General features: G+C 70.6%; 43 protein-coding genes. 13 read left to right on the top strand and 30 right to left on the bottom strand.

The annotated features are described in order from the left end of the window. Window positions 1-62: 62 nt before the first annotated feature. The 11 genes from ACFV46_RS32430 to ACFV46_RS32380 form a co-directional block, all read right to left on the bottom strand. Complete coding sequence (locus ACFV46_RS32430) at window positions 63-2,915, bottom strand: DEAD/DEAH box helicase (protein ID WP_376728563.1); 2,853 nt, start codon at window positions 2,913-2,915, stop codon at window positions 63-65. A gap of 115 nt (window positions 2,916-3,030) precedes the next feature. Continuing rightward, window positions 3,031-3,984: a twin-arginine translocase subunit TatC gene (gene tatC, locus ACFV46_RS32425; protein ID WP_376728561.1), complete on the bottom strand. Its 954-nt coding sequence runs from the start codon at window positions 3,982-3,984 to the stop codon at window positions 3,031-3,033. Window positions 3,985-4,031: 47 nt separating this feature from the next. Next, the gene (tatA, locus tag ACFV46_RS32420) at window positions 4,032-4,322 is read right to left on the bottom strand and encodes a Sec-independent protein translocase subunit TatA (RefSeq protein ID WP_361930627.1); all 291 of its coding nucleotides are present in this window, start codon (window positions 4,320-4,322) and stop codon (window positions 4,032-4,034) included. Window positions 4,323-4,579: 257 nt separating this feature from the next. Continuing rightward, window positions 4,580-4,774, bottom strand: a complete 195-nt coding sequence (locus tag ACFV46_RS32415) for a hypothetical protein (RefSeq protein WP_361930624.1) — start codon at window positions 4,772-4,774, stop codon at window positions 4,580-4,582. Window positions 4,775-4,955: 181 nt separating this feature from the next. Next, window positions 4,956-5,246 (bottom strand): hypothetical protein, encoded by a 291-nt coding sequence (locus tag ACFV46_RS32410; protein WP_151783167.1) that lies wholly within the window; start codon window positions 5,244-5,246, stop codon window positions 4,956-4,958. Between the two features lie 68 nt (window positions 5,247-5,314). Further along, complete coding sequence (locus ACFV46_RS32405; protein ID WP_376728560.1) at window positions 5,315-6,331, bottom strand: helix-turn-helix transcriptional regulator; 1,017 nt, start codon at window positions 6,329-6,331, stop codon at window positions 5,315-5,317. 19 nt (window positions 6,332-6,350) lie between these two features. Next, window positions 6,351-7,304 carry a WYL domain-containing protein gene (locus ACFV46_RS32400; RefSeq protein ID WP_361931648.1) on the bottom strand — a complete coding sequence of 318 codons (954 nt, stop codon included), beginning with the start codon at window positions 7,302-7,304 and terminating at the stop codon, window positions 6,351-6,353. A 156-nt stretch (window positions 7,305-7,460) separates the two neighbouring features. After that, window positions 7,461-7,832 carry an FKBP-type peptidyl-prolyl cis-trans isomerase gene (locus tag ACFV46_RS32395; RefSeq protein WP_094055282.1) on the bottom strand — a complete coding sequence of 124 codons (372 nt, stop codon included), beginning with the start codon at window positions 7,830-7,832 and terminating at the stop codon, window positions 7,461-7,463. Between the two features lie 64 nt (window positions 7,833-7,896). Beyond that, window positions 7,897-8,898: an FKBP-type peptidyl-prolyl cis-trans isomerase gene (locus tag ACFV46_RS32390; protein ID WP_361931650.1), complete on the bottom strand. Its 1,002-nt coding sequence runs from the start codon at window positions 8,896-8,898 to the stop codon at window positions 7,897-7,899. A gap of 132 nt (window positions 8,899-9,030) precedes the next feature. Next, window positions 9,031-10,392, bottom strand: coding sequence for a Pup--protein ligase (gene pafA / locus ACFV46_RS32385; RefSeq protein ID WP_055622880.1), 1,362 nt, complete (start codon window positions 10,390-10,392; stop codon window positions 9,031-9,033). Between the two features lie 9 nt (window positions 10,393-10,401). Continuing rightward, complete coding sequence (locus tag ACFV46_RS32380) at window positions 10,402-11,661, bottom strand: MFS transporter (RefSeq protein WP_376728559.1); 1,260 nt, start codon at window positions 11,659-11,661, stop codon at window positions 10,402-10,404. A 100-nt stretch (window positions 11,662-11,761) separates the two neighbouring features. Here ACFV46_RS32380 and ACFV46_RS32375 point away from each other — a divergent pair, with 100 nt between their 5' ends. Beyond that, window positions 11,762-12,778 carry a LacI family DNA-binding transcriptional regulator gene (locus ACFV46_RS32375; RefSeq protein ID WP_361931655.1) on the top strand — a complete coding sequence of 339 codons (1,017 nt, stop codon included), beginning with the start codon at window positions 11,762-11,764 and terminating at the stop codon, window positions 12,776-12,778. Window positions 12,779-12,848: 70 nt separating this feature from the next. Here the strand turns inward: ACFV46_RS32375 and prcA are convergent, their stop codons facing one another. The 6 genes from prcA to arc form a co-directional block, all read right to left on the bottom strand. Next, the gene (prcA, locus tag ACFV46_RS32370) at window positions 12,849-13,613 is read right to left on the bottom strand and encodes a proteasome subunit alpha (RefSeq protein ID WP_361931658.1); all 765 of its coding nucleotides are present in this window, start codon (window positions 13,611-13,613) and stop codon (window positions 12,849-12,851) included. Between the two features lie 60 nt (window positions 13,614-13,673). Next, window positions 13,674-14,519: a proteasome subunit beta gene (gene prcB, locus ACFV46_RS32365; RefSeq protein ID WP_385500825.1), complete on the bottom strand. Its 846-nt coding sequence runs from the start codon at window positions 14,517-14,519 to the stop codon at window positions 13,674-13,676. Continuing rightward, the gene (locus ACFV46_RS32360) at window positions 14,471-15,070 is read right to left on the bottom strand and encodes an endonuclease VII domain-containing protein (protein ID WP_361931661.1); all 600 of its coding nucleotides are present in this window, start codon (window positions 15,068-15,070) and stop codon (window positions 14,471-14,473) included. Before ACFV46_RS32360 ends, prcB begins: the two co-directional genes overlap by 49 nt. A gap of 35 nt (window positions 15,071-15,105) precedes the next feature. Beyond that, window positions 15,106-15,324 carry a ubiquitin-like protein Pup gene (locus ACFV46_RS32355; protein WP_361931663.1) on the bottom strand — a complete coding sequence of 73 codons (219 nt, stop codon included), beginning with the start codon at window positions 15,322-15,324 and terminating at the stop codon, window positions 15,106-15,108. 199 nt (window positions 15,325-15,523) lie between these two features. Then, window positions 15,524-17,035, bottom strand: a complete 1,512-nt coding sequence (dop, locus tag ACFV46_RS32350) for a depupylase/deamidase Dop (RefSeq protein ID WP_361931666.1) — start codon at window positions 17,033-17,035, stop codon at window positions 15,524-15,526. 242 nt (window positions 17,036-17,277) lie between these two features. Next, window positions 17,278-19,044: a proteasome ATPase gene (arc, locus tag ACFV46_RS32345; RefSeq protein ID WP_151783176.1), complete on the bottom strand. Its 1,767-nt coding sequence runs from the start codon at window positions 19,042-19,044 to the stop codon at window positions 17,278-17,280. 245 nt (window positions 19,045-19,289) lie between these two features. On the opposite strand from arc, the gene ACFV46_RS32340 reads away from it, so the two are divergent. Continuing rightward, the gene (locus ACFV46_RS32340) at window positions 19,290-19,595 is read left to right on the top strand and encodes a ferredoxin (protein WP_151783177.1); all 306 of its coding nucleotides are present in this window, start codon (window positions 19,290-19,292) and stop codon (window positions 19,593-19,595) included. Window positions 19,596-19,652: 57 nt separating this feature from the next. Here the strand turns inward: ACFV46_RS32340 and ACFV46_RS32335 are convergent, their stop codons facing one another. The 3 genes from ACFV46_RS32335 to ACFV46_RS32325 form a co-directional block, all read right to left on the bottom strand. Continuing rightward, window positions 19,653-20,231: a hypothetical protein gene (locus ACFV46_RS32335; protein ID WP_376728558.1), complete on the bottom strand. Its 579-nt coding sequence runs from the start codon at window positions 20,229-20,231 to the stop codon at window positions 19,653-19,655. A gap of 227 nt (window positions 20,232-20,458) precedes the next feature. Next, on the bottom strand, window positions 20,459-21,361 hold the full coding sequence (locus ACFV46_RS32330) for a tRNA (adenine-N1)-methyltransferase (protein WP_055622871.1): 903 nt from the start codon (window positions 21,359-21,361) through the stop codon (window positions 20,459-20,461). A 50-nt stretch (window positions 21,362-21,411) separates the two neighbouring features. Next, a complete protein-coding gene (locus ACFV46_RS32325; RefSeq protein WP_385500824.1) occupies window positions 21,412-22,860 on the bottom strand; it encodes a site-2 protease family protein in 1,449 nt (482 codons plus the stop codon). Window positions 22,861-23,033: 173 nt separating this feature from the next. On the opposite strand from ACFV46_RS32325, the gene ACFV46_RS32320 reads away from it, so the two are divergent. After that, window positions 23,034-24,053: a RecB family exonuclease gene (locus tag ACFV46_RS32320; protein ID WP_385500823.1), complete on the top strand. Its 1,020-nt coding sequence runs from the start codon at window positions 23,034-23,036 to the stop codon at window positions 24,051-24,053. Window positions 24,054-24,067: 14 nt separating this feature from the next. Beyond that, the gene (locus ACFV46_RS32315; RefSeq protein ID WP_151783181.1) at window positions 24,068-24,739 is read left to right on the top strand and encodes a response regulator transcription factor; all 672 of its coding nucleotides are present in this window, start codon (window positions 24,068-24,070) and stop codon (window positions 24,737-24,739) included. Between the two features lie 90 nt (window positions 24,740-24,829). Here the strand turns inward: ACFV46_RS32315 and ACFV46_RS32310 are convergent, their stop codons facing one another. The 4 genes from ACFV46_RS32310 to metH all read right to left on the bottom strand — a co-directional run bounded on the left by ACFV46_RS32310 (window position 24,830) and on the right by metH (window position 32,930). After that, window positions 24,830-26,413 (bottom strand): ABC transporter substrate-binding protein, encoded by a 1,584-nt coding sequence (locus ACFV46_RS32310; RefSeq protein ID WP_361931676.1) that lies wholly within the window; start codon window positions 26,411-26,413, stop codon window positions 24,830-24,832. A 94-nt stretch (window positions 26,414-26,507) separates the two neighbouring features. Continuing rightward, complete coding sequence (locus tag ACFV46_RS32305) at window positions 26,508-28,112, bottom strand: ABC transporter substrate-binding protein (RefSeq protein WP_361931679.1); 1,605 nt, start codon at window positions 28,110-28,112, stop codon at window positions 26,508-26,510. A gap of 458 nt (window positions 28,113-28,570) precedes the next feature. Then, window positions 28,571-29,266: an HAD family hydrolase gene (locus ACFV46_RS32300; RefSeq protein ID WP_376728555.1), complete on the bottom strand. Its 696-nt coding sequence runs from the start codon at window positions 29,264-29,266 to the stop codon at window positions 28,571-28,573. Between the two features lie 142 nt (window positions 29,267-29,408). Then, on the bottom strand, window positions 29,409-32,930 hold the full coding sequence (gene metH / locus ACFV46_RS32295) for a methionine synthase (protein ID WP_385500822.1): 3,522 nt from the start codon (window positions 32,928-32,930) through the stop codon (window positions 29,409-29,411). 296 nt (window positions 32,931-33,226) lie between these two features. On the opposite strand from metH, the gene ACFV46_RS32290 reads away from it, so the two are divergent. From ACFV46_RS32290 to ACFV46_RS32265, 6 genes are all read left to right on the top strand, one after another. Next, a complete protein-coding gene (locus tag ACFV46_RS32290; RefSeq protein WP_361931686.1) occupies window positions 33,227-33,991 on the top strand; it encodes an IclR family transcriptional regulator in 765 nt (254 codons plus the stop codon). 406 nt (window positions 33,992-34,397) lie between these two features. Next, the gene (locus ACFV46_RS32285; protein ID WP_361931689.1) at window positions 34,398-35,192 is read left to right on the top strand and encodes an MIP/aquaporin family protein; all 795 of its coding nucleotides are present in this window, start codon (window positions 34,398-34,400) and stop codon (window positions 35,190-35,192) included. A 95-nt stretch (window positions 35,193-35,287) separates the two neighbouring features. Then, window positions 35,288-36,829 (top strand): glycerol kinase GlpK, encoded by a 1,542-nt coding sequence (gene glpK, locus ACFV46_RS32280; protein ID WP_361931692.1) that lies wholly within the window; start codon window positions 35,288-35,290, stop codon window positions 36,827-36,829. A 48-nt stretch (window positions 36,830-36,877) separates the two neighbouring features. After that, window positions 36,878-38,494 (top strand): FAD-dependent oxidoreductase, encoded by a 1,617-nt coding sequence (locus ACFV46_RS32275; protein ID WP_376728554.1) that lies wholly within the window; start codon window positions 36,878-36,880, stop codon window positions 38,492-38,494. Window positions 38,495-38,754: 260 nt separating this feature from the next. Then, entirely contained in the window at window positions 38,755-39,426 is a 672-nt protein-coding gene (locus tag ACFV46_RS32270) for a FadR/GntR family transcriptional regulator (RefSeq protein WP_385500821.1), read from the top strand. 206 nt (window positions 39,427-39,632) lie between these two features. Continuing rightward, the gene (locus tag ACFV46_RS32265) at window positions 39,633-40,631 is read left to right on the top strand and encodes a PAC2 family protein (RefSeq protein WP_283289921.1); all 999 of its coding nucleotides are present in this window, start codon (window positions 39,633-39,635) and stop codon (window positions 40,629-40,631) included. A gap of 66 nt (window positions 40,632-40,697) precedes the next feature. Here ACFV46_RS32265 and mshC read toward each other — a convergent pair whose 3' ends face one another. From mshC to ACFV46_RS32245, 4 genes are all read right to left on the bottom strand, one after another. Continuing rightward, window positions 40,698-41,927, bottom strand: a complete 1,230-nt coding sequence (gene mshC / locus ACFV46_RS32260) for a cysteine--1-D-myo-inosityl 2-amino-2-deoxy-alpha-D-glucopyranoside ligase (protein ID WP_385500820.1) — start codon at window positions 41,925-41,927, stop codon at window positions 40,698-40,700. 112 nt (window positions 41,928-42,039) lie between these two features. Next, window positions 42,040-42,858, bottom strand: coding sequence for an SCO1664 family protein (locus ACFV46_RS32255; protein WP_385500819.1), 819 nt, complete (start codon window positions 42,856-42,858; stop codon window positions 42,040-42,042). Next, a complete protein-coding gene (locus ACFV46_RS32250; RefSeq protein ID WP_361931705.1) occupies window positions 42,822-43,412 on the bottom strand; it encodes a DUF3090 domain-containing protein in 591 nt (196 codons plus the stop codon). Before ACFV46_RS32250 ends, ACFV46_RS32255 begins: the two co-directional genes overlap by 37 nt. Window positions 43,413-43,511: 99 nt before the next feature. After that, window positions 43,512-44,210 carry a histidine phosphatase family protein gene (locus tag ACFV46_RS32245; protein WP_376728551.1) on the bottom strand — a complete coding sequence of 233 codons (699 nt, stop codon included), beginning with the start codon at window positions 44,208-44,210 and terminating at the stop codon, window positions 43,512-43,514. Between the two features lie 62 nt (window positions 44,211-44,272). On the opposite strand from ACFV46_RS32245, the gene ACFV46_RS32240 reads away from it, so the two are divergent. Beyond that, a complete protein-coding gene (locus ACFV46_RS32240; protein ID WP_385500818.1) occupies window positions 44,273-45,274 on the top strand; it encodes a magnesium and cobalt transport protein CorA in 1,002 nt (333 codons plus the stop codon). 19 nt (window positions 45,275-45,293) lie between these two features. On the opposite strand, the gene ACFV46_RS32235 is transcribed toward ACFV46_RS32240, so the two are convergent. Together ACFV46_RS32235 and ACFV46_RS32230 are read right to left on the bottom strand one after the other, a co-directional pair. Beyond that, the gene (locus ACFV46_RS32235; RefSeq protein WP_385500816.1) at window positions 45,294-46,082 is read right to left on the bottom strand and encodes a ferritin-like domain-containing protein; all 789 of its coding nucleotides are present in this window, start codon (window positions 46,080-46,082) and stop codon (window positions 45,294-45,296) included. Window positions 46,083-46,326: 244 nt separating this feature from the next. Continuing rightward, the gene (locus ACFV46_RS32230; protein WP_361931717.1) at window positions 46,327-47,382 is read right to left on the bottom strand and encodes an LLM class F420-dependent oxidoreductase; all 1,056 of its coding nucleotides are present in this window, start codon (window positions 47,380-47,382) and stop codon (window positions 46,327-46,329) included. A gap of 175 nt (window positions 47,383-47,557) precedes the next feature. On the opposite strand from ACFV46_RS32230, the gene ACFV46_RS32225 reads away from it, so the two are divergent. Both ACFV46_RS32225 and ACFV46_RS32220 read left to right on the top strand, forming a co-directional pair. Then, window positions 47,558-48,541 carry an aldo/keto reductase gene (locus ACFV46_RS32225; RefSeq protein WP_151783197.1) on the top strand — a complete coding sequence of 328 codons (984 nt, stop codon included), beginning with the start codon at window positions 47,558-47,560 and terminating at the stop codon, window positions 48,539-48,541. Next, window positions 48,538-50,667, top strand: a complete 2,130-nt coding sequence (locus tag ACFV46_RS32220; protein ID WP_385500815.1) for a helix-hairpin-helix domain-containing protein — start codon at window positions 48,538-48,540, stop codon at window positions 50,665-50,667. Before ACFV46_RS32225 ends, ACFV46_RS32220 begins: the two co-directional genes overlap by 4 nt. Window positions 50,668-50,752 lie beyond the last annotated feature (85 nt).

Raw genomic sequence — 50,752 nt, 5'->3', positions numbered from 1 at the left:
GTCCGGAGGTCGCTCCCCGGACCGGCGCGGGCCCCAGGCCCGTCCGCTCAGCTCAGCTCGGCTCAGCTCACCGACGAGTAGGCGACGACGCCGCGCAGCAGCCCGTCCACGGCCTTGCGCGCGTTCTTCGCCACGGTCGAGCCCTCCACGGGGGAGGCGGCCGCGATCTGCCCGAGCACGTCGATCACCTGCTTGCACCAGCGCACGAAGTCCCCGGCCGGCATCTCCGCCTCGCGCAGGACCTCGTCCAGGCCCTTGCCGTTGGCCCACATGTAGGCGGCCCAGGCGAAGCCGAGGTCGGGTTCGCGCTGGCCGACGCCCTCGGTCTGGGTGATCCGGAAATCCTCCTCCAGGGCGTCCAGGCGCCCCCAGATCCGGACCATCTCGCCGAGCGCGGCCTTCGCCTTGCCGGACGGCAGCTTGGGGGCCATCGCGTCGTCCCCGACGCGGGACTCGTACACCAGCGCCGAGACGCACGCGGCCAGTTCGGCCGGGTCCAGGCCCTCCCACACCCGCTCACGCAGGCATTCGCTGGCCAGCAGGTCGAGTTCGCCGTAGAGCCGGGCGAGCCGCTTGCCGTGCTCGGTGACCTCGTCGCCGCGCAGGTAGTCCATCTCGGTGAGCAGGGCGACGATCCGGTCGAAGGTGCGCGCGATGGTGTTCGTGCGGCCCTCGATCCGGCGCTCCAGCTGCGAGGTGTCGCGCAGCAGGCGGTGGTAGCGCTCGGCCCAGCGGGCGTGGTCCTCGCGGTCCTGGCAGCCGTGGCAGGGGTGCGCGCGGATCGCCTTGCGCAGCCGGGCGATCTCCCGGTCGTCGGCGGCCTGCGAACGCTGCTTGCGGTGGCGCTCCGGCGCGATGTGCCCCGCCTTGGTGCGCAGCGCGGACGCGAGGTCCCGGCGCGACTGCGGGGAGCGCGGGTTGAAGGACTTCGGGATGCGCATCCGCTCCAGGGCCTCCACGGGCACCGGGAAGTCGATGGACGCCAGCCGCTTGACCTGCCGTTCCGCGGTGAGGACCAGGGGGCGTGGGCCGTCGTGGTGGTCGAAGCCGCGGTGGCCGTTGGACCGGCCGGCCGGCAGACCGGGGTCCAGCACGAGGGCGAGGCCCGCGTACTTGCCCGTCGGGACGTGGATGACGTCGCCCGGCTTGAGCCGCTCCAGCGCGACCGCGGACTCCGCGCGGCGCTGCGCCGCGCCCTGCCGCGCCAACTCCGTCTCACGGTCCTTGAGTTCGCGGCGCAGCCGCGCGTACTCCTCGAAGTCGCCGAGGTGGCAGGTCATGGACTCCTTGTAGCCGGAGAGCCCTTCCTCGTTGCGCTGCACCTGACGGGAGATGCCGACGACCGACTTGTCGGCCTGGAACTGGGCGAACGATGTCTCCAGCAGCTCGCGCGAGCGGTGCCGGCCGAACTGATCGACCAGGTTGACCGCCATGTTGTACGACGGCTTGAAGCTGGAGCGCAGCGGATAGGTCCGGGTGCCGGCGAGTCCCGCGAGGTGCTCGGGGCTCATGCCGCGCTGCCACAGCACCACGGCGTGCCCCTCGACATCGATGCCGCGGCGGCCCGCACGGCCGGTGAGCTGGGTGTACTCGCCGGGGGTGATGTCGGCGTGCTGCTCGCCGTTCCACTTGACGAGCTTCTCCAGGACCACGGAGCGGGCCGGCATGTTGATGCCGAGGGCGAGGGTCTCGGTGGCGAAGACGGCCTTGACGAGGCCGCGGACGAACAGCTCCTCGACGACCTCCTTGAACGTCGGGAGCATCCCGGCGTGGTGGGCGGCTATACCGCGCTCCAGGCCCTCCAGCCACTCGTAGTACCCGAGGACGTGCAGGTCCTCGGTGGGGATGGCGGCGGTGCGCTCCTCGACCAGGGCGCGCACCCGCTCCCGGGCCTCGTCGTCGTTGAGCCGGAGCCCCGCGTACAGGCACTGCTGGACGGCGGCCTCGCAGCCGGCGCGGCTGAAGATGAACGTGATGGCGGGCAGCAGGCCCTCGGCGTCGAGCCGCTCGATGACTTCGGGGCGGCCCGGGGTCCATACGCGGGAGCGCTGGCGCCGCTCCCGCTCGCGGTCGGCCTCCCGCATGGCGCGGCCGCGTCTGCGGTCCTGGTAGGAGGGCCGGGTGGCCTCCATGCGCGCCAGCCGGGTCAGGTCCGGGTTGACCGCCTTGCGGTGGCCCTCGCCCTCCTCGAACAGGTCGTACATCCGGCGTCCGGCGAGGACGTGCTGGAACAGCGGCACGGGCCGGTGCTCGGAGACGATCACCTCGGTGTCGCCGCGGACGGTGTCGAGCCAGTCGCCGAACTCCTCGGCGTTGGAGACGGTCGCCGACAGTGACACCAGGGTGACGGACTCGGGGAGGTGGATGATCACTTCCTCCCAGACGGCGCCCCGGAAGCGGTCGGAGAGGTAGTGCACCTCGTCCATGACGACGTGGCCGAGGCCGAGGAGGGTCTGCGATCCGGCGTACAGCATGTTCCGCAGGACCTCGGTCGTCATCACGACGATCGGGGCGTCGGAGTTGATGCTGTTGTCGCCGGTGAGCAGACCGACCTTGTCGTCCCCGTAGCGGCGGCACAGGTCGGCGTACTTCTGGTTGGACAGCGCCTTGATCGGCGTGGTGTAGAAGCACTTCTTGCCCTGCAGCAGGGCGAGGTGGACGGCGAACTCGCCGACGATCGTCTTGCCCGAGCCGGTGGGCGCGGCCACCAGGACGCCCTTGCCCGCCTCGAGCGCCTGGCACGCCTCGATCTGGAAGGGGTCGAGGCCGAAGTCGTACATCTCGCGGAAGGAGGCGAGCGCGGTGGCCTGCTCGACAGCGCGCCTGCGTGCTGCCGCGTACCGCTCGGCCGGTGAGAGGTCCTCTGTCATCGTGCTTTCGAGCGTACCGGGCGCCACTGACAACGGGACGATCATTATCCGGATCAGCGTCCGGCGCCCCGGCGTCCGCCGGCCGGCGACCGGGGAACGCGAGCGGCCGGGTACGCCCCCCTGGGCGCCCCGGCCGTGTGCGCGTGTGTGGCGCCGACGATCAGGTCACGTCGTCGTAGCCGTTGATCCTGTCCCTCTCCGCGGTGGCCTGCTCCGGCAGGGCGCGGCTCGCCGTCACCGGCACGGCCTCGTCGATGTCTTCGGGAGTGAGATCCAGGTCCGACGCCTCGTCGTCGCCGGGTCCCTCCGCCTCACGGCGAGCGCGGCGCTTGTCGTTGAGGAGGGCGACGGCCGTCGCGGCGAAGTACAGGATCCAGATCGGGCCCGCGAGCGCCAGCATGGAGATCGGGTCCGTGCTGGGCGTGGCGATCGCCGCGAAGAGGGTGATGCCCAGAACCATGCCGCGCCACCAGCCGGCCATCTTCTTGCCGGACAGCACGCCGCCGAAGTTCAGCATCACCAGCAGCAGCGGCAGCTCGAACGAGAGGCCGAAGACGACGATCATCCGCATGATCAGCTGCAGCAGGTCGTCGAGGGGGAGCTGATTGTCGCTGCCGATGATCGAGAACTCGAGCATCACCGACGCCATCTTGGGCAGCGACCAGTACGCGAAGTAGGCGCCCATGAGGAACAGCGGGAAGCCCGCCCCCACGAAGGCGAGACTGTACTTCTTCTCGTGTCGGTGCAGGCCGGGCGCGATGAATCCCCAGAGCTGGTAGAGCCACACGGGAGCGGCCAGCACCACACCCGACGACAAAGAGACCGTCAGGGCCAGGGTGAACGGACTCAGCAGGCCGTTCTGCACGATGCGTGCGCACTGGGTCTCATTGGGGTTCTTGGCCAGCTCGGCGAAGCTGTAGTCGCACCCCACCGCCTGGAGGATGGGATCCGTGAAGAACTGGATGGTGTCCTTGTAGAAGAAGGCCGCCACCACCGTCGTGACAAGGATCGCCAACAGACTCTTGACGAGCCGGTTGCGGAGCTCGCGAAGGTGCTCCGCGAGCGGCATCCGCCCCTCGGGGTCCTTCTCCTGTTTGCGGGCAGACTTCAGCAACCCACGTTCCCATCTCGTGCGGCGGGCCGGAGGTCACCGGCCCTGCGTCAGCGCTGCGTGGTGTCCGTCGACTCGTTGACCGGGCGCGAGCTCTTCACGTCGCCGGGGGAAGCCTGGATGACGCGCTGGGCGGGGGGCTGCTGGTCGCCGGTGGTGTTGTTCGGCGGGTCGGCGGGGGCGGCGGACTTGTCGTCGTCCTTCATCGCCTTGGCCTCGCTCTTGAGGATCCGGGCCGACTTGCCGAGGGAGCGGGCCATGTCCGGGAGCTTCTTCGCACCGAACAGCAGGATGATGACGACGAGGATCAGAATGATCTCGGTGGGGCCGAGCCTACCCATAGCTGTATACCTTCTTCACCGAGGCGACATGGTCCGAATACCCGGCCGGTCGGACATGCATCCGACCACCGTGCTGCCAGCGATCGTAACGCTCGGGGGTGAACGCAGGACAATCCCTGTGCATACTCCCAGTCGCGTGCCCGCGCCTCGCTCCCGGGCCGCAAGTGAGCAGCGTACCCGCCACCCACGACACGCCGACAGGGCGAAGCGGTGCAAAACGCACACGGCCCGGCACTCACACCGATTCCTTGAACGCCCTACAGGGAGTCCGCGGCACGGGCCACACCGACCGAGGCCTTTTCCAGGTCCTCCGCCGCCCTGTTGATCCGGCGGGCCGACTCCGTCACCTGAAGACCGAGGCGCCGCGCCTCCACGAACACCCGCACGGCGAGCACACCGAGAACGGCGAGACCCACGAAACCCACAGCTACCGCGAACATCGGCCAGAACATGAGCCGAGCCTAGACCGTCCTAGGGGGTGTCTTGTCGATCAGGGTGGATCAGCTCCCGGTGTCTGGTGCCGTGCATCGCAAGGCGGAGGAGGGAGTCGATGCGGAGCATCGGGGACCGACGACAACGCGGCGAGGCGCGGTACCAGGCGCCGGGAGCCCGGCCTGATCGACAAGACGCCCCCTAGGGAGTGTGCAGCCGCAGGGTGCTGACGCCGCCGCCGGTGAGCAGTTCCACGATCCGCTCCCCCGCGGGCTTGCGGACCCCGGCCCCGCAGGCGGGGCACGTGAACGAGTAGAACGTCGTGCGGCTGCTGGCGCCGATGACCAGTCTGAGGGCCTGCGCGGCGAGTTCGAACCGGCCCCGGCAGTCCGGGCAGCCCGCCCGGAACATCACCGGGGTCACACTTCTCATCCCGGCGAAAGCGGATGCCACCGTCACTGCCCGCACCCCGGACGTCGCCGACTCGCTCAAAGCCCTGCTCCCGCCTGTCGCCTGCTGCCGTGCCGCCGGCCCGGCCGACCGCCGGGCCACCTTCGCCCCTACTGTCCGTCGTGCACCGCGTGGGCCGCGCCGGCGCCCCGTATCTCCATCCCGTCGTACGCCGTCAGCGCCTCACGGGCCGCCTGCCGGGCGCTGTCCGCCAGCTCGGGCGGCGAGACGATCCGGCCGTCCCCGCCGAGCCGCAGCGCCAGCCGTCGCAGGGACGCCGGATCGGGCGTACGCAAGGTGATACGCAGCCCGCCGTCGGGAAGCTCATCGGCGCTGTCGTGCGGGTAGTACTCGGCGACCCAGCGTCCGCCCGGGCCGACCTCCACCACGACCTCCGGGTCCTCCGCCGCGGGCTGCACCAGCCCCTCGGACAGGTCCCGCAGCTCCACCTCCGGCGGCGCGGACGGCTCGTCGAGGATCCTGATCTCGGCGACCCGGTCCAGCCGGAAGGTGCGCCGCGCCTCGGAGCGCCGGCACCACGCCTCCACATAGGTGTGGCCGACGCTGACCAGCCGGATCGGGTCGATCTCCCGCTCGGTCACCTCGTCCCGGGCCGGCGAGTAGTAGCGGATCCACAGCCGGCGCCGCTCGGAGATCGCCCGGTCGACGTCGGCGAAGACCCCGCCCTCGGACTCGAACGTCACCGACAGCCGGGCACTGGAGACGGCCGCCTCCCCGGCCGCCGTCTCCACCTTCGCGGTGGCCCGCAGCAGCGCCTGCCGGTCGCTCTCGCGCAGCCCCGGCAGCGTGGCCACCGCACGGGCGGCCACCAGCAGCGCGGTCGCCTCGTCGGCGGCGATCCGCAGCGGCTCGGCGACGTCGTCCGGGTTGTGCCACCAGATGCGCTCGCCGTCGGTGTCGATGTCGAGCAGATCACCGCCGCGGAAACTCGTGCCGCACATCGGCAGCACGTCGAGGTCGGAGACCAGCTCGTCCTCGGAGATGCCGAAGGCACGGGCGACGTCCTCGACGCGCGCGCCGGGCCGCTCCCTCAGATACGTCACCAGGGAGAGCATCCGCCGTGTCTGGTCGATGGCGCTCGTGGGCCTGACCGGTTTGCCTGCCACTGTCTTGCTCCGCTCCCCCTCAGCCCTTGGCCACGGCACGCAGCCGGTCCACCACGTCGGCCCGCAGCTCGGCGGGCTCGAGCACCACCACGTCCGGTCCGAACTCCACCAGCCAGGCGTCCAGCCCATGGCCGTACGGAATCTCCAACTCGTCCCAGCCGTCCCCGAGTTCCCGGACCGAGGTGGCCTTCGCCCGAAGGGGGTACCCGGCGCCCGCGCGCAGCCGGATCAGCGCGGACCGGTCGGCGATCTCCCCCGCCCAGCTCGCCACGGTCTCCCGCACGGTCACGACGTCGGGCACGTCGGCGGTGAAACGGCCGCCGCGGCTGCGCACCCTGCCGGTGATCCGGGACAGCCGGAACACCCGCTCGGCGCCCCGGTCGCGGTCCCAGCCCGCCAGGTACCAGTGGCCGCGCCAGCACTCCAGCGCCCACGGCTCCACATGCCGGGGCTCGGGATGGGCCGCGGTGGCCTTGCGGTAGTCGAACATGACCGGCCGCCGGTCCCGGCAGGCCAGCATCAGCGGCTCGAACGCCGCCTCGTGCACCGGGATCCGGGGCTCCAGGGCGCTGTGCGGCTCGTACGGGTCGACGTCCTCCGGCAGACCGGCCGCGCGCAGCTTCTGCAGGGCACCACTGGCCGCTCCCGCCAGCCGGGCCTGCTGCCACACCTTCGCGGCCAGCCCCAGCGCCGCCGCCTCCTCGGCGTCCAGGGTGATCGGCGGCAGCCGGTTGCTGTCGCGGCGGGCCAGGTAGCCGACCTCGCCGTCCAGGTTCTCCACGGTCTCGATGACCAGGCCGAGCTCGCGCAGATCGTCCTTGTCGCGCTCGAACATCCGGTTGAAGGAGTCGTCGGAGCCCGCTTCCAGGTAGGCCTCGAGGGACTCACGCAGCTCGCGCTTGCTCAGTGGCCGCCGCGTCCCGAGCAGACACAGCGCCAGATTCATGAGCCGCTCGGCCTTGGCAATGGCCATCGACGCCCTTCGCCTTCCCTATGGTGCTTACGACCGATGACCGTACCGCCCCGCGGGGGCGCGGCAAAAGCCGAGGGCCCATGCCCGGACAGGCATGGACCCCAGGTAGTCGGCTTCGGTCGCCCACCGATCACAGGCGGCGACCGGACGCGACGGTCAGACGCCGAGCAGGTCGACCACGAAGATCAGCGTCTCACCGGGCTTGATCGCCGGCGTCGGGCTCTGGTTGCCGTAGGCCAGGTGCGCCGGGATCGTCAGCTGACGGCGGCCACCGACCTTCATGCCCTGCACGCCCTGGTCCCAGCCCTTGATGACCCGGCCGCCACCCAGCGGGAAGCGGAACGGCGTGCCGCGGTTCCAGCTGGCGTCGAACTCCTCGCCCGTGCTGAAGGCCACACCCACATAGTGGACGGTGACGGTCTGACCCGCCTCCGCGACCGGACCGTCGCCCTCCCAGATGTCCTTGATCTCGAGGTCCGCCGGGGGCTCGCCGCCCGGGAAGTCGATCTCGGGCTTGTCGATGCTCACGTCTTACGCTCCATGCTTTTCGTGGAAAGACAACGCGGTCAGTCTTTCATCACCCGGGGTGCCGTCACATCTTGGCGAGGATGTCCACGCTGAACACCAGCGTGGCGTTCTTCTCGATGCCGCTGCCCTGCGGCGGCTGGTCGCCGTACCCCAGCTCCGGCGGGATGACGATCAGCACCCGGCTGCCGACCTTCTTGCCGGTCAGCCCCTGCGACCAGCCCTTGACGACCTGCGCCAGCGGGAACGACACCAGCTGCTTCGCGTCGTACGACGCGTCGAACTTCTTGCCGTTCGACCACTGCACGCCCACGTACTGCACGAGGACCGTGTTCTCCGCGGCGACCTCGTCGCCGTCACCCTCCAGGATGTAGTTCGACACGAGCTTCTTCGGCGGGTCCGTCTTCGGAACCGTGAGGGAGGGCTCCTTGCCGTCCGTGTTCGTACCGACCTTCGGCAGGTTCGCGTCGTCCTGGGGGACCTTCTTGCCCTTCGCGGAGCTCGACGCGTTGAACGAGTCCTCGATGTCGACCACGAACACCAGGGTGTCGGTGCCCTTGATCCCCGCCTGCTCGTTGCCGTCCTTGCCGTAGCCCCAGGTCGGCGGGACGGCCATCTCGACCCGGCTGCCGACCTTCTTACCCGTCAGCGCGTACCGCCAGCCGTCGATGATGCGGCCCTGCGACAACTGGATCAGCAGCGGCGTCTTCCGGTCGTAGGAGTTGTCGAAGACCTTGCCCGTCGCCCAGATCTGCCCCAGGTAGTTCGCCTGGAGGTAGTCGTTCTCCGCGACCGTCTTGCCGTTGCCCGCGATGACCGTGCGCACCGCCAGATCCTTCGACGGCTCCCCCTCGCCCTTGGCGACCGTCGGCTTCTCACCGAACTTCGTCCCCGCGGTGATCGCCGGCAGCGGACCGTCCACGATCTTCGGCGACGGCGCGGCCGACTGCTCCGGCGCCGACGGCGACACACTGTCACTCGCCTCGCCCCCCGAGTCCTTGTCGTCACCGCAAGCGGCGAGCGTGACCATTCCTGCGGGTACGGCGATGAGAAGTGAGCGTCGGCGCACGGTGGGGGCCTCGTAATCAGTCGATCTTGTGGACAGGCGTGCGCGCAACTCTACGGCGTGAGACGGGCGCCGTACGGGAAACGTACGGCGCCCGTGTTGCGTTCCGGCGGGTACGGCCGGAACGCACCGGCCTCACATACCGGCGATCAGCTTCTCCACCCGGTCGTCCACCGAACGGAACGGGTCCTTGCACAACACGGTGCGCTGCGCCTGGTCGTTCAGCTTCAGATGCACCCAGTCGACCGTGAAGTCCCGGCGCTGCTCCTGCGCCCGGCGGATGAAGTCACCGCGCAGCCGGGCCCGAGTGGTCTGCGGCGGCACCGACTTGCCCTCGAAGATCTTCAAGTCGTTGCAGATCCGGGTCGCCTGCCCCTTCTTCTCCAGCAGGTAGTACAACCCGCGGCGCCGGTGGATGTCGTGGTACGCGAGGTCTATCTGCGCGACCCGCGGATGCGACATCGTCATGTTGTGCTTGGCCCGGTACCGCTCGATGAGCTTGTACTTCATCACCCAGTCGATCTCGGTGCCGATCCGGTCGAGATCCTCCGTCTCGATCGCGTCCAGCGTCCGGCCCCACAACTCCAGGACCTGCTCGACCGTGCCCGTGCGGATACCACGGCGCTCGCAGAAGTCCACGGCCTTCTCGTAGTACTCGCGCTGCACCTCCAGCGCGGACGCCTCCCGGCCGCTGGCCAGACGCACCTTGCGCCGGCCCGTGATGTCATGGCTGACCTCGCGGATCGCCCGGATCGGGTTCTCCAGGGTCAGATCCCGCATCACCGTGCCCGCCTCGATCATGCGCAGCACCAGGTCGGTCGCGCCGACCTTCAGCAGCATCGTCGTCTCCGACATGTTCGAGTCGCCCACGATCACATGCAGACGCCGGTAGCGCTCCGCGTCCGCGTGCGGCTCGTCCCGCGTGTTGATGATCGGCCGGGAACGCGTCGTCGCCGACGAGACGCCCTCCCAGATGTGCTCCGCCCGCTGGCTCACGCAGTACACCGCACCACGCGGCGTCTGCAGCACCTTCCCGGCGCCGCACAACAGCTGCCGGGTCACCAGGAACGGGATGAGGATGTCCGCGAGCCGGGAGAACTCGCCATGGCGTGCCACCAGATAGTTCTCATGGCAGCCGTACGAGTTTCCGGCCGAGTCCGTGTTGTTCTTGAAGAGGTAGACGTCGCCTGCGATTCCCTCCTCATGCAGGCGTCGTTCCGCGTCTACCAGGAGTCCTTCGAGAATGCGCTCGCCGGCCTTGTCGTGGGTGACCAGCTCGGTCACGTTGTCACATTCGGGTGTCGCGTATTCCGGATGTGAGCCCACGTCGAGATAGAGGCGGGCGCCGTTTCGCAGAAAGACATTGCTGCTGCGGCCCCATGACACGACACGGCGGAAGAGGTACCGCGCCACCTCGTCGGGAGACAGGCGGCGCTGTCCCCTGAACGTACACGTGACGCCGTACTCGTTCTCCAGCCCGAAAATGCGGCGGTCCATGACTGAACATTACGCCCGATCCCCTGAGCTGAAACGGGGTTCGACAGCACGGTTCGGATCATTTTCCGATGAAGCCGCAACGACCGCACCCCGTCCGGGAGCTGCGAGGACCCGCCCCGTGGCCACCAGAACCAGCAACGACACGGCCCCCGCCGCACCCGGCACCGCGAACCCCCACAGGGCCCCACCCGCCTGAACCACCGGCCCCGCCACACCCGTACCCACCGACGCGCCCACCGTGAACGTCGTCACCAGCCACGAGAACGCCTCCGTCACCGTGCCCCGCGGAGCATGCCGGTCCACCAGCACGAACGCACACGCGATCGACGGCGCCAGGAACACCCCCGCCAGCACCGCGAGCCCCGTCATCGCCACCACACCCGGCATCAGCATCAACGGCAGATAACACACCGCCAGGAACGCCACCAGCGTCCGCAGCCGCCGCGCCGGCTCACCACCCCACTGCCGCGCCCCGTACACCACACCACCCAGCAGCGCGCCCAGCCCCAGCCCGGCCATCAGCCAGCCGTACACCACGTCCCCGCCGTGATCGTCCGCGTACGACACCGCCGCCACCGCGATCGACCCCATCGCCATCCCGACGAACAGGAACGCCCCCAGCAGCGCCAGCAACCCCGGCGACCGCAACGCCCCCAGCCAGTGCGCCTCACGCGGCTCCGAACGCCACGCACGCGACGGCGGCGACACCACCACCGACAGCGCCCCCAGCACCCCGACCACGTTCAGCAGCACCAGAGCGGCCTGCGCCGACCACAGCGACGCCCCCAGCGTCAGCAGCAGCGGGCCGAGCGTGAACATCACCTCCTGCGCCACCGCGTCCATCGCGTACGCCGTGTGCACCTGCCCCTCCTTGGGCAGCACCGACGCCCACAGGGCCCGCAGACCGCCCTCCAGCGGCGGCGTGAACAGTCCCGCCAGCACCACGGCCGCGTACGCCGCCCCCAGCGCGTCGATGCCCACGAAGGCGAACACGGCCGTCGCGACCGCCGACGCCACCGCGGCCGGCAGCTGCACCCGCGGCTGCCCGAACAGGTCGACCAGCCGCCCCAGCACCGGCTGACCCACCGCGTTGGCCACGCCGTACGCCGCCGCCAGGCCCCCGGCCAGGCTGTACGAGCCGCCCTCCGCGCGGACGAACAGCACGATGGCGAGCGCCGCCACCGCGTTCGGCAGCCGGCCCACCAGCGTGCCCACCAGCAGCCGGGCGGCATGCCTCGCCCTGAGGACCTCCAGATAAGCCCCGGTCATCGGCCGCACCGCCCTCCACCCCGCAAGTTTTACGTATAACGTCCCTCGTCATACGTACCATGTGCGCTGTCCGCAGTCCAGACGAAAGAGCAGGCCCACCGTGGCAACAGGCAGCACCCGCCCCACCAGCCGGGACGTCGCCCAGGCCGCGGGAGTCTCCCAGGCAGCCGTCTCACTCGTCCTCGGCGACAAATGGCGCGGCCGCGTCTCCGCCACCACCGCCGAACGCGTCCGCGAAGCCGCCCGCCGCCTCGGCTACCGGCCCAACCTCGCCGCCCGCAACCTCCGCCTCGGCCACACCCGCACCGTACTCCTCGTCGTCCCCGCCCTCACCACCGAATTCTTCGCCGGCGTCTACACCGGAGCCGCCCGCATCGCCGCACACCACGGCTTCGGCGTCGTCCTCTACCCCTCCCCCGAAGGCATCGGCCCCGCCCGCGACCCCTTCGCCTCCGCCCAAGCCGCCCTCGACGGCGTCATCGCCTCCTCCATGGCCGCCGACGCCCTCACCACCATCCGCGGCGACCACCTCCCCCTCGTCATGCTCGACAGCGACCCCACAGGCAGCCACGGCGCCACCACCGTCAACCTCGACATCGCCGACGGCGTCCGCCAGATCACCGACCACCTCCTCGGCCTCGGCCACCGCCACTTCCTGCACCTCGCCGCCGACATCCCCTCCTGGACCTTCGACGTCCGCGCCCGCGAACTCACCACCCGCCTCGCCACCGCACCCGGCACCACCCTGCGCACCGCACACGCCCCCATCGCCATCGACGCCGCCCGCACCGCCACCACCGACGCCCTCACAACGGCCCACCCCCACCCCACCGCCATCGTCTGCGACGACGACAAACTCGCCGCCGGCGCCTACAAGGCCATCCGCCGCCTCGGACTCCGCGTCCCCGACGACATCTCCGTCACCGGCCTCGACGACCTCGCCCTCGCCACCGCCATCGACCCCGAACTCACCACCGTCCGCCTCGACGCCGAACTCTTCGGCGAACGCGGCATGCAGGCCCTCCTCGCCGTCCTCGAAGGCCGCACACCCGAAAAAGGCGACATCCCCGTCCAACTCGTCGTCCGCGGCTCCACAGCACCCCCCAGACCCACCTGACGGCCCCCGGAAACGCCGAGGCCCCGGCCGCACAGCGACCGGGGCACACAAGCGAGGCGCGAAGGACGGACTACTCCTCCGAACCGCCGGACGAACCCTCCGACTCGTCCGCACTCTCCGCCTCCGTGGCCGCGCCACCCGCCTCCAGCAACCGATCCAGCTGACGGCCCACGATCCGCTTGAACTTCCGCGACTGCGGACGCGTACGATCCAGCACCGCCACCTCCAGCCGCTCCGCCGGAATCTCCCGCTGCGAACCGTTCGACTCCCGCGACAACGCCTGCACAGCCAGCTGCAGCGCCTCCGCCAGACTCATCCCGTCCTGATGCCGCTGATCCAGGAAACTGCTGATCAACTCCGCATTGCCACCGACCGCGACCGAACCGTGCTCGTCCACGATCGAACCGTCATGCGGCAACCGGTAGATCTGATCACCCTCCGGAGTCTCACCCACCTCCGCCACGACCAGCTCCACCTCGTACGGCTTCTCCGCCGCCGAAGAGAAGATCGTGCCCAGCGTCTGCGCGTACACGTTCGCCAGACCCCGCGCCGTCACATCATCACGGTCATAGGTGTAACCCCGCAGATCGGCATACCGCACCCCACCGATCCGCAGATTCTCGTACTCGTTGTACTTACCGGCGGCAGCGAAACCAATCCGGTCATAGATCTCACTGAACTTGTGCAGCGCACGGGACGGATTCTCACCGACGAACACAATGCCGTCGGCATACTGCAGCACGACAAGGCTGCGACCACGCGCGATACCCTTCCGGGCATACTCCGCCCGGTCCGCCATCGCCTGCTGGGGTGACACATAGAACGGCGTCGACACCGGTTATCCGTCCCTTTCTGTCGAAGTCACACGATCACCTGGAAAAGACCCGCCACACCGCTACAGCAGCGAAGCCCGCGGACCGTCGGGCTGCTCCAGACGCCGCTCCAGGATGGAACGCGCGATCTCGGAGGACTCCTCGTCGCCGAGCCGACGGAAACCATCCTCGGTGATCACCGTGACGATCGGATAGATCCGGCGCGCGACATCGGGACCACCGGTCGCCGAGTCGTCGTCAGCCGCGTCGTACAGGGCCTGCACCACCAGCGTCGTGGCGTCGGCCTCACTCAGATCCTCACGGAACAGCTTCTTCATCGCGCCCCGCGCGAAGATCGAACCCGAACCCGTGGCCGCGTAACCGTGCTCCTCCGAACGCCCGCCCGTGACGTCGTACGAGAAGATCCGGCCCCGCTCACGATCCACGTCGTACCCCGCGAACAACGGCACCACGGCCAGACCCTGCATCGCCATGCCCAGATTCGACCGGATCATCGTCGACAGCCGGTTCGCCTTGCCCTCCAGCGACAGCTGCGCGCCCTCGACCTTCTCGAAGTGCTCCAGCTCCAACTGGAACAGCTTCACCATCTCCACGGCCAGGCCCGCCGTGCCGGCGATCCCCACCGCCGAGTACTCGTCGGCCGGGAACACCTTCTCGATGTCCCGCTGCGCGATGACATTGCCCATCGTGGCCCGCCGGTCACCGGCGAGGACCACACCGCCCGGGAACGTCACGGCGACGATCGTGGTGCCGTGCGGCGCCTCGATCACGCCCTGCGTGGGCGGCAGTTGACGCTTGCCGGGCAGCAGCTCGGGCTGGTGCTCGGCGAGAAAGTCCATGAACGAGGACGACCCAGGCGTCAGGAAGGCAGCTGGTAGACGCCCGGTGCTACGAGTGTTGGCTTCCACGCGATTCCTTCCACGTAAGCAGCAGCCCGCCTCATGACGTCGGGCCGATCCTTGAACTGCCCCAGCGCGGCATTGCAGCTGAAGCACAGTACGCCACGGACCCTACCCGTCTCATGGCAGTGATCCACATGCTCGGGCAAAGCCGCCAAACAGATGCAGCAGACGCCCCCTTGGGAGGCGACCAGAGCGTCACGCTCGACAGAGGTCAGTCCGTACTTGCGCTTGAGGTGGCTCTCTCTGTTCTGCACCGCCCGGCACGCACGGCAGTAACTCGCCCACCCGTCCGACGCTGTCCTGTTGCGCTGCCAGTCGGCATGGGGCTTGACCTCTTCGCACTGAGGGCACCGCTTGTGCCCCAGCGGTACTGAGACCTTCTCGCGGACCTTCTTCCCCTTGGCCTCCTGGCGCTGCCGGTAGTACGCAGCCGCGCACTCCCGGCAGTACGCCTGGAGTCCATCCGCAATGGACTTGTTGCTCGCGAACGCCACCCGCGGCAGGTGCTGCTTGCACCGTGAGCAGCGCTTCGAGTCCGAACCTTCGCCCACTTTCACTTTCCCCCGACTTCACCTTGGATTCAAAGGTGAAATCACTCCCCACCCTTCTGAACGAAGGAACGCACGAAATCCTCGGCGTTCTCCTCGAGTACGTCGTCGATCTCGTCCAGAACCGAGTCGACGTCGTCGCTCAGCTTTTCCTGGCGCTCCTTGAGGTCTTCCGAGGCCTGTGCGTCCGCGGCCTGCTCCTCGACCTCCTCGGTGGAGCGCGTGGCCTTCTGCTGTCCGCCGCCGGTGTCCTTGGTTGCCATATCCCTCACCCCGCTCAGTTCGCCCGACATGGTCGACAGGTCGGCTTTCCTGCCGATCGGTGATGATCAGACCCTACAAGCCGGGTCCGACATCGGCCCCGCAGTTTCCTCAACGTACGGGGGCCATCTCGATGATTCCCGGCCGCCGGGTTTTCCACCCTGCCGGGCCGGTGCCGGCCCGGCAGGGCACGTGTACCCCTCAGTGGCCCGACAGGACCCTGACCAGGTCTTCCGCGGTGCGGCAGCGGTCCAGGAGCTCCTTGACGTGATTTCGCGTTCCGCGAAGTGGTTCGAGGGTTGGGACGCGCTGGAGGGAGTCGCGTCCGGGGAGGTCGAAGATGACCGAGTCCCAGGAGGCCGCGGCGACGTCGTCGGCGTACTGCTCCAGGCAGCGGCCGCGGAAGTAGGCGCGGGTGTCCTCGGGCGGTGTGGTCTTGGCCCGCTGGACGGTGTCCTCGTCGAGGAGGCGCTTGATGCGGCCTCGTTCGGCGAGGCGGTTGTAGAGGCCCTTGTCGGGCCGTACGTCGGCGTACTGGAGGTCGAGGAGGTGGAGCTTGGCGGCGTCCCAGTCGAGGCCGTCGCGGCGCCGGTAGCCCTCCATGAGTTCGCGTTTGGCGACCCAGTCGAGTTCGCCGGCGAGGCTCATGGGGTCGTTCTCGAGCCGGTTGAGGGTGTCCTCCCAGCGGGTGAGGACGTCCTTGGTCTGCTCGTCGGCGTCGGCTCCGTAGCGTTCCTCGATGTACTTGCGGGACAGCTCGTAGTACTCCATCTGGAGCTGTACCGCGGTAAGGGTGCGTCCGCTGCGCAGGGTGATGAGGCGCTGCAGGGTGGGGTCGTGGGAGACCTGGTGGAGGGTGCGGACGGGCTGGTCCACGGCGAGGTCGACGGCGATGAAGCCGTCCTCGATCATGGACAGGACCAGGGCGGTCGTGCCGAGTTTGAGGTAGGTGGAGATCTCGGAGAGGTTGGCGTCGCCGATGATGACGTGGAGGCGGCGGTATTTCTCGGCGTCGGCGTGGGGTTCGTCGCGGGTGTTGATGATGGGCCGTTTGAGTGTCGTCTCGAGGCCGACCTCGACTTCGAAGTAGTCGGCGCGCTGGCTGATCTGGAAGCCGTGTTCGTGGCCGTCCTGGCCGATGCCGACGCGTCCGGCGCCGGTGACGACCTGGCGGGAGACGAAGAAGGGGGTGAGGTGGCGCACGATGTCCGAGAAGGGGGTCTCCCGCTTCATCAGGTAGTTCTCGTGCGTGCCGTAGGAGGCGCCCTTGTTGTCGGTGTTGTTCTTGTAGAGGTGGATGGGCTGGGCGCCGGGCAGCTGGGCGGCGCGTTCGGCGGCTTCGGCCATGATGCGTTCGCCGGCCTTGTCCCAGAGGACGGCGTCGCGGGGGTTGGTGACCTCGGGGGCGCTGTATTCGGGGTGTGCGTGGTCGACGTAGAGCCGTGCGCCGTTGGTGAGGATGACGTTGGCGAGGCCGATGTCCTCGTCGGTGAGCTGGGTGGAGTCGGCGGCCTCGCGGGCGAGGTCGAAGCCTCGCGCGTCGCGCAGGGGGTTCTCCTCCTCGAAGTCCCAGCGGGCCCGGCGGGCCCGGTGCATCGCCGCCGCGTAGGCGTTGACGATCTGGGATGAGGTGAGCATGGCATTGGCGTTGGGGTGGCCGGGGACGGAGATTCCGTACTCGGTCTCGATGCCCATTACTCGCCGTACGGTCATGCGGCCCTCCTTGCCCGGTGGCGCCCTCGGTCGTGGGCGCCGCGCAGATACCGCTGGCGCTCGGTGGCGTGTGCGGTGCCCGTCCCCGCACTGCGCGACTGCGCGGTATGGAAGAGCCTAGAACGCCTTTGCGCTGGTGGGGAGATCATTTGCGTCATTGCGTTGGTCGCCTTCGGTCCGGCGTGGCCGGAAAAACAGTCGGCTGCGGGTTCCCGGTGGGGAGCCCGCAGCCGCCCTGTCTTTTACAGGTACTGACCGGTGTTCGCCACCGTGTCGATGGAGCGTCCGGTGTCGGCGCCCTGCTTTCCGGTGATGAGGGTGCGGATGTAGACGATCCGTTCGCCCTTCTTTCCGGAGATGCGGGCCCAGTCGTCGGGGTTGGTGGTGTTGGGCAGGTCCTCGTTCTCCTTGAACTCGTCCACGCAGGCCTGGAGGAGGTGGGAGACGCGGAGGCCCTTCTGGTTGTGTTCGAGGAAGTCCTTGATCGCCATCTTCTTGGCGCGGCCGACGATGTTCTCGATCATGGCGCCGGAGTTGAAGTCCTTGAAGTAGAGGACTTCCTTGTCGCCGTTGGCGTAGGTGACTTCCAGGAAGCGGTTTTCCTCGGATTCGGCGTACATCTGCTCGACGGCGGTCTGGATCATGCTCTGGACCGTCATCGACTTGTCGCCGCCGTGTTCTCCGAGGTCTTCGGAGTGGAGCGGGAGGCGTTCGGTGAGGTACTTGCCGAAGATGTCCTTGGCGGCTTCGGCGTCGGGGCGCTCGATCTTGATCTTCACGTCGAGCCGGCCGGGCCGCAGGATGGCGGGGTCGATCATGTCCTCGCGGTTGGAGGCGCCGATGACGACCACGTTCTGCAGGCCTTCGACGCCGTCGATCTCGGCGAGGAGCTGCGGGACGATGGTGTTCTCCACGTCCGAGCTGACGCCGGAGCCGCGGGTGCGGAAGAGGGATTCCATTTCGTCGAAGAAGACGATGACGGGTGTGCCCTCGGATGCCTTTTCCCGGGCGCGCTGGAAGACGAGGCGGATCTGCCGCTCGGTCTCGCCGACGTATTTGTTGAGGAGCTCGGGTCCCTTGATGTTGAGGAAGAAGCTCTTGCCGGCGGCCTGGCCGGTGACTTCGGCGACCTTTTTGGCCAGCGAGTTGGCGACGGCCTTGGCGATGAGTGTCTTTCCGCATCCGGGGGGTCCGTAGAGCAGGACGCCCTTGGGTGGGCGCAGTTCGTGCTCCTTGAACAGGTCCGGGTAGAGGTAGGGCAGTTCGACGGCGTCGCGGATGGCCTCGATCTGGCCGCCCAGGCCGCCGATCTGTTCGTATCCGATGTCGGGGACTTCTTCGAGGACGAGTTCTTCGACCTCGCTCTTGGGGACGATCTCGTAGACGTAGCCGGATCGGGGTTCGAGCAGGAGGGCGTCGCCGGGGCGGATGTTGACGCCGCGCAGGGGTTCGGCGAGGCGTACGACGCGCTCTTCGTCGGTGTGCCCGAGGACGAGTGCGCGTTCGCCGTCCTCGAGGATCTCCTTGAGGGTGACGATGTCGCCGACGCTCTCGAACTCCATGGCCTCGACCACGTTGAGCGCTTCGTTGAGCATGACCTCCTGGCCGCGCCGGAGGTCGTCGAGTTCGACGCTGGGGCTGACGTTCACGCGGAGTTTGCGGCCTCCGGTGAAGATGTCGGCGGTGCCGTCCTCGTTGGCCTGCAGGAAGACACCGAAGCCGGCCGGTGGCTGGGCGAGCCGGTCGACTTCCTCCTTGAGGGCCACGATCTGGTCGCGGGCCTCACGGAGCGTGTTCGCGAGTCGCTCGTTCTGGGCGGATACGCCGGCCAGATTGGTCTGCAGTTCGACGATCCGCTCTTCGAGGATCCTCGTGTGCCGCGGAGAGTCGGCGAGCTTGCGTCGCAGGACGGCGATCTCCTGCTCAAGGTAGGCGATCTGCCCGGCCGGGTCGTCGGACCCTCGTCCCGGGCGGATGCCGCGGTTCATGTCGTCGTCGTGGGCTGCCACGGTCCTCACCTCCTCCAAGGGGAGCTGGACGCTTCCAGACCCTACCTGGGTGGGTGTCGATTGAAACCCCTAGATCACAAAGACGGTCGGGGTGTGTCCGATCTTCACCCTTGCGCTCTCCCTCACGCCAGGGGAATACCCACCGAACATGATTGGAACCCAGGCAGGGGTAGTGTCGAGGTGTTCAACACCCGTCGGAGCTGGCCGGATTCCCGTGCGGCTCGGTGGGGGAAGCGGTGGGAGAGATGAGCGTGGAGCAGGCGGCCGGGGTCGAGGGTGAGCCGCTGGAGGTCTGGATCGATCAGGCGTTGTGCACCGGTGACGGTATCTGTGCCCAGTATGCGCCTGAGGTGTTCGAGCTGGACATCGATGGCCTGGCGTACGTGAAGGGCGCCGACGACGAGCTGTTGCAGGCGGAGGGGGCGGCAACGCCCGTGCCGCTGCCGCTTCTCACGGATGTGGTGGACTCGGCGCGTGAGTGTCCGGGCGAGTGCATCCATGTACGTCGTGTTCTGGACAAGGTCGAGGTGTTCGGTCCGGACGCCGAGTGACCTTGCGCGTACGGGTCGTTATGGCTGTCTGATTCCTCACACGTTCCGTGGTGGGGGTCAGACGCTGTGTGCGGCGGCGGGTGTCGAGCGTACGAACGAGCCGTTCTTCCACTGCCACTTCGCGCTGTCGTTCACGTCGGGGCAGCAGCGGGGCACGTCGGGTGACGAGTAGCCGTAGAGGTGGGCGGTGACGGCTCCGTCGCGCACGGCGATGTCACGGACGGTGGTGCTGTCCTTGGGGTCGATGAGCGTGGCGACCAGGCGGGGCGCGGTGGTGCCGGTGGCCTGGGTGAGGACGTAGACGCCGTCGGGCGGGGTGCCCATGGGTGAGTCGCAGTGGACGACGGCGACGGTCTCGGGGCGGTGGTCGCCGTCGAGGTCTCCGGTGGCCTTCTTGACGACGACGGCTTTGACCGGTCCGCAGGTGAGCGGGAAGTCGGCTTTGGCGGGGTCGGGGGGTGCGGCGGCCGCGGGGGCGTTCTTGGCGTCGTCGGGGGTCGGCTGGGCGGCGGTCGCCGAGTCGGGCTGGAGGACGCTGGAGAGCGCCACGACTCCGGCGAGCGCTGTGGCGGTGGCGACCCAGTGGATGGGCCGGGTGTGGGTGTGTGCCAGTTCCGGGACGGCGGTTTGCTGCACGAGGAGCGTCTCCTGTGAGGGCTGTGCCGGTGGGGGTGGCCAGCATCGTGCCACACGTCACAGTGCGGGGGAACGGCGGGGTGGGTACTTGGTCGGGTTGCCCGTGGGGCCGGGGGTTCTGCGGGGCCGAGGGGGCGGCGAACGAAAGGGCGCTGGGGTGGAGTTCCGGGGCGGTGCCGGGAACTCCACCCCAGCGCCTTCGCGTTGTCGGTGGTGCGGGCCGTGGTTCAGCGGCCGGCGCCTCGGTCGGCGTTGGGGCCTTCGTAGTCCTCGCCGTAGGCGCCCTTGGCGGGGCGGCGGCGGCGCATGGGCGGTTCGACGCCGTCGGCGAGGCGGCGGGCGGTGAGCAGGAAGCCGGTGTGCCCGATCATGCGGTGGTCGGGGCGGACGGCGAGGCCCTCGATGTGCCAGTTGCGGATCATCGTCTCCCAGGCGGTCGGCTCGTTGAAGCAGCCGATCTCGCGGATGGACTCGACGGTCCGGGCGAGCTGGGTGGTGGTGGCGACGTAGCAGCAGACGATGCCGCCGGGGACGAGCGCCTTGGAGACGGCTTCGAGGCATTCCCAGGGGGCGAGCATGTCGAGGATGACGCGGTCGACGTCGGTGTCGCTGAGGTTGTCCTGGAGGTCGCCGACGGTGAGCTGCCAGGCGGGGTGGGGGCCGCCGAAGTAGCGTTCGACGTTCTGCCGGGCGATGTCGGCGAAGTCCTCGCGGCGCTCGTAGGAGTGCAGCATGCCGTGGTCGCCGATGGCGCGCAGGAGGAAGCTGCTGAGCGAGCCGGAGCCGACGCCGGCCTCGACGACGCGGGCGCCGGGGAAGATGTCGGCGAAGGCGAGGATCTGTCCCGCGTCCTTCGGGTAGACGACGGCCGCCCCGCGGGGCATGGACAGGACGTAGTCGGGGAGCAGGGGGCGCAGCGCGAGGTAGGCGACGTTACCGGTGGTGCGGACAACGCTGCCCTCGGGAGCGCCGATCAGCTCGTCGTGGGGGAAGGAACCCTTGTGGGTGTGGAAGTTCTTTCCCTCTTCGAGCGTGAACGTGTAGTGGCGGCCCTTGGGGTCGGTCAGCTGAACCTGGTCCCCGACCTTGAAGGGCCCGCGCCTGCGGGCGGCACCGGTCGGTTCGGACATGTGAACAGCCTACCGGCGTTTCGGGGGGCCGCCGACCACGGGCGGGGGGGTCAGCTGGGGCGGGCCATGGCCTTGACGAAGGCGCGTTCCACGTCGGCGGCGGACAGGACGCCGTAGATCTCGCCGGTCTCCTCGACGACGAGGTATTCGGTGGCGGGGGTGGCGCGCAGGGCGTCGAGGAGTTCCTCGCCGGAGAGTTCGGCGGAGACGCGCATGCCTTCGGTGATGTCCTGGGCGAGGCCGCCGACGGCGACCCAGGGGCGGCGGTGTTCGGGGACGCCGACGATGGCGGCTTCGCGGACGAGGGAGAGGGGGGTGCCGTCGGGGTCGACGACGACGAGGGCGCGGGCGCCGGCGGCGTTGGCGCGGCGCAGGGCTTCGGAGAGGGGGGTGTCGGGTTCGACGGGGACGGCGCGGCGGGTGAGGGCGCGGGCGCGCAGTTCGGGGAGGTGTTCGCGCAGGCGGGCCATGCGCAGGCTGTTGCCGGCTCCGGTCCAGATGATCGCGGCGAGGATGGCGGCGAGCAGGGCGTCCATGACGGTGTCCATGCCGACGTTGTCGACGGCTTCGGAGCCGAGGGCGCCGGACTGGGTGAGCCAGGGCAGGCCGATGAGGACGGAGACGGCGAGGGCGCGGCCGACCCAGGCGGCGGCGATGGTGCCGCTCATGGGTTTTCCGGTGATCTTCCAGACGACGGCGCGGAGCATGCGGCCGCCGTCGAGGGGGAGGCCGGGGAGCAGGTTGAACACGGCGACGATGAGGTTGGAGATCATCAGGCCGGCGAGCAGGACGCCGGGGACAGTGCCGGGTTCGACCAGGCGGAGGGCGCCGTAGAAGACGCCGGAGAGGACGAGGGAGAGCAGGGGGCCGACGAAGGCGAGGACGAATTCGCGGCCGGGTGTCTCGGCTTCCTTCTCGATCTCGGAGACGCCGCCGAAGAACTGGAGCTGGATGCGGCGTACGGGCAGGTCGAAGCGGAGGGCGGCGACGGTGTGGGCGAGCTCGTGGACGAGGACGGAGGCGTAGAAGGCGACGGCGAAGAACAGGGAGACGAGGTAGCGGGCGGCCCCGAGCTCGGGCAGGACGCGGTCGAGCTGGCCGCCGAAGACCCAGGTGATGAGGGCGGCGACGAGGAACCAGCTGGGGGCGACGTAGACGGGTACGCCGAAGGGGCGGCCCATGAGGAGTCCGCCGCGGGGGTCGCGGGGGCGCTGGGGCGGGCGCGGCTTGGTGCCGGTGCCGGTCCTGGTGTCGCTGTCGCTGTCGGTGGAGTGGGCGAAGGCGCGGTCGTCGTGCTGGGGGCGGGGCTCCTGCGGTTGCCGTGCGGTGTTGGCGTGGCCCGCGTCGTCGCTGTCCTGCCTGTCCTGCCTGTCCTGTGGGTCGTCGGGGCCGGTGGGTGCGTCGGGCCGTTCGGGGTCGGGGGCCGGCCGGTCCGTACGGTGCTCGGTCGGCTCGTCGGTCCCGGAGCGCGGCTTCCCGCTCCCGCCGCTCTCGTCCACGGTGTCCCCTCGTTGGATGCGTCGTCCGCGCCTGCCGGGCGGAAGGTCTCGAGTCGATGGTATGCGGCCCTTGTGACGGGGTCCGCCCCGGCACCCCGCAGGGGCCGCTCCCCCGGGGCCGCCGGTGCCCGTGGCTGGGTCACTGTCAGTGGTGGGCCGTAAGGTCTGTGGTCATGGAGACGAGCACGGAGGGCGCCGCGGCGGACGGCGGCGGCGAGGTCACGCGGACGACGGCGCCGTCGGGGGACGGGTACCCCGCGGGGGCGGCGGTTCATGCGGGGTCCGCGCAGACGGGTGGGGCGGTGCCGGCGGAGGGTGTCGCGGCGGTGTCGTCCGTCCGCGCTCCTTCCTCGTTGTCCCCGTCGCGGGCGAGTGACTTCATGCAGTGCCCGTTGCTGTACCGGTTCCGGGTGATCGACCGGCTGCCGGAGAAGCCGAGTGCGGCGGCGACGAAGGGGACGCTGGTGCACGCGGTGCTGGAGCGTCTCTTCGACGCCCCGGCGGCGGAGCGGACGGCGCCGCGGGCGAAGTCGCTGATCCCGGGGCAGTGGGACCGGTTGCGGGAGAGCCGGCCGGAGGTCGTGGAGTTGTTCGCGGACGATCCGGAGGGTGAGCGGCTGGCGGCGTGGCTGGCCGAGGCGGAGCAGCTGGTGGAGCGCTGGTTCGGGCTGGAGGATCCGACGCGGCTGGAGCCGGCCGAGCGGGAGCTGTTCGTGGAGGCGGAGCTGGTGTCGGGGCTCCGGCTGCGGGGGATCATCGACCGGGTCGATGTGGCGCCGACGGGTGAGGTGCGGATCGTCGACTACAAGACGGGCAAGGCGCCCCGCCCGGAGTACGCGGAGGGCGCGCTGTTCCAGATGAAGTTCTACGCGCTGGTGGTGTGGCGGCTGAAGGGTGTGGTGCCGCGCCGGCTGCAGCTGGTGTATCTGGGCAGTGGGGATGTGCTGACGTACGACCCGGTGGTGGCGGATCTGGAGCGGGTGGAGCGCAAGCTGCTGGCGCTGTGGGAGGCGATCCGGCTGGCGACGGAGACGGGTGACTGGCGGCCGCGGCCGACGAAGTTGTGCGGCTGGTGCGATCACCGGGAGCACTGCCCGGAGTTCGGGGGCACTCCCCCGCCGTATCCGTTGGCGCCGGTGTCCGGGGCGGTCGGGTCCGGGGTGGACACGCAGGGCAGAATGGGGCCGGACTAGCGAAGGAGACTTACGTGGCCATCCGCGTCCTACTGGTCGACGACCAGCCCCTGCTGCGCACCGGGTTCCGGATGATTCTGGAGGCCGAGCAGGATCTCGCGGTCGTCGGCGAGGCCGGTGACGGTCTGCAGGCCCTTGATCAGGTGCGGGCCCTGCAGCCCGACGTGGTCCTGATGGACATCCGTATGCCCCGGATGGACGGGGTGGAGGCGACGCGGCAGATCACGGGGCCCGGGCGGGACGGTCCGGCGAAGGTGCTGGTGCTGACCACGTTCGATCTGGACGAGTACGTGGTGGAGGCGCTGCGGGCGGGGGCCAGCGGCTTTCTGCTGAAGGACGCTCCCGCTCATGAGCTGGTGCAGGCGATCCGGGTGGTCGCGGCGGGTGAGGCGATGCTCGCGCCGAGCATCACGCGCCGGCTGCTGGACAAGTACGCCACGCATCTGCCGTCGGGGGACGAGCCGGTGCCGGACACCCTGCACACGCTGACCGACCGTGAGGTCGAGGTGCTGAAGCTGGTGGCGCGCGGGTTGTCGAACGCGGAGATCGCGGCGGACCTGTTCGTCAGCGAGACCACGGTGAAGACGCATGTGGGGCATGTGCTGACGAAGCTGGGGCTGCGGGACCGGGTGCAGGCGGCGGTGTACGCGTACGAGAGCGGGCTGGTGCGTCCGGGCGCGCAGTAGGGCCGGGCACGGGCCGGCAGGCAGGCAGGCAGCGGCAGAGGGCGTCCCTTCGGTGGAAGGGGCGCCCTCTGTCGTGGTTCGGGGCCGGTGTCAGCCCTTCTTGAGCTCCCAGAAGCGGAAGACGGTGGAGGCGTCGAGGCAGTATTCGAGGCCGTACACGTTCTCGTGGACGATGGCGTACTGCTTGCCCTGCCAGACCGGGATGATGGGCAGTTCCTGGGCGACGATGTCCTGGAGCTGGCCGAAGGCGTCGTCGGTGGCGGCGCGGTCGCTCTCGGCGGCGGTGCTCGGGATGAGCGTGTTGGTGATGCGCTTGTTCGTGTAGTTGTTGCCGAGGACGTTGTCCTTGCCGAAGAAGGGCGCGGTGAAGTTGTCGGCGTCCGGGTAGTCCGGCACCCAGCCCTTGACGTAGACGCCGTACTTGCCCTTGGCGATGTCCTTCTCGTACTGGTCGAAGGCGACGGAGCGGACGTCGGCCTGGAAGAGGCCGCTGTCGTTGAGCTGCTTGGCGATGGCCTTCAGCTGCTGGTCGGTGGCCGGGCCGTAGCGGGACGGGGTGGACCACAGGGTCAGCTCGACCTTGCCGGTGATGCCGTCGCTCTGGAGGGCGGCGGCGGCCTTGGCGCGGGAGGGGCGGGCGCCGTAGGTGTCGAAGAAGGCGGTGTTGTGGCCGCCGATGCCGGCCGGGATGATCGAGTACAGCGGGGTGGCGGTGCCCTCGTGGACGTCGCGGATGAGGGCGTCGCGGTCGAGCAGGTAGGCGATGGCCTTGCGTACGCCGAGCCGGCCGGCGACCGGGTCGTCCATGTTGAAGACGAGGTGCTGGACCTCGGCGCTGCTGCCTTCGACGACCTCGACGCCGGAGGAGTCGGTGCCGGCCTTCTCGATGTCGGCGATGTCGCCGGCGGTGAGGCCGCGGTAGGCGATGTCGACGTCGCCGGCGAGCAGGGCCTCCTTGAGGCGCTGCTGGTCGCCGCGGAAGAACTTCAGGGTGACGCCGTTGTTCTCGACCTCGGCGGTGCCCTTGTAGTTCTCGTTGACGGTGAAGACGGCCCGGTCGTCGTCGAACTCGTCGAGCTTGTACGGGCCGGAGCCGACGGCTTCGCCGTCCTCGCGCAGCCCGCCGGCGTCGTAGGAGTCCTTGTCGACGATGGAGCCGGCGCCGGAGGCGATCTTGCTGGGGAAGGTCGCGTCGGGGGTGTTGAGCCGGAAGACGACGGTGCGCTCGTCGGGCGTCTCCACCTTGTCCAGGGTGGAGAACATGACGGCGGGGCCGTCGGGGTCGTCGATCTTCAGCATGCGGTCGAACGAGAACTTGACGTCCTCGGCGGTGAGTTCGTCACCGTTGCTGAACTTCAGGCCGTCCTTGAGCGTGCACTTGTAGAGGGTGGCCTCGGCGTCGGAGAAGGAACATGCCTCGGCGGCCTCGGGCTGGGGTTCCGTGGCGCCCTTGGGGAAGCTGAGCAACGACTGGAAGACGTTGTTGAACAGCAGCCAGGACCCCGGGTCGTAGCCGGAGGCGGGGTCGGTGGCGAGGACGTCGTCCGACATCCCCACGACGACGGTGTTCCCGTTCTCGCCGGCGTCCCCGGATTCCGTTCCGCAGCCGGTCAACAGGCCGGAGGCCAGCCCTGCCACAAGGGGCAGGACCGGCCAGTGGTTGCGCATGTTCACTTACGAGTGCCTTGTCGGTCGGTTGTCAGGAACCCGGGCCCGTGGAGGTACCGGGCGGTCCGGCGCCCCGGGTCGGGGGCGCCGGACGGGTGCGTCAGTCGCTCACGCCGTGGCCGAGCTCCCAGAGCTGGAGGGTGGAGGAAGAGTTCATCGCGTAGGCCGTGCCCGTGATGTCGTCACCGGCGGCGACGTACTGCTTGCCCTGCCACAGCGGGATGACCGGCACGTCGTTGGCGACGATGTCCTGGATCTCGGTGAGGCTGCCGGTGGCGGCGATCCGGTCGGCGGCGCGCCGCGACTCGGGGATCAGGCTGTTGCGGATGCGGGCGTTGGCGTAGGGCGAGCCGAGGAAGTTGTCCTTGTCGAGGAAGGGGGCGACGTAGTTGTCGGCGTCGGGGAAGTCGGGGAACCAGCCCATGCCGTAGACCTCGTACTTGCCCTTCTGCTCGGCGGGGCGGAAGACGTCCCAGGGGGTGCCCTTGATGTCGACGTCGAACAGGCCGCTGTCGTTGAGCTGCTCCTTGAGCAGCTCGAACTCCTTCTTCGTGGCCGGACCGTAGTGGTCGGTGGTGTAGTGCAGGGTCAGCTTGACCGGGGTGGTGACGCCGGCCCGCTCCAGGTAGTTCCTGGCCTTGGCGGCGCTGGGCTCGCCGTACTTGTTGAAGAACGAGTTGGAGTGCCCGGTGATGCTGGCGGGGACCAGGGAGAACAGGGGCTCGGCCTGGCTGCCGTACACCTTGGAGACGAGTTCGCCGCGGTCGATCAGCTGGGCCATGGCCTGGCGGACGGCCTTGCTGCGTACGGCGTCGTCGTTGGTGTTGAAGGCGAGGTAGCGGATCTCGAGGCCGGCCATGTCGATGAGGTCGACGTCGTCGTCGGAGTCGGCGGACAGCTTGTCGATCTGCTCGGGCGACATGGCGCGGGTCATGACGTCGATGTCACCGTTGTCGAGGGCGGCGCCCATCTCGTCCGCGCTGTCGAAGATGCGCATCTCGACCTTGTCGTTGTTCACCTTGAGGCTCCCCTTGTACTCGGGGTTCTTGGTGAACACGGCGGAGACGAGCTTGTCGTCGTCGACCTTGGCCTTGAATGTGTACGGGCCGGAGCCGTCGACCTCGAAGCCGCTGCGCAGTTCCTTCTTGTCGTACACGTCCGGGTCGACGATGCCGGCGACCGGGGTGGACAGCTTGTACGGGAAGGTGGAGTCGGCGGTCTTGAGGTGGAAGACGACCTCGCGGTCGCCGCGCGTCTCGACGGTGTCGATGGTGGACAGCAGCGCGAAGACGCCGCTGTCGGCCTTCAGGGAGAGGGCGCGCTCGATGGAGTACTTGACGTCGGCCGCGGTGACGGTGTCGCCGTCGGCGAACTTGAGGTCCTTGCGCAGGGTGCAGGCGTAGCGTTCGTTGCCGCTGTCGGTGAAGCCGCAGCTCTCGGCGGCCTCGGGGACGGGCTCGCCCTCGCCGCGGGGCTGGATCATCAGGGTCTGCACGGTCTGGCGGAGGACGTTCCACAGGCCGACGTCGTAGGCCCAGGCCGGGTCGAGCGGTGCGGGGCTCTCCTCCGAGGCAGTGAACACGTCCGTGGTGCCCACGACGATCCCGTCGCCGCCGCCGCTGCCGCTGTCGGTTCCGCCACAGGCGGCGAGAACCGGCGCGAGCAGGCCGATGACGACCGGCAGCACCAAAGTTTTGCGGTTCATGCTCGGGTTTCTCCAGCTGTCTTCTCCGTGCGTCCGGCATGCGGAGGGTGGCGCGGCGGATCACGGGGGTAAGGGCGATGTTCTCGCGATGAGATTAGTCCGCGCCCACAGGACGGTTGGAGGAGACCGGAGTTGGGGCTTGTTCACTCAGTGGAATCGGGTGTGGACGCACCGGAAGGCTGAGGCGGGAAGGATTGGCGCACCGGTCCATCAATCGGGACACAAGGGTGCGCTCGAAACCGTTGTTCGGGGGCGAGCGGCACGAGGCGGGCGCCCCGCCGCACCCCCGGAGAGTGGTGAACGTCACAGATTGGACGATCTCGTCGACCGCTGGAATTCGGCCGTCCGGCCCGATCGAATTTACCTGCGGAATTTCTCCGCCCGCAATGCGCCATCAAAGCAGCACGCTCGGTGAACGACAGGCGTATTCAGGTTGTCATGGCAGTGACGAGTCGTTCTCAGACTGTCATCAGGCCGCGCAGAAATGCCAGATCCACGTGTTCGAGCGTGGGGACGACCGTGCGGCGGGCTGCCGGGGCGATGGGCGCGATCGAGGGGACGGCCACCACCTGGCAGCCGGCGGCCTCCGCGGCGGCGACGCCGGTCGCCGTGTCCTCGACGACCGCGCACCGGGCGGGGTCGGCGCCGAGACCGGCCGCGGCGAGCAGATACGGGTCGGGGTGGGGCTTGGTGCGGGTCACCTCGTCACCGGCGACGGTCAGTGAGAAGTGCTGCGGGCCGAGTGTGGTGAGCACCCGGTCGATGATGCGGCGGTGCGAGGCGGAGACGAGGGCCGTCGGGATCCGGTGCTCGGCCAGCTCGGCCAGCAGCCGGGCGGCTCCCGGCATCAGGGGCAGGGAGTGGTCGATACGGTCCTCGAAGCCCTGGTTGAGCAGGACCGTGAGTTCGTCGAGGCCGATGTCGGCGCCGGTGGCCTCGATCAGGAAGCCGGCGCTGCGGGTCATGGGCCCGCCGACCACGACGTGGCGCCAGGTGTCGTCCAGGGTGTGGCCGAGGGAGGCGAAGACCTCGACCTCGACGTCCCACCAGAAGCCCTCGGAGTCCACCAGGGTGCCGTCCATGTCGAGCAGTACGGCCTGCAGGGCCGAGCCGTCGGCCGTACGGGTCGACAGGGCGGGGACGGTGCTGGTCATCCACGTACCTCCTTCAAGGGACGACCAGGCCGGTTCCCACGGAGGGAACCGGCCTGCGGTGGACCGTCCAGTGTACGACGCCCGCCGGCGGATCGCCTGACGCACCGCTGTGCCCCCCGGCACAGCGGTGCGGGGCCCCGGGTCAGCGTGCGTTGAAGTACTTCGCCTCGGGGTGGTGGATGACGATGGCGTCCGTGGACTGCTCGGGGTGGAGCTGGAACTCCTCGCTGAGGTGGACGCCGATGCGCTCGGGCTGGAGCAGGTCGGCGATCTTGGCGCGGTCCTCCAGGTCGGGGCAGGCGCCGTAGCCGAGCGAGAAGCGGGCGCCGCGGTACTTCAGGGAGAACATGTCCTCCATGGCGGCCGGGTCCTCGCCGGCGAAGCCGAGCTCGGCGCGGACGCGGGCGTGCCAGTACTCGGCGAGGGCCTCGGCGAGCTGGACGGACAGGCCGTGCAGCTCGAGGTAGTCGCGGTAGGCGTTGGCCTCGAAGAGCCGGGCGGTCTCCTCGCCGATGCGGGAGCCGACGGTGACGACCTGGAAGCCGACGACGTCGGTCTCGCCGGACTCCTGGGGGCGGAAGAAGTCCGCGAGGCACAGACGGCGGCCGCGGCGCTGGCGCGGGAAGGTGAAGCGGGTCCGTTCGTTGCCGTGCTCGTCGAGGACGATCAGGTCGTCGTCCTTGGACACGCACGGGAAGTAGCCGTGGACGACGGCCGCCTCGAGGAGGTTGTCGGTCTGCAGCCGGTCGAGCAGGCCGCGCAGCCGCGGCCGGCCCTCGGTCTCGACGAGTTCCTGGTACGACGGGCCGTCCCCGGCGCGGGACTCCTTCAGGCCCCACTGGCCCTTGAACAGGGCGCCCTCGTCCAGCCAGGAGGCGTACTCCTTGAGCTGGATGCCCTTGCTGACGCGGGTGCCCCAGAACGGCGGCTCGGGGACGGGGTTGTCGGTGGCGACATCGGAGCGGACGTGCCCGTCCTCGGGGCGCTCCTCGACCACGGTCTGCGCGGTGGCCCGCACCCGGCGCTGCCGGAGCTCGGGCAGCTTGGCGCCGGGCACGCCGCGCTTGACGCCGATGAGGGCGTCCATCAGGCGCAGCCCTTCGAAGGCGTCGCGGGCGTAGCGGACCTCGCCCTCGTAGACCTCGTGCAGGTCCTGTTCGACGTAGGCGCGGGTCAGGGCGGCGCCGCCGAGGATGACCGGGTAGTCGGCGGCGAGGCCGCGCTGGTTCAGCTCCTCGAGGTTCTCCTTCATGATCACGGTGGACTTCACCAGGAGCCCGGACATGCCGATGACGTCGGCGCGGTGCTCCTCGGCGGCTTCCAGGATCGCGGAGACGGGCTGCTTGATGCCCAGGTTGACGACGTTGTAGCCGTTGTTGGACAGGATGATGTCGACGAGGTTCTTGCCGATGTCGTGGACGTCGCCGCGGACGGTGGCGAGGACGATGGTGCCCTTGCCGGCCTCGTCGCCCTCGACCTTCTCCATGTGCGGTTCGAGGTAGGCGACGGCGGTCTTCATGACCTCGGCGGACTGCAGCACGAACGGCAGCTGCATCTGGCCGGAGCCGAACAGTTCGCCGACGACCTTCATGCCGTCCAGGAGGGTGTCGTTGACGATGTCGAGGGCGGGCCGGTCCGCGAGGGCCGCGTCGAGGTCGGCCTCCAGGCCGTTGCGCTCGCCGTCGATGATGCGCCGCTTGAGGCGTTCCTCCAGCGGCAGGGCGGCCAGTTCCTCGGCCTTGCCGGCCTTGAGGGACTTGGCGGTGGCGCCCTCGAACAGGGCCATGAGCTTCTGCAGCGGGTCGTAGCCCTCGGCGCGGCGGTCGTAGATGAGGTCGAGGGCGGTGCGCACCTCTTCCTCGTTGAAGCGGGCGATCGGCAGGATCTTGCTGGCGTGCACGATCGCGGAGTCCAGGCCGGCCTTCACGCACTCGTCGAGGAACACGGAGTTCAGCAGGATGCGGGCGGCCGGGTTGAGGCCGAAGGAGATGTTCGACAGGCCCAGCGTGGTCTGCACGTCGGGGTGGCGGCGCTTGAGCTCGCGGATGGCCTCGATGGTGGCGAGGCCGTCCTTGCGGGACTCCTCCTGGCCGGTGCAGATGGTGAAGGTCAGGGTGTCGATGAGGATGTCGGACTCGTGGATGCCGCAGTTCCCGGTGAGGTCGTCGATCAGCCGTTCGGCGATCTCGACCTTCTTCTCGGGAGTGCGGGCCTGCCCCTCCTCGTCGATGGTCAGCGCGATCAGGGCCGCCCCGTGCTCCCGGGCCAGCTTCGTGACGCGCGCGAACCGCGACTCGGGGCCGTCGCCGTCCTCGTAGTTCACGGAGTTGATGACCGCGCGTCCGCCGAGCTTCTCCAGGCCGGCCTGGATGACGGGCACCTCGGTGGAGTCCAGCACGATCGGCAGCGTGGAGGCGGTGGCGAAGCGGCCGGCCAGTTCCTCCATGTCGGCGACGCCGTCGCGGCCGACGTAGTCCACGCACAGGTCGAGCATGTGCGCGCCCTCGCGGATCTGCTCGCGCGCCATCTCCACGCAGTCGTCCCAGCGGCCCTCCAGCATGGCCTCGCGGAACTTCTTGGAGCCGTTGGCGTTGGTGCGCTCGCCGATGGCCAGGTAGGAGGTGTCCTGGCGGAAGGGCACGGTCTGGTAGAGGGAGGCGGCGCCGGGTTCGGGGCGCGGGTCGCGCGGGGTCGGCTCCAGGTCCCGGACCCGCTCGACGAGCTGCCTCAGGTGCTCGGGGGTGGTGCCGCAACAGCCGCCGACGAGGGACAGCCCGTAGTCGCGGACGAACGTCTCGTGGGCGTCCGCCAGCTCCGGCGCGGTGAGCGGGTAGGTGGCGCCGTCCTTGCCGAGGACGGGCAGGCCCGCGTTCGGCATGCAGGACAGCGGGACGCGGGAGTGCCGGGAGAGGTAGCGCAGGTGCTCGCTCATCTCGGCGGGTCCCGTGGCGCAGTTCATGCCGATCATGTCGATGCCGAGCGGCTCGAGGGCCGTCAGGGCGGCGCCGATCTCGGAGCCGAGCAGCATGGTGCCGGTCGTCTCGACGGTGACGGAGACGATGATGGGCAGGTCCAGGCCGGACAGCTGGCGGGCGCGCTGGGCGCCGATCACGGCGGCCTTGGTCTGCAGCAGGTCCTGGGTGGTCTCCACGATCAGCGCGTCGGCGCCGCCGGAGATCAGGCCCTCGGCGTTCTGCTGGAAGGCGTCACGGATGGTGGTGTACCCGATGTGGCCGAGCGTGGGGAGCTTGGTGCCGGGGCCGATGGAGCCCAGCACCCAGCGGTCGCGCCCGTCGCGGGCGGCGTAGGCGTCGGCGGTCTCCCGGGCGATACGGGCGCCGGCCTCGGACAGCTCGAAGACGCGCTCGGGGATGTCGTACTCGGCCATCGCGGCGTGGTTCGCGCCGAAGGTGTTCGTCTCGACACAGTCCACGCCCGCGTCGAAGTACGCCTCGTGGACGGAGCGGACGATGTCCGGGCGGGTGACGTTCAGGATCTCGTTGCAGCCCTCGAGATTCTGGAAGTCCTCCAGCGTGGGGTCCTGGGCCTGCAACATGGTGCCCATCGCTCCGTCGGCGACGACCACGCGGGTGGCGAGGGCCTGACGGAGGGCGGACACACGGGTCCGGCTGTCGGCGGAAGGGGTCGGTGGCAACGAGGCCATGAAAGGGCTCCCTGGAGTGCGACGGCTGTCGGCTTTGCGCCCGCAGGGCAGGTTCCGCGGCGGGCGCACCACGCCAGCCTAGCCGGGAGCGCGGCGCGATGGTCGGGGCGTCCACGGGCCGGGACGAGGAGGGCCCCGGGAACGGCACCCGGTATACGTGTGACGCGGTCCGGACGGATGAAGTCCGACGGACCATTAGCGGTGGGTCGACATCGACCGGTAGTGTTCGACATTGCCGAACGACGGCAGCGACGTCGTGTAGGTCGACGGTCGAAGGGGACGGAGGCAGTACGGCGATGGCACGGAACATCCAGTCGCTCGAACGGGCGGCCGCGATGCTGCGGCTGCTCGCGGGCGGTGAGCGGCGCCTCGGCCTGTCGGACATCGCCTCCTCGCTGGGCCTCGCCAAGGGCACCGCCCACGGGATTCTGCGCACCCTCCAGCAGGAGGGGTTCGTCGAGCAGGACGAGGCGTCCGGGCGGTACCAGCTGGGCGCCGAGCTGCTGCGCCTGGGGACGACCTATCTGGATGTGCACGAGCTGCGCGCCCGCGCGCTGGTGTGGACGGACGACCTGGCGCGGTCCAGCGGCGAGAGCGTCTATCTCGGCGTGCTGCACCAGCAGGGCGTCCTGATCGTGCACCACGTCTTCCGCCCGGACGACAGCCGCCAGGTGCTGGAGATCGGCGCCATGCAGCCGCTGCACTCCACGGCGCTGGGCAAGGTGCTGTCGGCGTACGACCCGGTGGCGCACAGCGAGGCCATCGAGGCCGGCCGCAAGGCGTTCACCGAGCGCACGGTGTGCGAGCTGGACGACTTCGAGCAGCTCCTCGACCTGACCCGCGCGCGGGGGTACGCCGCCGACGTCGAGGAGACCTGGGAGGGCGTCGCGTCGATCGCCGCCCCCATCCACGACCGGCGCCGCATGCCGGTCGGCGCGGTCGGCATCACCGGCGCGGTGGAGCGCCTGTGCCGTGAGGGCGAGATCCGCCCGGAGCTGATCGCCGCGGTGCGGGACTGCGCCCGCGCGGTGTCGCGGGATCTGGGCGCCGGCCGCTTCTGAGCCGCCCTCCGCGCCGCCGGCAGGACCGGCGCGACCCTGGCCACGAGAGCTGACGACCGGGACGCCGAGCGGCGTTCCGGGCCTTGTCGTGCGTGTGCCGCGGTCCCGCCGACGGGTGGCGTGTACGCGGAGTGTCCCCTACGCGCCGGTACGCACACGTGACGTCGTATCGACAAATCAACACAGCCGATAACGATCGAGCATTCGGGAACAGGACTCTTGACGCACCCCTGACGCCGGGGCAAGACTCCCGTCCATCGGTCGGCATTGTCGAACACCTACCGGCAATACGCGCTAGAGTGGGACAACGCCAGAGGCCGGCATCGCTCTCATCCCGAGAGCAACGCGAACCACCGGAGGGACCCGGGGTTCGGCTTCCCCTGGACGAAGGACAAAGGAGTCGCGGGTGTCCAGCTCCGACATCTTCATCGGCGAGACCATCGGTACCGCCATACTCATCCTGCTCGGCGGCGGCGTCTGCGCCGCTGTCACGCTGAAGGCCTCCAAGGCCCGCAACGCCGGCTGGCTCGCCATCACCTTCGGGTGGGGCTTCGCGGTGCTCACGGCGGTCTACACCTCGGCACCGCTCTCCGGCGCCCACCTCAACCCGGCCGTGACCGTCGGCATCGCGATCAAGGACAACGACTGGAGCGACGTCCCGACGTACTTCGCCGGACAGCTCCTCGGCGCCATGATCGGCGCGGCGCTGGTGTGGGCCGCCTACGCCGGCCAGTTCACCGCCCACCTCACCGACAAGGAGATCGTCGGCGGCCCGGGCGCGCAGGCCACGACCGCCAAGGCCGTCGAGGCGCAGGAGAAGGGCGCCGGTCCCGTCCTGGGTGTCTTCTCCACCGGTCCCGAGATCCGCAACGTCGTGCAGAACCTGATCACGGAGATCATCGGCACCGTGGTGCTGGTGCTCGCGGTCCTCACCCAGGGCCTCAACGACAGCGGCAAGGGTCTCGGCACCCTGGGCGCCCTGATCACCGCTCTCGTGGTCGTGTCCATCGGTCTGTCCCTCGGCGGCCCGACCGGATACGCGATCAACCCGGCCCGTGACCTCGGTCCGAGAATCGTCCACGCCCTTCTGCCCCTGCCCAACAAGGGGGGCTCCGACTGGGGCTACGCCTGGATCCCCGTCGTGGGACCGCTCATCGGCGGTGCCGTCGCGGCAGGCATCTACAACGTCGCGTTCGCCTAGGAACAGCGCTTCACCCATCCGGGTGAGAAGCACCGAAACTCTCCGCGCACGCCGTACGTAAAGCCCCATAACCACGGAACTTCCAGGAGCTAACTGTGACCGACGCCCACACCGCGGGCCCCTTCATCGCCGCGATCGACCAGGGCACGACCTCGTCCCGCTGCATCGTCTTCGACCGCGACGGCCGGATCGTCTCCGTCGACCAGAAGGAGCACGAGCAGATCTTCCCGAAGCCGGGCTGGGTCGAGCACGACGCCACCGAGATCTGGACGAACGTCCAGGAGGTCGTCGCCGGAGCCATCGAGAAGGCCGGCATCACCCGCGACGACATCAAGGCCATCGGCATCACCAACCAGCGCGAGACCACCGTGCTGTGGGACAAGAACACCGGTGAGCCCGTCCACAACGCCATCGTCTGGCAGGACACCCGCACCGACGCCCTGTGCCGCGAGCTCGGCCGCAACGTCGGGCAGGACCGCTTCCGCCGCGAGACCGGTCTGCCCCTCGCTTCCTACTTCGCCGGTCCGAAGGCCCGCTGGCTGCTGGACAACGTCGAGGGCCTCAAGGAGCGCGCCGAGGCCGGCGACATCCTCTTCGGCACCATGGACACCTGGGTCATCTGGAACCTGACCGGTGGTGTCGACGGCGGCAAGCACGTCACGGACGTCACCAACGCCTCCCGCACCATGCTGATGAACCTGCACACCATGGAGTGGGACGCGAAGATCGCCGAGTCCATCGGCGTCCCCCTGCAGATCCTGCCCGAGATCCGCTCCTCCGCCGAGGTCTACGGCGAGATCACCGGCGGCAAGCTGGGCGACCTGCTCGGCGGCATCCCGGTGGCCTCCGCGCTCGGCGACCAGCAGGCGGCCCTGTTCGGCCAGACGTGCTTCGCCGAGGGCGAGACCAAGTCGACGTACGGCACCGGCACCTTCATGGTGATGAACACCGGTGACAAGATCATCAACTCCTACGCCGGTCTGCTGACCACCGTCGGCTACAAGATCGGCGAGCAGGACACGGTGTACGCCCTGGAGGGCTCGATCGCCGTCACCGGCTCGCTGGTGCAGTGGATGCGGGACCAGATGGGCCTGATCTCCACCGCCGCCGAGATCGAGACGCTCGCGCTCTCCGTCGAGGACAACGGCGGCGCCTACTTCGTGCCGGCCTTCTCCGGCCTGTTCGCCCCGCACTGGCGCTCCGACGCCCGTGGTGTGATCGCCGGCCTCACCCGGTACGTCACCAAGGCGCACCTCGCCCGTGCCGTCCTGGAGGCCACGGCCTGGCAGACGCGGGAGATCGCCGACGCCATGGTCAAGGACTCCGGCGTCGAGCTCGTCACCCTCAAGGTCGACGGCGGCATGACCGCGAACAACCTGCTGATGCAGACCCTCTCGGACGTCCTGGACGCGCCCGTGGTGCGCCCGATGGTCGCCGAGACGACCTGTCTCGGCGCCGCCTACGCCGCCGGTCTCGCCGTCGGCTTCTGGAACAGCACCGACGACCTGCGCGCCAACTGGCGCCGGGCCGCCGAGTGGACCCCCCGCATGGACGCGGAGACCCGCGACCGTGAGTACAAGAACTGGCTCAAGGCCGTCGAGCGGACCATGGGCTGGCTCGAGGACGACGAGAGCTGATCCGCTTCTCGCCGGCCCTCGCACTCTGATGAGGAGCAAGAACCCGATATGACCAGTCAGACCACCCTGCAGTCCGTGCCTGCCCTCGGTACGCACCCGGCCTCCGGCTCCCACCCGAGCCGCGCCGAGACCCGGGAGCAGCTCTCCAAGGCGTCGTACGACCTCCTCGTGATCGGCGGCGGCATCCTGGGCATCTCCACCGCCTGGCACGCCGCGCAGTCCGGCCTCAGGGTGGCCCTGGTCGACGCCGGCGACTTCGCCGGCGCCACCTCCTCCGCCTCCTCCAAGCTCCTCCACGGCGGTCTGCGCTACCTGCAGACCGGCGCGGTGAAGCTGGTGGCGGAGAACCACTTCGAGCGCCGTGCGGTCTCCCGCCAGGTGGCCCCCCACCTGGCGAACCCGCTCACGTTCTACCTCCCCGTGTACAAGGGCGGGCCGCACGGCGCCGCGAAGCTCGGGGCGGGCGTCTTCGCCTACTCCGCGCTCTCCGCGTTCGGTGACGGCGTCGGCCACCTCCTGTCCCCCGCCAAGGCGGCGCAGGACGTGCCGGAGCTGCGCACCGAGAACCTGAAGGCCGTGGCCGTGTACGGCGACGACCAGATGAACGACGCACGCATGGCGCTCATGACGGTCCGCGCGGCCGTCGAGTCCGGCGCGGTCGTGCTCAACCACGCCGAGGTCACCGGGCTGCGCTTCACGCAGGGCCGGGTGACCGGCGCCGACCTGCGGGACCGCCTGTCCGGTGACGAGTTCGGGGTGAACGCCCGGCTCGTGCTGAACGCCACCGGTCCCTGGGTCGACCACCTGCGCCGGATGGAGGACCCGAACGCGGCGCCGTCGATCCGGCTGTCCAAGGGCGCGCACCTGGTCCTGAAGCGGACCGCGCCCTGGAAGGCGGCGCTGGCGACCCCGATCGACAAGTACCGCATCACGTTCGCCCTGCCGTGGGAGGACATGCTGCTGCTGGGCACCACGGACGAGGTGTACGAGGGCGACCCCGCGGACGTCGCCGTCAACGACAAGGACATAGCCCAGATCCTGGACGAGGCGGCCTTCTCCGTCCGCGACCAGCAGCTGGACCGCGACCTGATCACGTACGCCTTCGCGGGCCTGCGGGTGCTGCCGGGCGGCCCCGGGGACACGGCGAAGGCCAAGCGCGAGACGGTCGTGACCGAGGGGCGCGGCGGGATGCTGTCCGTGGCGGGCGGCAAGTGGACGACGTTCCGGCACATCGGCCGGACCGTGATGAAGAAGCTGGAGGCGCTGCCGGGCGCTCCGCTCGGCGACGACTTCGAGCCCATCTCGGCGCTCCCGAAGAAGCTGCCGCTGCCGGGCATCGCGAACCCGCGCGCGGTCGCCCACCGGCTGCTGACCGACCGGCCGGCCCCGGGGCCGCGCATGGCGGCGGACACCGCCCGGCACCTGGCCACCCACTACGGCTCCCTGGCCTTCGACATCGCCCGTCTCGCCAACGAGAACCCGGAGCTGGGCGAGCGTGTCCACCCCGACGCCCCGGAGATCTGGGCGCAGGTCGTCTACGCCCGGGACAACGAGTGGGCGGAGACGGCGGACGACGTGCTGCGCCGCCGGACGACGCTGACGATCCGGGGCCTGGCCACGGACGACGTCCGGGCGAAGGTGCAGGACGTGCTCGACAAGAAGTGACCTCGCGCGCGGCGGGCGGTTTTCGCCGGATGAGCCGTCCGCCGCGTGAGGTCCGGCCACTCCCCTGACCGCGCCGGACCACACGAGGGCGGCCCCTTCCGCACCGGGGCCGGCCACCACCGAAGGGGCGGCTCCTCGCCGACGGAGCCGCCCCTTCGCGCTGCCAGGACCGCGGACGCCCGCCTGGGCGGCCGTCCATAATGTGGGCCCGAGACATCGGAGGTCTCGTGGGGCGTGGTGGACGGACGGGGAGGGCGGCCATGGCGGTCACCGACGAGGCGATCGAGAAGATCAAGGGCATGATCGTCTCGGGTGCGCTGCGCCCCGGCGACCGGCTGCCCAAGGAGAGCGAGCTCGCCGCCGGGCTCGGGCTGTCCCGCAACTCGCTGCGGGAGGCGGTGCGGGCCCTGTCACTGATCCGCGTCCTGGACGTCCGCCAGGGCGACGGGACGTATGTGACGAGCTTGGACCCGCAGTTGCTGCTGGAGGCGCTGAGCTTCGTCGTCGACTTCCACCGCGACGACACGGTGCTGGAGTTCCTGGCGGTGCGCCGCATCCTGGAGCCGGCGGCCACGGCGATGGCGGCGGCCCGGATCGGCGAGCGGCAGCTCGACGCGCTGGCCGAGCGGCTGGACCGGCTCGGTGACGCCCCGTCGGTGGAGGAACTCGTGGCGAGCGACCTGGAGTTCCACCGGGCCATCGTCGCCGGCGCGGGCAACTCGGTGCTGTGTTCGCTGCTCGACGGTCTGTCGGGGCCGACGACACGGGCCCGGATCTGGCGGGGGCTGACCCAGGAGGACGCGGTCCGCCGGACCCTGCAGGAGCACCGGGCGATCCTGGCGGCGCTGCGGGACCGGGACGCGGAGGCCGCGCGGTCGTGGGCGACCGCGCACATCGCGAGCGTGGAGCAGTGGCTGCGCTCGACGCTGTGACCGGCGCCGGGCCGTGCAGCGGAACACGGCGGCCGGGGAACCGCGTTGTGCCATAGGGCGTGGACGTCGGATCTCTGCCGGGGGTGTTCCCGGGTGGGGATCGGGGCAGTGATCCCGCATCGCCCCTGCGAGGGGGCTGCGGGCGCCCCCGCCGCACGCCGTAAGGTTGGTTCGTCAGGCGAGGGCACGTCGGAAGGAGGCGCTGGGTGATCGAGCTCGAGGGGGTTCCCGAGCTGATCGACCCGGTCATGGTGGCCGCGTTCGAGGGCTGGAACGATGCCGGCGACGCCGCCTCCACCGCGGTCGCGCATCTGGACAGGGAGTGGAAGGGCGAGGTGTTCGCGGCGCTGGACGCCGAGGACTACTACGACTTCCAGGTGAACCGGCCCACGGTGTGGATGGACGCCGGAGTGCGCAAGATCACGTGGCCGACGACCCGGCTGTCCGTGGTCCGGGTCGGCGGTGACAAGCCGCGCGACCTCGTGCTGGTCCGCGGTATCGAACCGTCCATGCGCTGGCGCTCGTTCTGCAACGAGCTGCTCGGCTTCGCGCACGAGCTGGGCGTGGAGCTGGTGGTCATCCTGGGCGCCCTGCTCGGGGACACCCCGCACACCCGTCCGGTCCCGATCAGCGGGACCACCTCCGACCCGGACCTGGCCCGCAGGATGGATCTGGAGGAGACCAAGTACGAGGGCCCGACGGGCATCGTCGGCATCCTCCAGGAGGCCTGCACGCACGCCGGGGTGCCGGCGGTGTCGCTGTGGGCGGCGGTGCCGCACTACGTGTCGCAGCCGCCGAACCCGAAGGCGACGCTGGCGCTGCTGAACCGCCTGGAGGACCTGATCGACGTGCGGATCCCGCTGGGCGAGCTGCCCGAGGACGCGCGCGCCTGGCAGGTCGGCGTGGACCAGCTGGCCGCGGAGGACAGCGAGGTCGCCGAGTACGTGCAGACGCTGGAGGAGGCCCGGGACACCGCGGAGCTCCCGGAGGCGTCGGGCGAGGCGATCGCCCGCGAGTTCGAGCGCTATCTGCGCCGCCGGGACGGCGGTGGGCCCACGGCGGGCGGGCACGCCACCGACGGCCAGGACGGCCCTCCGGGACCGCCGTACCGGCGGGAGGGTCCCGGTGGCCGGACGCGTCCGCCGAAGCCGCCGCGGTCCGGCGGCAAGGACACGGACGAGGACGGCGAGTCCTCGGAGGACTGAAAGCCACGGACGAACGAACGAGGGCGGTGCGCGCGGACGCACCGCCCTCGTTCGTGCTCCGGCCGGCTACAGGGCCACGCCCATCAGCGCGTCCACGGCGCGGGAGACGACGCCGGGAGCTGCGATGTCCGCGCCGCCGTGCTCCTCCTGGGAGGCGGCCCAGCGGTCGACGGCGGCGAGGGCGGTGGGCGCGTCCAGGTCGTCGGCGAGGGCGTCGCGGATCTCCTCGACGAGGGCCTCGGCGGACGGTCCGTCGGGCCGGGAGACGGCGGCGCGCCAGCGGTCCAGGCGGGCGACGGCGTCCCGGAGCACGTCGTCGGTCCACTCCCAGTCGGCCCGGTAGTGGTGGGCGAGCAGGGCGAGCCGGATCGCGGCCGGGTCGACGCCGTCGCGGCGCAGCTGCGAGACGAAGACCAGGTTGCCCTTGGACTTGGACATCTTCTCGCCGTGCAGGGCGACCATGCCGGCGTGGACGTACGCCTTGGCCATGGGGAACTCGCCGGTCAGCACCTGGGCGTGGGAGGCGCCCATCTCGTGGTGCGGGAAGGCGAGGTCGGAGCCGCCGCCCTGGACGTCGAAGCCCATGCCGAGGTGGTCGAGGGCGATGGCGACGCACTCGATGTGCCAGCCGGGGCGGCCCCGGCCGAGGGAGCCGCCGTCCCAGCTGGGCTCGCCGGGGCGGGCCGCCATCCACAGCATCGGGTCGAGGGGGTTCTTCTTGCCCGGCCGGTCCGGGTCGCCGCCGCGCTCGGCGGACAGCAGCCGCATGGCGGCGGCGTCCAGGTGGGAGACCTGGCCGAAGTGCGGGTCGGACTCGACGGAGAAGTAGATGTCGCCCTCGAGCTCGTAGGCGGCGCCGGCCTCCCGGAGCCGTTCGACGAGCGGGACGATGCCCGGTATGGCCTCGACGGCGCCGATGTAGTGCCGCGGCGGCAGCATCCGCAGGGCCGTCATGTCCTCCCGGAAGAGGGCGGTCTCCTTCTCGGCGAGGGCCACCCAGTCGACCGAGTCGCGTTCGGCCCGCTCCAGGAGCGGGTCGTCGACGTCGGTGACGTTCTGGACGTAGTGGACCTGGCGCTTGGTGTCGAGCCACACGCGCTGCACGAGGTCGAACGCGTTGTAGGTCGCCGCGTGCCCCAGGTGGGTGGCGTCGTACGGGGTGATGCCGCAGACGTAGATACGGGCGACGGGACCGGGGTCGAGGGTGACGAGTCCGCCGGTCGCGGTGTCGTGGATCCTCAGGTCGCGGCCCTGACCAGGCAGGGCGGGGACCTCAGAAGCGGGCCAGGCATGCATGCCATGAGCCTAACCGGACTGGAGTTCCGTATACGAACCGGATCGGGCCGGATGGCCGGTAAGGCGCTCTTGCATGAGGGGCGGCCGGTGTGCATCCGGCCGCCGCGTGGTCCTACACGGGCGGCCAGGGGATGGCCGGCCACTCCCCGCCGGGCTCGGGGTGGACGCCGGTGCTGCGCAGGGTGGCGACCCGCGCGCGGGTGGCGTCCAGCTCGGCGGGGGTGATCAGCTCCGCGAGGCGCGTCGCGAGGGCGCCGCCTTCCTTCAGGCCGTCGTCCAGGGTGCGCAGGACCCGCAGGGCGTCGTCGGTCAGCGGCTCCCCCGCCCAGCCCCACAGCAGGGTGCGCAGTTTGTTGTCGACGTGGAAGGTCACGCCGTGGTCGATGCCGTGGAGCCGGCCGTCCGCGGTGGGCAGCAGGTGCCCGCCCTTGCGGTCGGCGTTGTTGATCACGGCGTCCAGGACGGCGAGCCGTCGCAGCCGTTCGTCGTCGGCGTGCACGAGGAGCGCGGTGCGGCCCTCGCCGACCTCGGCGAGGCCGATCGCCTTCCAGCCGGGCTCCGGCTCCTCGGCGTCCACGAGGGCGAGGAGTTCCGCCTCGGGGGCGACGTCGATCCACAGCTGGACCATGCCCTCGCCGTACGGCCCGTCCCGCAGCACGGTGGGCGGTACGAGCCCCCAGCCGGTCGCCTCGGAGACCTCGTAGGCGGCGACCTCCCGCTCGGCGAGGGTGCCGTCGGGGAAGTCCCACAGCGGCTGCTCTCCGGCGACCGGCTTGTACACGCAGGACGTCTCCCGCCCGTCGTGGGCGACGGTGCACAGGAGCGCGGCGTTGGACGCCTCGCGGATGCGGCCGCGCACCGTCAGCTCACCCTCGGTGAGCAGGTCCACGGGGGTCACGCTCCGCGGCGGTATCCGTTCTGGCGCGGACATACGTGTCCTTCCGGGTCGAGCGGGAGGCTGCACAGCGGGCACGGCGGCCGCCCGGCGTTGACGACGTCCAGGGCGCGTTTGGCGAAGGCCCTCGCCTGGGCGCCGGTGAGCCGGACCCGCAGCATCGGCGGGCCGTTCTCCTCGTCCTGGAGGAGCCGCTCCTCGGCCTCGGCGAGGTCCTCCTCGGTCTCGGCGTCGAGCTCCACCAGGGCCTGCGCCTCGACGATCATGCGCTGTTCCTCGCCGTCCCAGGCCAGGGCCATGGTGCCGACGCGGAACTCCTCCTCGACGGGGGTCTCCAGCGGGTCGGTGTCGGCGACCTCGCTGGGGGCCACGGCGGGGACGGCCGCGCTGCCCCCGCTGCGCCGTACGACCTCGTCCAGCAGTTCGTCCATGCGCTCGGCGAGGGCGGCGACCTGCGTCTTCTCCAGGGCCACGCTGGTCACGCGGGGGCCGGCGGTGGCCTGGAGGAAGAACGTACGGCGTCCGGGCAGTCCGACCGTGCCGGCCACGAAACGGTCCGGGGGGTCGTAGAGGAACACCTGACGGGACACGTCCTGTCTCCATGGGGGTCGTGAGTACGGCGGTTCGTGGAAGTCACGGGTGGTGCGGGCGGCGCTGCTTCGACCGCTTCACCCTACTGCGCCGGACGATCACGGTGCGCCCGCGCCGCCCCCGACGGCGGCGTCACCGGCCGTGTCACCGGCGGCGGGCTCCTCGCGGGGGGCGAGGGACGCGAAGTCGCCGGTGTCCCCGAGGCGGACGAGGAACGGCCTCAGACGGGTGTAACGGATCGCGGTGATGGAACACGGTTCAACGGAGATCCTCTGGAAGAGGTCGAGATGAAGACCGAGTGCGTCCGCGACGAGCGACTTGATGATGTCGCCGTGCGAGCACATGACGTAGACGGCGTCGGCGCCGTGGTCGCGCTCCACGCGCGCGTTCCACTCGCGGACGGCCTCGGCGGCGCGGCTCTGCATGGCCCGCATCGACTCGCCGCCGGGGAACGCCGCCGCGGAGGGGTGCGCCTGGACGACGTCCATCAGCGGCTCGTCCTTGAGGTCGGCGAGCTTGCGGCCGGACCAGTCGCCGTAGTGGCACTCGCCAATGCGCTCCTCGGTGTGCGCGGTGAGGCCGGGGCGGGCGTCCAGAAGGGGGCGGATCGTCTCCTGGCAGCGCTGCAGGGGGCTGCTGACGACCTCGGCGATCGGCAGGGCGGCGAGCCGGGCGGGCAGCGCGGCGGCCTGCCGGGTCCCGCGTTCGTCGAGGGCGACGCCGGGCGTCCAGCCGGCGAGAACGCCTTCGGTGTTGGCGGTGGAACGTCCGTGGCGGACCAGGATCAGCGTGGGCATGCCGTCCAGCCTAGGCATACGGGCGGACGCACTCGGGACCGGATGACGGGAGAACACACTCTGTGATCGTCGACTGCGCCATCTACCGTGACGGGCGTCGATCGGAGGGGCCCCCTCGGGACTTCTCCGACGCCCTCGACCTATGCCGTCTGCGGGACGACGCCTTCGTGTGGATCGGCCTGCACGAGCCGACCGAGGACGAGTTCGACAAGGTCACCGAGGAGTTCGGGCTGCATCCGCTGGCCGTGGAGGACGCCTTGAAGGCGCACCAGCGGCCCAAGATGGAGGTGTACGACGACTCGCTGTTCGTGGTCCTCAAGCCGGTCGGCTACGAACCGAACAGCGATGTGGTCACCGCGGGTGAGGTGATGCTGTTCATCGGCGACTCGTTCGTGGTGACGGTCCGGCACGGCGAGGAGAGTCCGCTCGGGGCGGTCCGCAAGCGCCTGGAGGACGAACCGGACATGCTGCGGCACGGGCCGACGGCGGTGCTGTACGCGGTCGCCGACGCCGTGGTCGACCACTATCTCGAAGTGGCCGGGGAGCTGAGCGTCGACCTGGACGAGTTGGAGGCGGAGGTGTTCTCGCCGGCGGCGGGCGGCTCGCGGAACACGGCCTCGCGCGTGTACGCCTTCAAACGGCAGGTCCTGGAGTTCCGCAGGGCGACGGGCCCGCTGGCGCAGCCCCTGGCCCGGCTCGCCCAGACCGGGCCGACCGGCGCGCGGGTGCCGTTCGTGCGCGACGAGGCGCAGCCGTTCTTCCGGGACGTGAGCGACCACCTCACGCGCGTCAACGAGTCCGTGGAGGGCCTGGACCGGCTGGTCTCGGACGTCCTGTCGGCGCATCTGGCGCAGACGGGCGTGCGGCAGAACGACGACATGCGCAAGATCTCCTCGTGGGCGGCCATGGCCGCGCTCCCCACGCTGCTCGCGGGGATCTACGGCATGAACTTCGAGCACATGCCCGAGCTGACCTGGGAGTGGTCGTACCCGGCGCTCCTCGTGATCATGGCCGCCCTGGAACTCCTGCTGTACCGGACCTTCAAACGCCGGGGGTGGTTGTAGGCGCTTCCCCCTCGGGCGGTCAGGCGAACTCGGGTGCGGAGGTGGCCGGGCCGCCGAGGGCGTCGCGGCGCTCCGGCATGCGCAGGGACACCATGCGCCGCCAGCCCGCGATCCGCTCCCAGGCGTACACCGCGTGGATGCCCGCGGCGAGGACGGCGGCCTTGGGGCGGGACCAGCCCAGGATGCGGCCCATGTGGTCCATGACCGCGAGGCTGACGTCCCGGTAGATGCGGATCTCGGCGAGCGCGCACTCGCGCAGGGTTCGCTGGATGGCCCGGCCGTGGCCCTGGGCGGCGTAGCGCAGCAGTTCCTCGTGGCAGTAGGCGAGGTGGTTGTCCTCGTCGCCGGAGATCATCCGCACCGCGCGGCCGATGTCGGGGTGGTCGGCGAAGTGCTTGCGCAGCAGGTCCATCTGCTCGGAGGCCCGCTGCTCGGTGACCCGGCTGTGCGCGAGGTAGGTGACGATGTCCTGCACGGTGAGCGGCCGGTCGCTCTTGAGCTTGTCGTGGGCGAGGCCGATGCCGTGGCGTTCCAGCAGCATCGTGTAGTCGGTCTCGGGCGGGACGGGCACCGGTTCGAGGCCGCGCTTCTTCAGCAGGGCGTTGAAGATCCGCCCGTGCTTGTCCTCGTCGGCACCGTGCCGGGTGATCTTGGGGGCGAGGGCGTGTTCGCTCGGGGGGACGAGCGCGGCGATGCGCGCGTTCTCCCAGCCGCCCTGGGACTCCCCGCTGGCCGCGATGGAGCAGAACAGCCGGAACGACTCGTCGTTGTCGAGGATCTCCTGGAACAGACTCTTGGCCGAAAGCATCGTGGGGCACCTCTCTCAGGACGCCGCAGGAATCCCGCGAAGAACGAGTCAAATGCGGTGAGAGGGGTGCTGCAACAGCTGTGTCGGACAACTGGGCCGAACGGATGACACGCGGGGCACGACGGATGCGTAACCCCGCGGGACCCGCGCCCGTTGTTCTTTGTGACGGCCGTGGCGGGGAAGACCCCCGAGCCCCCACCACGGCCGTAGGAATGTCCGGGACCGGGGTCCCGGAGTCAGAGGGTCAGGCGAGGCCGGCGCGCTCCAGGGCCTCGACGCCGGCGCGCAGCGAGCGCAGCCGCTCGTCGAGGGTGAAGCCGGCCGGGGCGAGGGACAGCGTGGTGACACCGGCGGCGGCGTAGGCCTTCATCCGGTCGGCGATGCGGTCGACGGAGCCGAGCAGCGTGGTCCGGTCGATCAGCTCCTGCGGTACGGCGGCAGCGGCGCCCTGCTTGTCGCCGGAGAGGTACCTGGCCTGGATGTCGGCGGCTTCCTTCTCGTAGCCCATGCGCTGGGCGAGCTGGTTGTAGAAGTTCTGCTTGGCGCTGCCCATGCCGCCGACGTACAGCGCGGTGTAGGGGCGGAAGGTGTCGGCGAGCGTGGCGACGTCCTTGTCGTCGCCCACGGCGAGCGGCAGCGTCGGGCAGACGTCGAAGCCGTCGAGGGTCTTGCCGGCCTTCTCGCGGCCCGCGCGCAGATGCCGGATGGTGGTGTCCTCCAGGTGGTCCGCGGAGGGGAAGATGAGCAGGGCGCCGTCGGCGATCTCGCCGGTCTGCTCCAGGTTCTTGGGGCCGATCGCCGCGATGTAGAGCGGGATGTGCTCGCGCTGCGGGTGCACGGTCAGCTTGATCGGCTTGCCGGGGCCGCCGGGCAGCGGCAGCGTCCAGTGCTCGCCCTCGTAGCTGAGGCGCTCACGGGTCATGGCGCGGCGGACGATCTCGACGTACTCGCGGGTGCGGGCGAGCGGCTTGTCGAACTTGACGCCGTACCAGCCCTCGGAGACCTGCGGTCCGGAGACGCCGAGGCCGAGCCGGAAGCGGCCGCCGGACAGGGAGTCCAGGGTCGCGGCGGTCATCGCGGTCATCGCGGGCTGGCGGGCCGGGATCTGGAAGATCGCGGAGCCGACGTCGATGCGCTCGGTCTGGGCGGCGACCCAGCTGAGCACGGTGGCGGCGTCCGAGCCGTACGCCTCGGCGGCCCAGCACACGGCGTACCCGAGCCGGTCCGCCTCCTGTGCGACGGCGAGATTGTCCGCGTCCATTCCGGCACCCCAGTAGCCGAGGTTGATCCCGAGCTGCATGGCCGACTCCTCTTACCGATCAGTAACGTCCTGTGTGGGCCAGACCTTAGCGCGGGGGGCCTCTCACGGGGAGGGCGGTGGGGCGGGCGTCGCCCGTGCGGCGCCGCCGACCTCGCCGAAACTGGTCATCCACAGGCCCCCACAGGTCAGGTTCTGGCCAGTAATCTCGGCGTTCATGGAGCAGAGGCATCTCGGCCGCACCGGCCTGCGCGTGTCCCGGATCGGGCTCGGCACGCTCACCTGGGGAAGGGACACCGACGAACACGACGCGGCGGACCTCCTGAAGACGTTCTGGGAGGCGGGCGGCACCCTCGTGGACACGGCCGACGTGTACGGCGACGGGGAGGCCGAGTACCTGCTGGGCCGGCTCATGGAGGGACTCGTCCCGCGCCGGGACCTGGTCATCTCCACGAAGGCGGGCAGCGTCCCCGACCCCGACCGCAGGTTCGACGGCTCGCGCGGCCATCTGCTCTCCGCGCTGGACGCCTCGCTGGCCCGCCTCGGCACCGAGTACGTCGACATCTGGCACATCCACGCCTACGACCCGCACACCCCGCTCGACGAGACGCTGCACGCCCTCGACCTGGCGGTGTCCAGCGGCCGCGCCCGGTACGTCGGCGTCTCCAACTTCTGCGGCTGGCAGCTCGCCAAGGCGGCCACCTGGCAGCTCGCGGCTCCGGGCACCCGGACCCGGCTGGCGAGCACGCAGCTGGAGTACTCGCTGCTCCAGCGGGGTGTGGAGCGCGAGGTGCTGCCCGCCGCGCTGGACCTGGGGGTCGGTCTGCTGCCGTCGTCGCCGCTGGGCCGGGGCGTGCTGACCGGCAAGTACCGCAACGGGACGCCACCGGACTCGCGCGGCGGCTCGGAGCACCTGGCCCCGTTCGTCGCCCCGTACCTCGACGACACGGCGAGCCGCATCGTGGACGCCGTGCAGACGGCCGCCGACGGGCTGGCCGTCTCCCCGCTCCAGGTCGCCCTCGCCTGGGTCCGCGACCGGCCCGGCGTGACCGCCCCCGTCATAGGCGCGCGCACCGCGCAGCAGCTCACGGCCGCGTTGTCAGTGGAGGACCTTAGTCTTCCTGACGAGATCTGCCGGGCGCTCGACGACGTCTCCGCGCCCGTGCACCGCTATCCCGATCACGACTGGAGCACGCTGTGAGCACGGAGCCGCCCGAGACCACGGAGGACGCCGAGCCGGGGACGCCGGCGGCCGGGGACGAGCCGTCCGGCACCGCCGCGTCCGAGGGGGACGCGGCGAAGCAGCTGTCGGAGGCCGAGGCCGAGCTCGCCGCCCAGCGCCTGGAGCGGGAGCGGATCGAGCGGCGCAAGGCCGAGAAGCAGGGGCCCGTGGCCGCCGGGGCCAAGCTCAGCGGGAAGGCCGCGGACCTGCTGGCCGCGGTCCGGGCCGTGGAGAGCGGCGCCACACCCGCGGCCACCGTCTTCAGCGAGCCGGAGCCCCCGCGCCGCCCGGCGCCCGAGCCGGTGCGCCGCCCCGAGCCCGTGGCCGGGCCGAGCGCGCCCGCCGCGCCCGCGCCGGAGAGCGTCGAGGCGGTGCGGGGTGTGCTGACCGAGGGCGGCGCCCCGGAAGGGCTCGCCCCGCAGGTGGCGGCGGCCCTCGGCGAGGTCGCCGCGCAGGCGCTGCGGGAGGACCCGTGGCAGCTGCTGCGGGTTCCCGGCGTACGGCCCGAGCAGGCGGACGGGTTCGCGCGGGCGCTGCTCGGCGCCGCGTGCGCGCCGGACGACGAGCGGCGCGGGCGCGCGGTCACCGGATGGCTGCTGGAACAGGCGGCGCTCGCCGGGCACACGGCGCTGGAGCTGCCCGCGCTGACGGCGGCGCTGGCCCGGCAGGGCGTGCCCGACCCCGACGCGGCCGTGCAGGACACCCTGGCCGAGGGTGAGGCCCTGGCGTTCCAGGACGCCCTGGACCAGCCCGGCGCCCCGGCCGCCGCGAGCGGCGAGGCGGGCGAGGGGGGCGAGGGAGAGGAGCGGCCGGTCCGGGTCCTCGTCGGCCTGGAGCGGTACGCCCTCGCCGAGGAGAGCCTCGCCGACGGACTGGCCCGGCTGATCAACTCCGTGCCCAAGCAGGACGGTTCGGCCGAGGAGTGGGAGCGCGCGGCGGGCGGCGCGGGTTCCGCCGCCGAGCTGATCCGCGCGGTCGCCGGGCACGGACTCGTCCTGCACACCGGCGGGGAGGCGTCACTGGCCGAGCCGGCCGCCCTGCTGCGTGCGGCGGGGGCGCTGGGGCTGCGGGCCTGGGCCGCCGCGCACACCCCGGCCGGCCGCGACCGCTTCGCCGCCCTCCCCGACGGGCCGGACGCGGAGGCCGGCCGGACCGCGGCGACCGTCGCCGGTCTGCTCTCCGGCGCGGAGGGCCCCGGCCGGGACACGGACGGCGCCCTCGACCTGGACCTGCTCGTCGTGCTGGACGCTCCCCTGCTGGACGTCGAGACGGCGGCCCTGCTGACCGAGTCGCTGCCCGACGGCGCCCGGCTGGTCCTGGCCGGCGACCCCGGAGTGCTGTGGTCGGCGGGCCCGGGCCGGGTGTTCGCCGATCTGCTGGCGGCGCGGGTCTGCCCGCAGGTCGCCTCGCGGCGCCCGGACCCCGGCCCGCTGGGCGAGCTGGTGTCCGGCATCGGCATCGGCGAGCTCAACCAGGTGGAGGCCCCCGGCAAGGAGGTCGTGATCGTGCCGGTGCGGGACGCGGGCGAGGCCGTGCACCGCACGGTGCAGCTCGTCGCGGACTCGGTGCCGCGGGCCATCGGCGTCCCGCCGGAGGACACCCAGGTGATCACGCCGGGACACGGCGGCGCGGCCGGTACGCGCGCGCTCAACGCCGCGCTCAAGGCGCGCCTCAACCCCGGTCCGGGCCGCTTCGGCGGCTTCGACCCCGGCGACCGCGTCGCCTACTCCCCCGCGCCGGGCCGTACGGTGCCGGGGCAGGTCGTGGGGGCCGACGCCGAAGGGCTGCGGCTGACCTGCGCGGGAGAGGCCGTGCTCGTGCCGAGGGAGCGGGTCGAGCAGTCCGTGCGGCACGGCTGGGCGCTCACCGCGCACCAGGCGGCGGGCGGCCGCTGGCCGGCGGCGGTCGTGGTCCTGCCCGGTGACGCCGTCCAGGCGCTGAGCCGTCCCTGGGTCTACACGGCCTTCAGCCGCGCCGACCGTCATCTGTCCGTCGTCCACGGCGTGGAACAGGCCCTGCCCCGGGCCGTCGCCGAGGTCCCGGCGAAGCCGCGCACGACCCGGCTGGCGGCGCTGCTGCGGCCGCAGGTGCCCACGCCGGCGTGATCCGGCCGTCCGATCACGACCACGACGGGGGGGGGGCGGCCGGGTGGGGGTCGGGAGCCCCCCCCCCCGGGGTGGGGAGCCCCCG

Source organism: Streptomyces sp. NPDC059852, assembly GCF_042731455.1.
GTDB lineage: Bacteria > Actinomycetota > Actinomycetes > Streptomycetales > Streptomycetaceae > Streptomyces.
Note: the sequence above shows the minus strand (reverse complement) of the source record. Positions and strands in the feature narration are given on the sequence as shown.

Excerpts from the sequence above, each read along its gene's own strand:
- ACFV46_RS32230 (WP_361931717.1), bottom strand. The coding sequence starts at position 47,382 with ATGCAGCTCGGGATCAACCTCGGCTACTGGGGTGCCGGAATGGACGCG.
- ACFV46_RS32290 (WP_361931686.1), top strand. The coding sequence starts at position 33,227 with ATGGCACGGAACATCCAGTCGCTCGAACGGGCGGCCGCGATGCTGCGG.
- ACFV46_RS32330 (WP_055622871.1), bottom strand. The coding sequence starts at position 21,361 with ATGTCCGAACCGACCGGTGCCGCCCGCAGGCGCGGGCCCTTCAAGGTC.
- ACFV46_RS32300 (WP_376728555.1), bottom strand. The coding sequence starts at position 29,266 with ATGACCAGCACCGTCCCCGCCCTGTCGACCCGTACGGCCGACGGCTCG.
- pafA (WP_055622880.1), bottom strand. The coding sequence starts at position 10,392 with ATGGACCGCCGCATTTTCGGGCTGGAGAACGAGTACGGCGTCACGTGT.
- ACFV46_RS32340 (WP_151783177.1), top strand. The coding sequence starts at position 19,290 with ATGAGCGTGGAGCAGGCGGCCGGGGTCGAGGGTGAGCCGCTGGAGGTC.
- ACFV46_RS32255 (WP_385500819.1), bottom strand. The coding sequence starts at position 42,858 with ATGTCCGCGCCAGAACGGATACCGCCGCGGAGCGTGACCCCCGTGGAC.
- ACFV46_RS32320 (WP_385500823.1), top strand. The coding sequence starts at position 23,034 with ATGGAGACGAGCACGGAGGGCGCCGCGGCGGACGGCGGCGGCGAGGTC.
- ACFV46_RS32305 (WP_361931679.1), bottom strand. The coding sequence starts at position 28,112 with ATGAACCGCAAAACTTTGGTGCTGCCGGTCGTCATCGGCCTGCTCGCG.
- ACFV46_RS32225 (WP_151783197.1), top strand. The coding sequence starts at position 47,558 with ATGGAGCAGAGGCATCTCGGCCGCACCGGCCTGCGCGTGTCCCGGATC.
- dop (WP_361931666.1), bottom strand. The coding sequence starts at position 17,035 with ATGACCGTACGGCGAGTAATGGGCATCGAGACCGAGTACGGAATCTCC.
- ACFV46_RS32270 (WP_385500821.1), top strand. The coding sequence starts at position 38,755 with ATGGCGGTCACCGACGAGGCGATCGAGAAGATCAAGGGCATGATCGTC.
- mshC (WP_385500820.1), bottom strand. The coding sequence starts at position 41,927 with ATGCATGCCTGGCCCGCTTCTGAGGTCCCCGCCCTGCCTGGTCAGGGC.
- ACFV46_RS32275 (WP_376728554.1), top strand. The coding sequence starts at position 36,878 with ATGACCAGTCAGACCACCCTGCAGTCCGTGCCTGCCCTCGGTACGCAC.
- ACFV46_RS32235 (WP_385500816.1), bottom strand. The coding sequence starts at position 46,082 with ATGCTTTCGGCCAAGAGTCTGTTCCAGGAGATCCTCGACAACGACGAG.
- ACFV46_RS32355 (WP_361931663.1), bottom strand. The coding sequence starts at position 15,324 with ATGGCAACCAAGGACACCGGCGGCGGACAGCAGAAGGCCACGCGCTCC.
- ACFV46_RS32380 (WP_376728559.1), bottom strand. The coding sequence starts at position 11,661 with ATGACCGGGGCTTATCTGGAGGTCCTCAGGGCGAGGCATGCCGCCCGG.
- ACFV46_RS32400 (WP_361931648.1), bottom strand. The coding sequence starts at position 7,304 with ATGGCCATTGCCAAGGCCGAGCGGCTCATGAATCTGGCGCTGTGTCTG.
- ACFV46_RS32415 (WP_361930624.1), bottom strand. The coding sequence starts at position 4,774 with ATGTTCTGGCCGATGTTCGCGGTAGCTGTGGGTTTCGTGGGTCTCGCC.
- metH (WP_385500822.1), bottom strand. The coding sequence starts at position 32,930 with ATGGCCTCGTTGCCACCGACCCCTTCCGCCGACAGCCGGACCCGTGTG.
- tatA (WP_361930627.1), bottom strand. The coding sequence starts at position 4,322 with ATGGGTAGGCTCGGCCCCACCGAGATCATTCTGATCCTCGTCGTCATC.
- ACFV46_RS32245 (WP_376728551.1), bottom strand. The coding sequence starts at position 44,210 with ATGCCCACGCTGATCCTGGTCCGCCACGGACGTTCCACCGCCAACACC.
- ACFV46_RS32430 (WP_376728563.1), bottom strand. The coding sequence starts at position 2,915 with ATGATCGTCCCGTTGTCAGTGGCGCCCGGTACGCTCGAAAGCACGATG.